The organism is Jiella flava (assembly GCF_017349315.1).
In the GTDB taxonomy this organism is placed as follows: Bacteria; Pseudomonadota; Alphaproteobacteria; order Rhizobiales; family Rhizobiaceae; genus Jiella; species Jiella flava.
On sequence record NZ_JAFMPP010000013.1, the window covers coordinates 1 to 56,562 of the forward strand.

Annotated in this window: 50 protein-coding genes and 8 pseudogenes (1 of these 58 only partly in view); 27 read left to right on the forward strand and 31 right to left on the reverse strand. The window is 62.8% G+C overall.

The genetic code is table 11. From position 1 onward, the window contains the following. From J1C48_RS14120 to J1C48_RS14140, 5 genes and pseudogenes are all read right to left on the reverse strand, one after another. Positions 1-301, reverse strand: a pseudogene (locus J1C48_RS14120) (transposase); the annotation flags it as partial. Positions 302-594: 293 nt separating this feature from the next. Then, positions 595-912: pseudogene (locus tag J1C48_RS14125) on the reverse strand (transposase); the annotation flags it as partial. 57 nt (positions 913-969) lie between these two features. Further along, positions 970-1,281 (reverse strand): annotated as a pseudogene (locus tag J1C48_RS19285) (IS630 family transposase); the annotation flags it as partial. 578 nt (positions 1,282-1,859) lie between these two features. Beyond that, the gene (locus J1C48_RS14135; RefSeq protein ID WP_207258637.1) at positions 1,860-2,468 is read right to left on the reverse strand and encodes an RHS repeat-associated core domain-containing protein; all 609 of its coding nucleotides are present in this window, start codon (positions 2,466-2,468) and stop codon (positions 1,860-1,862) included. 25 nt (positions 2,469-2,493) lie between these two features. Further along, a complete protein-coding gene (locus tag J1C48_RS14140) occupies positions 2,494-3,081 on the reverse strand; it encodes a hypothetical protein (protein WP_207258638.1) in 588 nt (195 codons plus the stop codon). 529 nt (positions 3,082-3,610) lie between these two features. On the opposite strand from J1C48_RS14140, the pseudogene J1C48_RS14145 reads away from it, so the two are divergent. Next, positions 3,611-4,816: pseudogene (locus tag J1C48_RS14145) on the forward strand (IS3 family transposase). Positions 4,817-4,819: 3 nt separating this feature from the next. Here the strand turns inward: J1C48_RS14145 and J1C48_RS14150 are convergent. After that, positions 4,820-5,191: pseudogene (locus tag J1C48_RS14150) on the reverse strand (transposase); the annotation flags it as partial. 276 nt (positions 5,192-5,467) lie between these two features. On the opposite strand from J1C48_RS14150, the gene qhpR reads away from it, so the two are divergent. From qhpR to J1C48_RS14170, 4 genes and pseudogenes are all read left to right on the forward strand, one after another. Further along, positions 5,468-6,505, forward strand: a complete 1,038-nt coding sequence (gene qhpR / locus J1C48_RS14155) for an AraC-like transcriptional regulator QhpR (RefSeq protein WP_207258639.1) — start codon at positions 5,468-5,470, stop codon at positions 6,503-6,505. 154 nt (positions 6,506-6,659) lie between these two features. After that, positions 6,660-7,670, forward strand: a pseudogene (locus J1C48_RS14160) (IS481 family transposase); the annotation flags it as partial. 173 nt (positions 7,671-7,843) lie between these two features. Then, positions 7,844-9,274, forward strand: coding sequence for an APC family permease (locus J1C48_RS14165; protein WP_207258640.1), 1,431 nt, complete (start codon positions 7,844-7,846; stop codon positions 9,272-9,274). 65 nt (positions 9,275-9,339) lie between these two features. Continuing rightward, the gene (locus J1C48_RS14170; protein ID WP_207258641.1) at positions 9,340-11,304 is read left to right on the forward strand and encodes a primary-amine oxidase; all 1,965 of its coding nucleotides are present in this window, start codon (positions 9,340-9,342) and stop codon (positions 11,302-11,304) included. Between the two features lie 44 nt (positions 11,305-11,348). On the opposite strand, the pseudogene J1C48_RS14175 reads toward J1C48_RS14170, so the two are convergent. Then, positions 11,349-11,890 (reverse strand): annotated as a pseudogene (locus J1C48_RS14175) (DDE-type integrase/transposase/recombinase); the annotation flags it as partial. Between the two features lie 157 nt (positions 11,891-12,047). Further along, a complete protein-coding gene (locus tag J1C48_RS14180) occupies positions 12,048-13,208 on the reverse strand; it encodes a pyridoxal phosphate-dependent aminotransferase (protein ID WP_207258642.1) in 1,161 nt (386 codons plus the stop codon). A gap of 157 nt (positions 13,209-13,365) precedes the next feature. Here J1C48_RS14180 and J1C48_RS14185 point away from each other — a divergent pair, with 157 nt between their 5' ends. The 5 genes from J1C48_RS14185 (at position 13,366) to aat (ending at position 18,717) form a co-directional block, all read left to right on the forward strand. Continuing rightward, positions 13,366-14,760 carry a M48 family metalloprotease gene (locus J1C48_RS14185; protein WP_231081802.1) on the forward strand — a complete coding sequence of 465 codons (1,395 nt, stop codon included), beginning with the start codon at positions 13,366-13,368 and terminating at the stop codon, positions 14,758-14,760. A 97-nt stretch (positions 14,761-14,857) separates the two neighbouring features. Continuing rightward, positions 14,858-15,628 (forward strand): DsbA family protein, encoded by a 771-nt coding sequence (locus J1C48_RS14190; RefSeq protein ID WP_231081803.1) that lies wholly within the window; start codon positions 14,858-14,860, stop codon positions 15,626-15,628. Between the two features lie 354 nt (positions 15,629-15,982). Further along, a complete protein-coding gene (gene accB / locus J1C48_RS14195) occupies positions 15,983-16,471 on the forward strand; it encodes an acetyl-CoA carboxylase biotin carboxyl carrier protein (protein ID WP_207258645.1) in 489 nt (162 codons plus the stop codon). 12 nt (positions 16,472-16,483) lie between these two features. Continuing rightward, complete coding sequence (gene accC, locus J1C48_RS14200; RefSeq protein WP_207258763.1) at positions 16,484-17,833, forward strand: acetyl-CoA carboxylase biotin carboxylase subunit; 1,350 nt, start codon at positions 16,484-16,486, stop codon at positions 17,831-17,833. A gap of 215 nt (positions 17,834-18,048) precedes the next feature. Beyond that, positions 18,049-18,717, forward strand: coding sequence for a leucyl/phenylalanyl-tRNA--protein transferase (aat, locus tag J1C48_RS14205; protein ID WP_207258647.1), 669 nt, complete (start codon positions 18,049-18,051; stop codon positions 18,715-18,717). On the opposite strand, the gene J1C48_RS14210 is transcribed toward aat, so the two are convergent. The 7 genes from J1C48_RS14210 to J1C48_RS14240 form a co-directional block, all read right to left on the reverse strand. After that, positions 18,657-19,112: a DUF2155 domain-containing protein gene (locus J1C48_RS14210; protein ID WP_207258649.1), complete on the reverse strand. Its 456-nt coding sequence runs from the start codon at positions 19,110-19,112 to the stop codon at positions 18,657-18,659. The genes aat and J1C48_RS14210 overlap by 61 nt on opposite strands. A gap of 16 nt (positions 19,113-19,128) precedes the next feature. Further along, complete coding sequence (locus J1C48_RS14215) at positions 19,129-19,512, reverse strand: NADH:ubiquinone oxidoreductase subunit NDUFA12 (protein ID WP_207258651.1); 384 nt, start codon at positions 19,510-19,512, stop codon at positions 19,129-19,131. A gap of 112 nt (positions 19,513-19,624) precedes the next feature. Then, complete coding sequence (locus tag J1C48_RS14220; RefSeq protein ID WP_207258653.1) at positions 19,625-20,098, reverse strand: phosphate-starvation-inducible PsiE family protein; 474 nt, start codon at positions 20,096-20,098, stop codon at positions 19,625-19,627. Between the two features lie 23 nt (positions 20,099-20,121). Continuing rightward, complete coding sequence (locus tag J1C48_RS14225; RefSeq protein WP_207258655.1) at positions 20,122-20,394, reverse strand: hypothetical protein; 273 nt, start codon at positions 20,392-20,394, stop codon at positions 20,122-20,124. Between the two features lie 81 nt (positions 20,395-20,475). Then, positions 20,476-20,976 carry a GNAT family N-acetyltransferase gene (locus J1C48_RS14230; protein ID WP_207258657.1) on the reverse strand — a complete coding sequence of 167 codons (501 nt, stop codon included), beginning with the start codon at positions 20,974-20,976 and terminating at the stop codon, positions 20,476-20,478. After that, a complete protein-coding gene (gene gatB / locus J1C48_RS14235; RefSeq protein WP_207258658.1) occupies positions 20,973-22,472 on the reverse strand; it encodes an Asp-tRNA(Asn)/Glu-tRNA(Gln) amidotransferase subunit GatB in 1,500 nt (499 codons plus the stop codon). The genes J1C48_RS14230 and gatB overlap by 4 nt, the downstream gene beginning before the upstream one ends. Positions 22,473-22,601: 129 nt before the next feature. Next, positions 22,602-24,023, reverse strand: a complete 1,422-nt coding sequence (locus tag J1C48_RS14240; RefSeq protein WP_231081804.1) for an aminotransferase-like domain-containing protein — start codon at positions 24,021-24,023, stop codon at positions 22,602-22,604. Between the two features lie 106 nt (positions 24,024-24,129). On the opposite strand from J1C48_RS14240, the gene J1C48_RS19005 reads away from it, so the two are divergent. Then, entirely contained in the window at positions 24,130-24,408 is a 279-nt protein-coding gene (locus J1C48_RS19005) for a YjiS-like domain-containing protein (protein WP_231081805.1), read from the forward strand. Positions 24,409-24,673: 265 nt separating this feature from the next. On the opposite strand, the gene J1C48_RS14250 is transcribed toward J1C48_RS19005, so the two are convergent. The 5 genes from J1C48_RS14250 to J1C48_RS14270 form a co-directional block, all read right to left on the reverse strand. After that, positions 24,674-24,913, reverse strand: coding sequence for a hypothetical protein (locus tag J1C48_RS14250; protein ID WP_231081806.1), 240 nt, complete (start codon positions 24,911-24,913; stop codon positions 24,674-24,676). Position 24,914: 1 nt separating this feature from the next. After that, entirely contained in the window at positions 24,915-26,396 is a 1,482-nt protein-coding gene (gatA, locus tag J1C48_RS14255) for an Asp-tRNA(Asn)/Glu-tRNA(Gln) amidotransferase subunit GatA (protein WP_207258659.1), read from the reverse strand. Then, positions 26,397-26,864, reverse strand: coding sequence for a GNAT family N-acetyltransferase (locus tag J1C48_RS14260; protein WP_207258660.1), 468 nt, complete (start codon positions 26,862-26,864; stop codon positions 26,397-26,399). Between the two features lie 3 nt (positions 26,865-26,867). Continuing rightward, positions 26,868-27,155: an Asp-tRNA(Asn)/Glu-tRNA(Gln) amidotransferase subunit GatC gene (gene gatC, locus J1C48_RS14265; protein ID WP_207258661.1), complete on the reverse strand. Its 288-nt coding sequence runs from the start codon at positions 27,153-27,155 to the stop codon at positions 26,868-26,870. Positions 27,156-27,282: 127 nt separating this feature from the next. After that, a complete protein-coding gene (locus tag J1C48_RS14270) occupies positions 27,283-27,987 on the reverse strand; it encodes a metal-dependent hydrolase (protein WP_207258662.1) in 705 nt (234 codons plus the stop codon). 119 nt (positions 27,988-28,106) lie between these two features. Here J1C48_RS14270 and ruvX point away from each other — a divergent pair, with 119 nt between their 5' ends. Next, a complete protein-coding gene (ruvX, locus tag J1C48_RS14275) occupies positions 28,107-28,577 on the forward strand; it encodes a Holliday junction resolvase RuvX (RefSeq protein WP_207258663.1) in 471 nt (156 codons plus the stop codon). A 15-nt stretch (positions 28,578-28,592) separates the two neighbouring features. Here ruvX and J1C48_RS19290 read toward each other — a convergent pair. From J1C48_RS19290 to J1C48_RS14285, 3 genes and pseudogenes are all read right to left on the reverse strand, one after another. Continuing rightward, positions 28,593-28,844: pseudogene (locus tag J1C48_RS19290) on the reverse strand (DUF6105 family protein); the annotation flags it as partial. Further along, a complete protein-coding gene (locus tag J1C48_RS14280) occupies positions 28,844-29,398 on the reverse strand; it encodes a hypothetical protein (protein ID WP_207258664.1) in 555 nt (184 codons plus the stop codon). The gene J1C48_RS14280 and the pseudogene J1C48_RS19290, both read right to left, overlap by 1 nt. Positions 29,399-29,534: 136 nt before the next feature. Continuing rightward, a complete protein-coding gene (locus J1C48_RS14285) occupies positions 29,535-31,190 on the reverse strand; it encodes an acyl-CoA dehydrogenase family protein (RefSeq protein WP_207258665.1) in 1,656 nt (551 codons plus the stop codon). A gap of 78 nt (positions 31,191-31,268) precedes the next feature. Here J1C48_RS14285 and J1C48_RS14290 point away from each other — a divergent pair, with 78 nt between their 5' ends. The 4 genes from J1C48_RS14290 (at position 31,269) to dprA (ending at position 35,410) form a co-directional block, all read left to right on the forward strand. Beyond that, entirely contained in the window at positions 31,269-32,222 is a 954-nt protein-coding gene (locus J1C48_RS14290; protein ID WP_207258666.1) for an aspartate carbamoyltransferase catalytic subunit, read from the forward strand. Next, positions 32,219-33,526 carry a dihydroorotase gene (locus J1C48_RS14295; RefSeq protein WP_207258667.1) on the forward strand — a complete coding sequence of 436 codons (1,308 nt, stop codon included), beginning with the start codon at positions 32,219-32,221 and terminating at the stop codon, positions 33,524-33,526. The genes J1C48_RS14290 and J1C48_RS14295 overlap by 4 nt, the downstream gene beginning before the upstream one ends. A 119-nt stretch (positions 33,527-33,645) precedes the next feature. Next, positions 33,646-34,260 carry a glycerol-3-phosphate 1-O-acyltransferase PlsY gene (gene plsY, locus J1C48_RS14300; RefSeq protein WP_207258668.1) on the forward strand — a complete coding sequence of 205 codons (615 nt, stop codon included), beginning with the start codon at positions 33,646-33,648 and terminating at the stop codon, positions 34,258-34,260. A gap of 10 nt (positions 34,261-34,270) precedes the next feature. Beyond that, a complete protein-coding gene (dprA, locus tag J1C48_RS14305; protein WP_207258669.1) occupies positions 34,271-35,410 on the forward strand; it encodes a DNA-processing protein DprA in 1,140 nt (379 codons plus the stop codon). Here the strand turns inward: dprA and J1C48_RS14310 are convergent. Next, the gene (locus tag J1C48_RS14310; protein ID WP_207258670.1) at positions 35,396-35,662 is read right to left on the reverse strand and encodes a hypothetical protein; all 267 of its coding nucleotides are present in this window, start codon (positions 35,660-35,662) and stop codon (positions 35,396-35,398) included. The two genes, dprA and J1C48_RS14310, sit on opposite strands and share 15 nt — an antisense overlap. Positions 35,663-35,904: 242 nt before the next feature. Between J1C48_RS14310 and topA the strand changes: the two genes are divergently transcribed. The 6 genes from topA to rpmG all read left to right on the forward strand — a co-directional run bounded on the left by topA (position 35,905) and on the right by rpmG (position 43,852). After that, a complete protein-coding gene (topA, locus tag J1C48_RS14315) occupies positions 35,905-38,640 on the forward strand; it encodes a type I DNA topoisomerase (protein WP_207258671.1) in 2,736 nt (911 codons plus the stop codon). A 5-nt stretch (positions 38,641-38,645) separates the two neighbouring features. Then, positions 38,646-40,919 (forward strand): ribonuclease R, encoded by a 2,274-nt coding sequence (rnr, locus tag J1C48_RS14320; RefSeq protein ID WP_207258672.1) that lies wholly within the window; start codon positions 38,646-38,648, stop codon positions 40,917-40,919. After that, positions 40,916-41,359 carry a DUF983 domain-containing protein gene (locus J1C48_RS14325; protein WP_207258673.1) on the forward strand — a complete coding sequence of 148 codons (444 nt, stop codon included), beginning with the start codon at positions 40,916-40,918 and terminating at the stop codon, positions 41,357-41,359. The genes rnr and J1C48_RS14325 overlap by 4 nt, the downstream gene beginning before the upstream one ends. Beyond that, a complete protein-coding gene (locus J1C48_RS14330; RefSeq protein WP_207258674.1) occupies positions 41,356-42,117 on the forward strand; it encodes an NUDIX hydrolase in 762 nt (253 codons plus the stop codon). Before J1C48_RS14325 ends, J1C48_RS14330 begins: the two co-directional genes overlap by 4 nt. Before the next feature lie 132 nt (positions 42,118-42,249). Continuing rightward, positions 42,250-43,449: an MFS transporter gene (locus tag J1C48_RS14335; RefSeq protein ID WP_207258675.1), complete on the forward strand. Its 1,200-nt coding sequence runs from the start codon at positions 42,250-42,252 to the stop codon at positions 43,447-43,449. A gap of 235 nt (positions 43,450-43,684) precedes the next feature. Beyond that, positions 43,685-43,852 carry a 50S ribosomal protein L33 gene (gene rpmG / locus J1C48_RS14340; protein ID WP_134760137.1) on the forward strand — a complete coding sequence of 56 codons (168 nt, stop codon included), beginning with the start codon at positions 43,685-43,687 and terminating at the stop codon, positions 43,850-43,852. A 198-nt stretch (positions 43,853-44,050) separates the two neighbouring features. Here the strand turns inward: rpmG and J1C48_RS14345 are convergent, their stop codons facing one another. Next, positions 44,051-44,926, reverse strand: a complete 876-nt coding sequence (locus J1C48_RS14345; RefSeq protein ID WP_207258676.1) for an SDR family oxidoreductase — start codon at positions 44,924-44,926, stop codon at positions 44,051-44,053. 141 nt (positions 44,927-45,067) lie between these two features. On the opposite strand from J1C48_RS14345, the gene speB reads away from it, so the two are divergent. Continuing rightward, on the forward strand, positions 45,068-46,030 hold the full coding sequence (gene speB, locus J1C48_RS14350) for an agmatinase (protein ID WP_207258766.1): 963 nt from the start codon (positions 45,068-45,070) through the stop codon (positions 46,028-46,030). A 454-nt stretch (positions 46,031-46,484) separates the two neighbouring features. On the opposite strand, the gene J1C48_RS14355 is transcribed toward speB, so the two are convergent. Continuing rightward, on the reverse strand, positions 46,485-47,063 hold the full coding sequence (locus tag J1C48_RS14355; RefSeq protein ID WP_207258677.1) for a hypothetical protein: 579 nt from the start codon (positions 47,061-47,063) through the stop codon (positions 46,485-46,487). Between the two features lie 462 nt (positions 47,064-47,525). Between J1C48_RS14355 and J1C48_RS14360 the strand changes: the two genes are divergently transcribed. Together J1C48_RS14360 and argC are read left to right on the forward strand one after the other, a co-directional pair. Next, on the forward strand, positions 47,526-48,665 hold the full coding sequence (locus J1C48_RS14360) for a DegT/DnrJ/EryC1/StrS family aminotransferase (protein WP_207258678.1): 1,140 nt from the start codon (positions 47,526-47,528) through the stop codon (positions 48,663-48,665). Positions 48,666-48,826: 161 nt separating this feature from the next. Further along, complete coding sequence (gene argC, locus J1C48_RS14365; RefSeq protein ID WP_207258680.1) at positions 48,827-49,882, forward strand: N-acetyl-gamma-glutamyl-phosphate reductase; 1,056 nt, start codon at positions 48,827-48,829, stop codon at positions 49,880-49,882. Positions 49,883-49,945: 63 nt separating this feature from the next. Here the strand turns inward: argC and J1C48_RS14370 are convergent, their stop codons facing one another. After that, positions 49,946-50,707, reverse strand: coding sequence for a dienelactone hydrolase family protein (locus J1C48_RS14370; protein WP_207258682.1), 762 nt, complete (start codon positions 50,705-50,707; stop codon positions 49,946-49,948). A gap of 157 nt (positions 50,708-50,864) precedes the next feature. Next, a complete protein-coding gene (locus tag J1C48_RS14375) occupies positions 50,865-51,956 on the reverse strand; it encodes a COX15/CtaA family protein (protein WP_207258684.1) in 1,092 nt (363 codons plus the stop codon). Positions 51,957-52,072: 116 nt separating this feature from the next. On the opposite strand from J1C48_RS14375, the gene J1C48_RS14380 reads away from it, so the two are divergent. Next, entirely contained in the window at positions 52,073-52,282 is a 210-nt protein-coding gene (locus J1C48_RS14380) for a DUF2842 domain-containing protein (RefSeq protein ID WP_207258686.1), read from the forward strand. A 10-nt stretch (positions 52,283-52,292) separates the two neighbouring features. Here J1C48_RS14380 and J1C48_RS14385 read toward each other — a convergent pair whose 3' ends face one another. Further along, positions 52,293-52,967, reverse strand: coding sequence for a P-loop NTPase family protein (locus J1C48_RS14385; RefSeq protein ID WP_207258687.1), 675 nt, complete (start codon positions 52,965-52,967; stop codon positions 52,293-52,295). A gap of 327 nt (positions 52,968-53,294) precedes the next feature. Here J1C48_RS14385 and J1C48_RS14390 point away from each other — a divergent pair, with 327 nt between their 5' ends. Beyond that, entirely contained in the window at positions 53,295-53,858 is a 564-nt protein-coding gene (locus J1C48_RS14390; protein WP_207258688.1) for a polysaccharide biosynthesis/export family protein, read from the forward strand. A gap of 54 nt (positions 53,859-53,912) precedes the next feature. On the opposite strand, the gene J1C48_RS14395 is transcribed toward J1C48_RS14390, so the two are convergent. Continuing rightward, positions 53,913-55,277 (reverse strand): nucleotide sugar dehydrogenase, encoded by a 1,365-nt coding sequence (locus J1C48_RS14395; RefSeq protein WP_207258689.1) that lies wholly within the window; start codon positions 55,275-55,277, stop codon positions 53,913-53,915. Positions 55,278-55,476: 199 nt separating this feature from the next. After that, positions 55,477-56,562, reverse strand: the 3' portion of a protein-coding gene (gene pcaF / locus J1C48_RS14400) for a 3-oxoadipyl-CoA thiolase (RefSeq protein ID WP_207258690.1). It continues 117 nt past the right edge of the window; the window shows 1,086 of its 1,203 coding nt (coding positions 118-1,203); its start codon lies beyond the right edge, outside the window — the gene reads right to left on this strand; its stop codon occupies positions 55,477-55,479.

Here is a 56,562-nt window from a genome sequence, read left to right on the forward strand (position 1 = left end):
AAAGCGAACCTCATATCGCTTCCCTCGCGAAGAAGGCTGCGGCCTTTTTTAGGATGTCGCGCTCCGCCTTCAGCTTGGCCACTTCCTTGCGCAGCCGGTCAATCTCCTGCTGCTCCGGCTTCATCTGCCCATGGCCGGGAAAGGCATGCTGTGGATCGCTAGATAGTTCACGCACCCATTTGCGCAGCATGTTCTCGTGGAGATCCAAGTCACGGGCCGCCTGCGCCACCGCAACGCCCCGATCCTTCACCAGTCTCACAGCCTCAAGCTTGAACTCGCGGCTGAACTTCCTTCTCTGCATTCCAACTCTCAAGTTCCGTTAAACACATTATCTCGGTGTCCACGAAACCGGCAGAAGGCCAACGAGCGTCCGTTTCGGCCAGCGCGGCGATCTGCGCTTTGAGGGACCGATATAGTCCTGCGCCGTGGTTTCGAGAACGGCACGACGCTCGGCGAGACTGGCCTGAGGGTGCTCATAGCCAAAGCGCTCCGCAATGGCGCGCAACGCTTTTTTGCCTTCGCCGACGCCAAGGGGACTATCAGGAATTCTGTGTGTGTGTGTGCGGGCGTTTGAACATTGTCAGGCCATGGCCTGTCAAAGCCCGGGAAGCGGCGCTGATATTTGGCGATAAGCTGCGGATCGAAGCTCGACTGCCGGTCCCGTGGAACAGAAAGCTCGAACTTGCCGCTGTCGGTCGTGACGGTCTTCTTGCCGTAGCCGTTGCGGCCGTTGCCAGCACCGTTCTCGCCGGCAAGATGATGATCCATCTCGGCGTTCAGCGCCCGTTCGGCCAAAGCCTTCTTCAGGCCGTCAAGCAAACCGCCCGGATCAAAGGCGGTCTTCGGATCGGCGCCCGACAAAAGCTGGTCGAGCAATGCGTCTGGGATGCTGGGTTCCCTGCGGCGGGCCATGGGTGATCTCCTTCGGTCCCATTATGCCCCGCCCACACACGGAATTCCTGACAGTCCCCATACCGAGCGGTAGTCGACCGTCAGGCCGCGCTCCTCGGCGAATTCCCTGACCAGGACGCGCAGCGTGAAGGGCGCTTTTGTGCAGCGCCGGCGCAGCCACTCGGCATGCGCGCCGGCGATCTTCTTCGGCTTGTGCCCGCCCATCTGGCCGCGCTCCACGCTGCCGGTCTCACGATGACGCTGCAGCCATTTGACCGCCGTGCTCACCGCACCCCCGAAGCGCTCCGCCGCCTGATGGCGCGACAGACCGCCCTCGAGCACCCCCGCTACCACCCGCTCACGCAGGTCCATCGAATAAGGTCGACGCATCCATCCTGGCCTCCGATCCCAGCCAGCATGTTGAATCAGATGGGCGCCGCCGATGGAATCCCCTTCCGATTCAGACCAAATTCATCCCGATCTAGCGAGTCGGCTGCGGGATATTGCGCTGCAAACTACCCGACAACTATGCAGCGGCTACCACATTCCGCTGGGCGATGTCGAAACAACGATGGAAATTTTGCTCGCGGCAAGCTGCGGAAGGGCCTCCCTACCGCATAGCCACTGATGCCGATCCTTCGCCAGTGGTTCGGTGAATGGCTCTAGGAGACCGGCTACAAGTTTCCACTGATGGCGCGAATTGAGCCAATCAAAGCCACGCGCCGCGGACGTCCGTACTCCTGTTGGCTTCTCGGTTGCAATCATTGTCAGATGATCGAAGTTCAGGAGGTTGACCCCCTCTAATGAACGAACATCCTGACGGCTTGACTCACCTTGGCTCAAGCGTGCCGCAGCCAGATGGAGGACAGAAAATTCCCCAGGCAATATGCCGAACATTCTGATCAAAGGGCAATCTATTGAGCCATCTGATAGGTATTCTACGTCCATTTGGCACCCTCTTACGTCTGCTAGGCTTCTTGGTTCCCTACGCCTAAGCAGGGCGGAGAAAGTGGCGACGGAGAAAGAGGCCGATTCTTCCACGGAGAATTCCAATCGTTCCATGGATTGTAGTCCCAGTGTGGCTCCGGATGCCACTTATCCTGTGGATGAAACCGCCATTCGCCATGCTGTGGATCGAACCAGCGAGGGTTCTGCTTGCTTGTTCCCTCTGGATAGCGCCACGTCCAGTCAGGAGTCCAGCCAGGCGGTTTAGGCTGACCAGGCGGAGGCGGAGGCGTCCGGAGCCAATCGAAGTACCACCATGGCCTTGCAAATAGAAAGAACTCCTGGAGCCCTGAAGGATCATAAGCGCCGACCGGATTGCCGTCCGCATATGCATAGAGGCTTGGTCCGGCGATCCATCCGAGGGGGTCGGGCTGGGTGTAGCGACCGAGGGTGGCGTCGTAATAACGATGCCAATTGTAAGACAGGCCGCTTTCGAGCTGGAACCACTGGCCGGGAAAGCGGGCATCGAGAGAGGCAGGCCCCGCGACGGAGATGAGGCCGCCAAAGGGGCGGTACTTCGCCCGCCAGACGACGTCCATGTCGTCATGGTCCTCGACGGCGCACCCTGGCATGGAATGTCACAGCGGCGCGTCATCGTCATGATGCGCCCCGCGACCAAATCATATAACTTTCACCGTCGTAAATTCCAGTTATGATAAATTTTGATGAATAGATAATATCTTGAATTTCACTGTAACATTTTTCTCCATCGTCACCCGTACAAAACATCAGAAAACACTGAGGATAGCCAGTTCCATCGATAAAATCTGCGACAGTATCAATATCCATGAATTTTGTCTCATTAAAGAAAAATATATTTCCATTAATTATAATGTAACTCCAATCAAAACAATCCTTATCTTCTTCATCATACATAAAATCGTAAGAATATAATTTCATGTTTTCATGATTACTTTTAATGAAATCTGCTAATTCGCGGAATAAAGTTACGACAGGTCGCATGTAACCTTTATCAAGCTCGATTATTTGCCCTGGCGGAGTGACCCCACCCTGTGAAAAAGAATGCAGTCTCTCCTCGCTTAAACCCTTCGGGGCGATGACCTGAAATCGTCCTCTGCGTAGAAAGCTTGGCAAATTATCGATGTCCGCGCGAATGTAACCAATTTTATCGATCGTATACTTGATTCCAGATTCAGCCGAGATATCGCGTAGGTTGATTTCCATATCATGGCTCCGTTATCGCTTCGGCTCGACCCGACCGTCTTCCCAGAACTGCCATCTTTTGTCACCTGGGTCTCGGCCTCTATCTGTAAAATCATAGTGCGGCCCGGCTGGTGGACCATGGTTTAAATCGGGGTGCACGCTCTGTTCGGGATTCGATGGATTTCGGTAGCCCCCTTTTTCACCGCCTGGCTCATCTGGGCCCTGCCATTCCCACTGTTTACCATCTGCTCCTACTGGCGGATTGGCGGGATTTCCCCAGTCGACTTGCGGCAAGTCCTTCCCATGCTGCGGCTTCTCCGCCATCGGGACCAACAACGGCCCCATGAAGTGGGACACCCCCGGAAACTCACTGATTTTCGGTTGAATCTCGAATTCGGGTCGATTTTGGCCGAGGTCGTTGGCGTCGACGCCGATCTGGCTTTTGCAAGCGGTGCTTTACCGGCGTTCTTGGCTCATTGAACAGGACCCCCTTTCGATCGGACAGTCGGCATAGCCCTGGAGGCTTGGGGATATCCCTGAGCACGTGCTCATGTCTGACTTCGAAATCATCACCGGTGGCGGCCGTCGGCGACGCTGGTCTGCGAGCGAGAAGCTGCGCATCGTCGAGGAGATCCTGGACGGGCGCGAGACCGTTTCGGTCATCGCTCGCCGTCATGGCGTGGCTCCCAATCTTCTGTATCGTTGGCGCCGTCTGATGCTGGAGGGGGGAGCGGTCGCGGTGAGTGGCGACGACGCGGTGACGAGCGACCGGACCGTCCGGCAGATGGAAGAGCGCATCCGCGAGCTGGAACGCCTGCTCGGCCGCAAGACGCTCGAAAACGAGATCCTGAAGGACGCGCTGGCAAAGGCGCGCCCAAAAAAACCGACCTGGCCGCCCTTGTCGCGGCCGAAGGACGGTTCGCGATGACGGCGGTCGCCAAGACGATCGGCGTTTCCCGCTCCAATCTGTCCCGGCGCCGGAGCGAGGCCGCAAAGCCGCGTCGCGCCTATTCAAAGGCTGGCGACGCGGCGGTCCTGCCGTTGATCCGGACGCTTGTCGAAGAGCGCCCCACATACGGCTACCGGCGCATCACCGCACTCTTGAACCGGCTCTTGCGAAAGCGTGACGAGCCGCCGTGCAATCACAAACGGGTCTTTCGGATCATGAAACGCAACGGCTTGCTTCTGGCGCGCTCCGGCTGCGATCGGCCCGTCCGCGCTCATGATGGCAAGGTCGTCACGATGCGATCGAACATCCGGTGGTGCTCCGATGGCTTCGAATTTCGCTGCTGGAACGGCCAGATCGTCCGATGCGCCTTTCTGATCGACGCCCATGACCGCGAGATCATCGCCTGGAAAGCCGTGGCTGGCTCCGGCATCAGCGGCTCCGACATCCGCGACGTGATGCTCAAAGCCGTCGAGACGCGCTTCACCGCCTTGCGCGCCCCCGAGCCGATCGAACTCCTGTCGGACAATGGTTCGGCTTATACCGCAAAAAACCCAGGTCTTCGCCCGCCAACTCGGCCTGAAGTCCTGCTTCACTCCGGTCGCGAGCCCGCAGAGCAACGGCATCAGCGAAGCCTTCGTCAAAACGTTCAAACGCGATTATGTGGAGGTGAACCCCGTACCGGACGCCGTAACGGCTCTGCAAAACATCGCCGGATGGTTCGAGGACTACAACGACAACCATCCTCACTCCGGGCTGAAATGGCGCTCGCCCCGCGAGTTCCGATCAGCCCAAGCCGCAACGGCATGACTGTCCGCTCAAACGGAGGCAAGTCCATCCCCGAGCGTACATCGAGATGACTTTCTCATCAAAGCCCGGAAAGCGGCGCTGGTACTTGGCAATGAGCTGTGGGTCGAAGCTCGATTGTCGATCCCGGGGAACGGACAGCTCGAACTTGCCGCTGTCCGTCGTCACCGTCTTCTTGCCGTAGCCGTTGCGGCCGTTTGCGGCGCCATTCTCGCCGGAAAGATGATGATCCATCTCGGCGTTCAGCGCCCGTTCGGCCAAAGCCTTCTTCAGGCCGTCAAGCAAACCGCCCGGATCAAAGGCGGTCTTCGGATCGGCGCCCGACAAAAGCTGGTCGAGCAATGCGTCTGGGATGCTGGGTTCCTTGCGGCGGGCCATGGGTGATCTCCTTCGGTCCCATTATGCCCGCACACACACGGAATTCCTGACAGTCCTTCGTACTCATAGGCGGATGCCTATGCCTTATCGGCTATGCCGCCTTTCCGGTCAAAACGGGGTGCGCTCCACCCGACCAGGCAAGCCGGAGAACGCGATGGACAAGCGCCTGCTACACACACATGGGGACACGATCTCGTACGGCACACCGACACCCGGCATGTTTTTTGCTTGATCCCTTTGAATTGATCGGCGTCAATCTATGGCAAGGCAAATCCCATGCAGATAGTAAGCACGATTGCCTCGGGCCCCACACAAGCGCTGCTCGCTACCATTGCAAGGCGCGGAGCCAATCCTACGTCCGTAATGGCCCGAGTTGGCCTGCAATCCAGCCAACTGCGAGGGGACAACCGCGTCGTCCCGCTTGCAACGTTCACCACAATTCTGGAAGTTGCCGCTGCCGAGCAAGATAAAACAACATTCGGACTGGAACTCGGCAGAGGATTTCCGGTAGAAGAGCTAGGTCCAATTGCCACATTATTTATGTCATCAAACAATTTTGGAGATGCGCTTGAAAAATTCACACGATATTTTCCTTGCCTGCAAAGCAGGACAAGAAGTGCTCTTTCAATAAGCAATGGTACGGCGCGGCTCGCCTATTCCATAGGCGACACAACGGTTCGCTTTCGAACACAAGACGCCATATTCACGCTGGCGTTGGAATATTCGATGATCCGCAAATTATTGAGGCGGGATTGGCAATGCTGTCATGTCGATTTTGAGCATTCTCCCGACGAGGATCTCGATACCTACAGGGTCCATTTCTCCTGCCCAATCCGCTTCCGGCAGCGTGAGAACGCCATCAGTTTCCCTGCAAGCTACTTGAATGAACCCATTCCTCACTCGGACAGTTTTCAACATGCTCGGATCGAACAGTCGCTAGGCGACATGATGCGGGGCAATCAGGCACGCCTCGATTTGATTGCGGGACTGGAAGCATGGATAACGGCTTGCCTGGCTCGCTCTGTAGCAGTCGACATCGAGTGCGCGGCAAGCGATTTTGGAATGAGCCTGCGTACCTTTCAACGCAAGCTTGAAGAGCAGGGCATAAATTATCTCGACATCCGCAACAAGGTCCGCTGCCAGATCGCCAAGTGCATGCTCGCGGGAACCAGGCTTTCCGTCACAGGAATAGCTTACAGTCTGGGTTATAGTGAAACTAGCGCATTCTCGCGCGGGTTCCGGCACCAGGTTGGAATGTCGCCTGCCGCCTATCGTGCGGTATTTGGAGCCGTTCACTCAATACCACCTCAATGATTAACAAGTGGCATCGCGACATATGGTGACCTGCAACTGGATCTTCATCCACGCAGACTGAGATGGTCTGTCCTCTTAAGCTTCTTTCCATGCTATTCTTGGGAAGGAGGATCGCCCCATGGAACAGTCATAATCACGCAAGTCTGCGGGGCCGCGTGATGCGGCGACGAAGGTCGCGTATCATCGGCTGAGTGTCTTGGATCTGGCCAAGGAGCTGGGCAACGTTGCCGAGGCGTGCCGGCAGCGCGGCCTCGACCGCACCAGCTTCCACGAATGGAAGCGGCGCTTTCAGACACAGGGCTTCGAGGGCCTGAAAGACCTGCCGCCGATCCACAAGAGCCATCCGCAGACGACCCCGCCGGCGACGGTGGAGCGGATCCGGGCCTTGGCGCTCGAGCATCCGGCCTATGGCTGCAACCGGCTCGAGGCGCTGTTGCGCCTGGAAGGGATCGCCGTCTCGGCCATCACCATTCAGAAGATCCTGAATGCCGCCGCTCTCGGCACGCGCACCGACCGCTGGCTGGCGCTGGAAAAGGCCAATGCGGACAGAGAGATCGCGATCACGCCCGAGCAGGCGGCGTTCATCTAGAAGCTGACCCCCTGCTTCCGCGAGCGCCATGTCGAGAGTTCGGCGCCCGGCGGACTCCTGTCGGCCGACACCGTCTTCGTCGGCAATCTCAAGGGCATCGGCAAGGTCTATCTGCATGCCGTCGTCGACACCTACGGCTCCTATGCCTTCGGCTTTCTGCACGTCTCCAAGCAGCCCGAGGCGGCCGTCGCCGTGCTCCACAACGAGGTGCTGCCCTTCTATCGCCATCTCGACCTGCCGGTCGGCGCCGTCCTCACCGACAACGGCCGAGAATTCTGCGGCACCGACAAGCATCCCGACGAGCTCTATCTCGACCTCAACGGCATCGAGCACCGGCGCACCAGGGTCCGCACCCCGAAGACCAACGGCTTCGTCGAGCGCTTCAACGGCACCATCCTCGACGAGTCCTTCCGCGTCACGATGCGCGAGACGTTCTATGAAACCGTCGAGGCCCTGCAGGCCGATCTCGATGCATGGCTCGTCCACGACAACACCGAACGCCCGCATCTCGGCTACCGCAACATGGGCCGCAGGCCGGTCGAAACCGTCATGTCATTCGTCAGCCAAGAAGCTTAAGAGGACGCCTACGATTTGGCGCCAAATGTCAATACGGGACGTTGTTCGCTTTTTAACCTCGCTGTTTGGCGCTTCTGCGACAGGAAGTGGCGGCTCTCAAACGACGGCTGCTTCTCACCCGATACCAGATGTCCGTCGCGTTTATGCAAATCAAACCAAAAAGGGGAGCCGTCATGGATTTGCAGACTGACAATAAACTTCGCCGCGACGCGATAGGTGTCTCACACATCGTTTTTTTCGTCGTAGCGGCGGCAGCGCCGTTGACCGCGGTGGTAGGCGCTTCTCCAGCGGCATTCGCGTTCGGCAACGGGCCGGGCGTGCCAGCTTCATATCTTCTTGTCGGCCTTCTCTATCTTGTCTTCAGTGTCGGATTTACGGCCATGAACAGGTTCGTAAGCGGTGCTGGTGGGTTCTATTCCTACATCGCCAACGGGCTTGGCCGCCCTGCCGGAGTTGCCGGAGCCTTCATCGCGCTGATCACCTACAACGCGATCGATATCGCCGTATACGGTCTCTTCGGCTTCTTCTTGAACGACATCGTCAAGTCAATGGGCGGGCCCGACGTGCCGTGGCTACTTTATTCTCTGTTGCTAGCGATCGCAGTCTATCTGTGTGGCATGCGCAAGATAGAGTTCAGTGGAAAGGTACTGGGCTGCTGCATGGTAGCAGAAATCGCCATTCTCATGCTGCTCGGCTTGGCGATCCTCATGACAGGCGGCGGACCTGAAGGCATTTCGGTTTCCGCGTTCGGTCCACAGGCTGTATTTACGCCCGGTCTTGGCGTTGCCCTAGTTTTTGTTGTCGCGTCCTTCATCGGCTTCGAAGCGACCGCAATCTTTGGCGAGGAGGCCCGTGACCCCAAGCGCACCATTCCGAAGGCGACCTATCTTGCGGTCCTGATCATCGCGCTCTTCTACGCCTTCGTCACTTGGACGATCTCGCTCCATTATGGCCCGTCGAAAATCACCGAAGTTGCGGCCACACAGACGGCCACGATGTATCTGTCGGCTGTGCAATCGAAACTTGGCGGCTTTGCAGGTTTCGTGATGAACGTGCTGCTCGTGACAAGCCTGTTCGCCTGCGCCCTGTCCTTCCACAATACAATCAATCGTTATTTTTATGCGATTGGACGGGAAGGCATCGCCTGGGCAGGTTTTGCCCGTACCCATGACGACCACCAGTCACCCTATGTCGCCGGCATTGTCCAGACGGCTCTCGCCTTCGGGATAACGGCGATTTTCGCCCTGACGGGCCAAGATCCCTATGCTGTGGTTTTCGCGTGGATGGGCACGTTTGCAAGCATCGGCATCCTGATTCTCCAAATCCTGGTCTCTCTCGCGGTGATAGTTTTCTTCGCTCGTGACAACCGGGGCATCAGCCTTTGGCACAGGCTCGTGGCCCCGGTTATCGGAGCGCTCGGACTGGCCTCGTGCCTTGCCCTAATGATCGCCAACCTGTCTCTGGTCAGCGGTTCAGAATCCCTGATCGTCGATTCCTTCCCGCTGGTGATCGTGTTGGTTGGCGGCCTCGGCTTCGTCTTCGCCAACTGGCTCCGCACTGCCCGTCCCACCGTTTACGAAAATCTCGGCCGCGCTTTCGGCTGACACGAACGGGTGGGGAAACCAGTCTCTACTCGACCATTATTACGAAAACATCGGAAAGAATGAACATGTCCGATATGGCTCATGAACATTGCTGCTCTTCACAAAAACGCCCTTCTGACCACGATCCGATCGTCAGCCATCCGCTTCAACCGCTGACTCCGGCAGAAATTCGTAAAGTGGTCGAAATCGTCCGCGTCAATCCCCCCTACGGCGACGACACCCGTTTCGAAACGATCGAGCTTATGGAGCCGGAAAAGGCTGTCGTCAGGGCTTTCAAATCCGGCGATGTCATAGCCCGCAATGCCAGGGTCAACGTCTTCAGCGCAAAGGCTGTCGGCGTCACCGGCATGACCGTTTCCTTGGGCCGGGGCGAGGTGCTGTCGGCACAGGAGTTTCCCGAAAAACGGCCGATGATCCAGCTTGAACAGTTCATTCCGATCGAAGAAATCGTCCGCGCAAATCCCGAGTTCATCGCCGCCTGCGAGAAGCGTGGCATTTTCGATATGTCGATGGTCTGCATCGATCCATGGTCGGCGGGGAATTTCGGAATCGAGGGAGAGGAAGGACGCCATCTCGCCCATGTTTTCGCCTGGCTGCGTCTTTACGAGAACGAAAACTTCTATGCACATCCGATCGAAGGGCTGAACGCAGTTCTCGACCTGAAGACACAGGAAATCATCCGCGTGGACGATTACGGCGTGACGCCCATTCCCATGCAGGAGTCCAACTACGAGCACCAGCTCGTCAACACGACCCACGCACCGCTCAAGCCGATCAACGTGACACAGCCAGAGGGGGTGAACTTCGCCGTCAATGGCCGACGCCTGACCTGGGACAAGTGGTCCATGGTCATCGGCTTCAACGCGCGCGAATCCCTTACTTTCCACGATATCCAGTATGACGGAAGGCCGATCCTCTTCCGCGCGTCGCTGGTGGAGATGGTCGTGCCATACGGTAGCCCCGACAATGGGCACTATCGCAAGCACGTGTTCGACATCGGCGAATACGGCATCGGCAAGCTTGCGAACTCCCTCAAGCTCGGCTGCGACTGCCTCGGCGTCATCGAATATCTCGACGTGCACATGAACACCATAGACGGCGAGGTAATGACCATCGAGAAAGCCATCTGCATCCACGAAGAAGATGTCGGGCTGCTCTGGAAACATATGGATTTCCGTACCGAGCGGACGGAAGTGCGGCGGGCCAGAAAACTGGTTGTCTCCTGCGTCTGCACGGTCGGAAACTATGAATATGCCCTCTACTGGTATTTCTACCTCGACGGCATGATTGAGTTCGAAATGAAGGCGACCGGCATCATCAACACCGTAGCCTGCATTCCGGGCCAACCCGGTAAATACGGCCGCGAGGTTCTGCCAGGTGTGGTCGGGCAGATTCACCAGCATATCTTCTGCGCGCGGCTCGACATGGCGGTAGACGGCGATCTCAACAGTGTCGTCGAGTGCAACAGTTATTCGGAAGAGGAAGGCCCGCAAAATCCCTACGGCAACGCCTTCTACGAAGAAGAAACGGTGTTGGTACGCGAAAGCGAGGCGGCGCGTCGTGCAAACTCTGAGACCCACCGGTACTGGAAAGTCATCAATCCGGCAAAACTGAACTATACCGGCACGCCTGTCGGCTACAAGCTGGAACCGACACATGCCGTTACCCCCTATGTGCGCGCCAACTCCCCCTCGGGAAAGCGCGCAGATTTTGTGCAGAACCATCTTTGGGTATCCGCATACCACCCAGAGGAGCGCTTCCCGGCCGGCAACTACGTGAACCACTCGGACGGACAGGGCGGCATCGCAGACTATATCAAACAGGATCGCCCGATTGAGAATGCCGACGTCGTGCTCTGGTATGTCTTTGGCTTGCACCATCCTGTCAGGGTCGAGGATTTTCCGGTTCAGCCATGCGTCGTTACGGGCTTCAAGTTAATGCCCAGCGGGTTCTTTAACGGCAATCCGACGATCGATTTACCACCGGATATCAACAAGGCAAGTTGCTGCGCCAACACCTCCGGAAGGTAAGACTGATCGGAGGACATTGGACTTGCCTCCGTTTGAGCGGACAGTCATGCGGTTGCGGCTTGGGCTGATCGGAACTCGCGGGGCGAGCGCCATTTCAGCCCGGAGTGAGGATGGTTGTCGTTGTAGTCCTCGAACCATCCGGCGATGTTTTGCAGAGCCGTTACGGCGTCCGGTACGGGGTTCACCTCCACATAATCGCGTTTGAACGTTTTGACGAAGGCTTCGCTGATGCCGTTGCTCTGCGGGCTCGCGACCGGAGTGAAGCAGGACTTCAGGCCGAGTTGGCGGGCGAAGACCTGGGTTTTTTTGCGGTATAAGCCGAACCATTGTCCGACAGGAGTTCGATCGGCTCGGGGGCGCGCAAGGCGGTGAAGCGCGTCTCGATGGCTTCGAGCATCATGTCGCGGATGTCGGAGCCGCTGATGCCGGAGCCAGCCACGGCTTTCCAGGCGATGATCTCGCGGTCATGGGCGTCGATCAGAAAGTCGCATCGGACGATCTGGCCGTTCCAGCAGCGAAATTCGAAGCCATCGGAGCACCACCGGATGTTCGATCGCATCGTGACGACCTGGGCGCCGTCGCGGATGCCGAGGGCGTCGGTGAGGCGGGCGCGGCTGTCGGTATAGAGGGCGGCGCTGGAGCGGTCGATCAGGCTTCCTTGATATGTCGCGCGGCAGCCATTTTGATTCAGATCAAAACCCTCGCAGCATCCCTTGGCGCGGCGCATAACCAGTCGCTCCCCCCTACCCTTGCAGCTCCGCCCTCATCCGCTCCAGCGCCTCCGCCAGCGCTGCGTGGCTGCAGGCATAAGAGAGCCGTATGAAGTGTTCGCCGCGGGCAAGGTCGAAGTCGACGCCGGGGGTGATCGCCACGTGGCAGCGGGCAAGCAGCCGGCGGGAGAGAATCGAGGCGCTCGTCTCGTCGTCCGGCAGGCCGGCATAGGCGTAAAAGGCGCCGTCGATCGGCGCGATGTCGCGGAAGCCGAGGTCAGGCAGCGCCTGCATCAAGAGATCGCGATTGCGGATATAGCCCGCGCGCACCGCATCAAGCTCATCGCTTGCCTCGAACACTGCCTCAGCCGCGACTTGCGAAAGTTCCGGCGCCGAAATGTAGAGGCTCTGGGCGATCCGCTCGGTGACCCGCACCATGTCGGTCGGCAGCACCATCCAGCCGATCCGCCAGCCGGTCATGCAATAGTATTTCGAGAAGGAATTGACGATGACGGGCCGGTCGGAAAAGGCGAGCGCCGTTGCGTCGCCGCCGGAATAAGCGAGCCGGTGATAGATCTCATCGGAGATGAAGCGGATGTGATGCGCGTCGGCAAATTCAATCAGCCGCTTCAGCTCGGCGGGCGGCGTCACCGTGCCGGTGGGATTGGCGGGGCTCGCCACCAGAACGCCGTCGATCGGCCGCTCGCGATGCGCCGCTTCCAGATGATCGGCGGTCAAGAGGTAATTCGTGTCGGCGCTCACGGGAATTTCGACCGGCTCCAGCCCCAGCACCCGCAAGACATTGCGATAGGCGGGATAGCCGGGGGACGCCAGCGCGATCCGCGCGCCGGGATCGAAGGCGGCGAGGAAGGCGAGGTTGAAGCCGCCCGACGAACCCGTTGTGATCAGGATGCGGCTCGGATCGACAGCCACGCCATAAGCCTCGGCGTAATGGCGGGCGATCCGCTCGCGTAGGCTCGGCAGGCCCGGCGCGTCGGTATAGGCGATGCGCCCGCGCTGGAGATGCGCATTCGCCGCCGCGATCGCGGCCGCCGGCGTCGGCGCGTCGGGCTGACCGACGGCAAGCGAGATGACCGGCGCCCCGCGCGCCTTCAAGGTATTTGCCTCGGCCAAAACCTCCATGGCGCGAAACGGGAGGACATCGGAACGCTGCGAGGCGAGATTAACGGTCATGGTGGCTTTCATGGCGGTTGAGGTCGGAATCATTGGATTGTGTCATCCGACGCACGGGCGGCGCACACAATCGGTCGCGCTGACGAAAGAGTGATGGCATGCGCTTGAACCGCGACGCCGTTCCGGTTCACTAGCGGATCAGCGCAAAGGACGGAACATGCGATCTTTTCTCGTTTCCGCGACCAAACGACTGACCGGTCTCGCCATGGCAGGCTGTGTCGCCCTGACCAGCGCCCTGCCCGCATCGCCGGCTCTCGCCGACGCGCGCGACAAGCGCAGCCTGCCGGTGGTCCGCGATGCCGAGATCGAAACGCTGGTCAGCGGCTACGCCCGTCCCTTGCTGAAAGCGGCCGGTCTGTCGCAGCGTGGCATCCAGACCGTGCTGATCAATTCACCCGACTTTAACGCCTTCGTTCTCGGTCGGCGGATCTTCGTCAACACCGGCGCGATCACCGCGACCGAGACGCCGAACGAGTTGATCGGCATCCTGGCCCATGAAATCGGCCATCTGGCCGGCGGCCATCAGGATCGTCTCAGCCAGAAGCTCGACGACGCCAAAGTCCTGACGCTGGTCACAGCGCTGCTTGGCGTCGGTGTCGCCGCAACGGGCGCCGCGACCGGCGCCAAGGGCCTTCCCGGCGTCGGTGTCGGCATCGCCTCGGCCGGCGGCAGTGCCGTGCAGCGCTCGCTGCTGAGCTATATGCGCGGCGAGGAGACCGTCGCCGATCGCGCGGCGATCACCTATCTGTCGCGGACCGGGCAGTCGGGCCGCGGTCTTGTCGAGACGTTGCGCATTCTTCAGCGGCAGAGCGCGTATTCGGGCGTTAACGGGCGCTCCTATCTTTCCTCGCATCCAGCTCCCATGGACCGGATAGCCTCCATCGAGGACGCCGCGCGGCGCAGCACGCCCTATGATCGCGACGATCCGCCCGCCCTCGTCGAGCGCCACAATCTCGCCCGGGCGAAGATCGCCGCCTATACCGATGGCATGGACGCCGTGCGGCGGATGTTTGCCAAGGCGCCGGGCAGCCTGCCGGCGCTCTACGGCGATGCCATTGCCACCTTCCTCGACGGCTCGGTCAACAGCGGCCTGCAAAAGATGGACCGTCTGGTCGCGGCCCGGCCGAAGAATCCCTGGTTCCATGAAATGCGCGGCGAAATGCTGCTCGAACTCGGCCGCGGCCGGGAAGCGGCGAGCGCGTTTCGCACCGCCGTGCACCTCGATCGCTCGAACTCCGCGCTTCTGCGCGCCGAGGTCGGCCAGGCACTGATCGTCGGCGGCAATCCGGCCGATCTGAAACCGGCAGTGCAGATGCTTCAGGCGAGCCTGCAGCGCGATCCCTTGAATGCCGAAGGCTACCGCTATCTCGCCATGGCCTATGGCCGGCTCGGCGATATCGGCCGGGCAGAACTCGCCACCGCCGAAAGCCGCTGGACCGCCGGGTCGTTCACCGAGGCGAAGGTGTTCGCCGCCCGCGCCCAGCAACGTTTGCAGCCCGGTTCACCGCCTTGGCGCCGGGCTCAGGATATCTTGACCACGAAGACCCGTTGAGCCGGCATTGCGGCCTCGACAACGACAGAAACGTCCGCCATGCCGTTCGGCACGCTCAAGCTGTTACGGCGGCACGATGACACAAGGAACTGACCGCATGGACCTCAAACGATCGATCGCCGCCGGCCTCGCCGCCCTTTTGACTGCCAGCGTCGCGATTGCCCCGGCGCTCGCGGCGCCAAAATTCGATGCCGGCCAGAAGACGGAAATCGAATCGATTGTCCGGAACTATCTGATCACCCATCCGGAGGTCTTGGTCGAGGCGATCAACGCGCTCGAAGCCAAAAGGAACGCCGAGGCCGATGCGTCGCAGAAACAGGCGATCGCCGACAATGCCAAGGCGATCTTCTCGACGCCGCAAGGCACCGTTCTCGGCAATCCAAAGGGCGACGTCACCGTGGTCGAGTTCTTCGACTATAATTGCGGCTATTGCCGCCACGCCATGTCGGACATGGAAACGCTTCTGAAGACCGATCCGAAGATCCGCTTCGTGCTGAAGGAGATCCCGGTGCTTGGGCCGCAATCGGTCGAGGCCTCACGCGTCAGCCTCGCCTTCCGCAAGCTGAGGCCTGAGCTTTATGCCGAATTTCATCGCAAACTTCTCGGCTCACGCGGCGTTGCCGATGAAAAGCGGGCGATCGCCGTTGCCGCCGAACTCGGTGTCTCGGCCGATGCGTTGAAGCCGGTGATGGCGTCGCCGGAGATCGCCAAGGATATCGCCGGAGACAACGAAGTCGCGGCCGCGCTCGGGGTCAGCGGCACGCCGAGTTATGTCATCGCCGGCAAGGTGCTTGTCGGCGCCGTCGGACTCGACAATCTCGAGGCGGCGATAAAGAACGTCAGAACTTGCGGCAGCGCGTCGTGCTGAAAAAGCACGACGAAAAACCCCTTCAATAGCGTTTTATGGCTAGGCGATCGTGTCAATGCGCCCTATAGGCCATTGCGAATGCCGGCGTTCGGGATGCCGCAGCCCGGCCAAAACGCTTTAGATCTTCGATGCCATTTGCTGCCGAAACATCTGTCGCATTCTGTCCTGGCGCCGCCGGGCCGTTGCCATGCCGTTTTGCGCAGACCGCTCGGCGCGAGATCGGCCGGCGTTGTGAAGGGTCTGCAAACGTTATCAGCACGACCGAACGACGCCATAACGTCGCGGCGGGGCGGACGCCCGATCAGCGGGCGCAACGAATTTCAACTCAAAGACCGAATCGGCTCAAGGAAGACAATGGCCAAGGATGACATGACGGTCGACCCGCGTTTCGTGCGTGAAATCGCGGCGATCCTGAAGGACACCGACCTGACCGAGATCGAAATCGAGAACGGCTCGATGAAGGTGCGTGTCAGCCGCGAGCGTGAACAGCCGCCGCAGCCCGCGCCGGTCGCCTATTATCAGCCGCACGCCTTCGAAGCCGCTCCGCAACCGGCAGCCGCTCCGGCGCCCGCTCCGGCCGGATCGGCCCCGGTGGCAAGCGGCCCGGAAAAGGGCTCGGTGCCCTCGCCGATGGTTGGCACTGTCTACCTTTCGCCGGCGCCTGGTGCCAAAGCCTTCATCGAGGTCGGCCAAAGCGTGAAGGAAGGCGAGACGCTGCTGATCATCGAGGCGATGAAGACGATGAATCAGATCCCTGCCCCGCGCGCCGGCACGATCACCAAGATCCTCGTCGAGAATGCCCAACCGGTCGAGTACGGCGAAGCCCTCGTCGTCATCGCGTAAAGGGGGCGCATGATGGTCAAGAAGGTCCTCATCGCCAATCGCGGTGAAATCGCTTTGCGGGTGCTGCGCGCCTGCAAGGAACTCGGTATCGCGACCGTTGCGGTGCATTCCACCGCCGACAACGCCGCCATGCATGTGCGGCTTGCCGATGAGAGCGTCTGCATCGGGCCGCCGCCGTCCCGCGACAGCTATCTGAACATTCCTTCGATTCTCGCCGCCTGCGAGATCTCCGGCGCCGACGCGGTGCATCCAGGCTACGGCTTTTTGTCCGAGAACGCCCGTTTCGCCGAGATCCTCGACGCTCACGAGATTACATTTATCGGCCCGACCGCCGAGCACATCCGCCTGATGGGCGACAAGATCGAGGCGAAGCGGACCGCTCAGCGTCTCGGAATCCCGGTCGTGCCGGGCTCGGCAGGCGCGGTCACCGATGACGCCGAGGCTCTCGCGGTTGCCGACGACATCGGCTTTCCGGTGCTGGTCAAGGCGTCGGCTGGCGGTGGCGGCCGTGGCATGAAGGTTGCCAAGACCCGCGACGATCTCTCGCTTGCGCTGCAGACGGCCCGCCAGGAAGCCGGCGCCGCCTTCGGCGACGATGCGGTCTATATCGAGAAATATCTCGAAAAGCCCCGCCATATCGAGGTGCAGGTGTTCGGCGACGGCGCCGGCAATGCCATTCATCTCGGCGAGCGCGACTGTTCGCTGCAGCGGCGCCACCAGAAGGTCTGGGAAGAGGCCAACTCGCCGGCGCTGACGCCCGAGCAACGCGCCAAGATCGGTGACGTCTGCGCCAACGCGATGGCGCAGATGCGCTATCGCGGCGCGGGCACCATCGAGTTCCTCTATGAGAATGGCGAGTTCTACTTCATCGAAATGAACACCCGTCTGCAGGTGGAACATCCGGTAACGGAAGCGATCACCGGTCTCGATCTCGTCCACGAGCAGATCCGTGTGGCGAGCGCCGAAGGCCTGTCGGTGACGCAGGACCAGGTCAAATTCACCGGTCACGCCATCGAGTGCCGGATCAACGCCGAGGACGCACGCACCTTCGCGCCGTCGCCGGGCAAGATCAGCTATTATCACGCCCCTGGCGGTCTCGGTGTGCGTGTCGATTCCGGCGTCTATCAGGGCTATTCGATTCCGCCCTTCTACGACAGCCTGATCGGCAAGCTGATCGTCCATGGCCGTGACCGCGTCGACTGTATGCGCCGGCTGCGACGGGCGCTCGATGAGATCGTCGTCGACGGCGTCAAGACGACCCTGCCGCTGTTTCGCGATCTGGTCGACAATCCTGACATCGCCGCAGGTGCGTACGATATCCACTGGCTGGAAAAATATCTCGCGGCCAGCGCCACGAGCTAAGAAAACGCGCGCCCTGTCGCCCAGAGACGAACGCGCTCTTCGGGGCGACGGGGTTTGCAATTGTCTCAGAGCTCGAGGCTCGGCGGTACTTCGCCATCGACGTTTGAGCGGTTCGATTGCACCCCGTAAAATCCATTCCGGCGGTTTTTCGCAAGATTTGCGCAACGACGGCGCTATGATCATCGCGTCTTTATTGCCGAAAAGCTGAGGCCCCCATGGCGAGACGCGGCGGACAAAAGCTCACTGTCACGCCGGAGCTTTTGTTGAAAGCCTATGCTTCGGGCATCTTTCCGATGGCTGAAGCCGTCGACGATCCGCAAATTTTCTGGGTCGATCCGACCGATCGCGGGGTTCTCCCACTCGACGGCTTTCACCTGCCACGCAGCCTGAAGAAGGTGATCCGCAGGGATCGCTTCACAATCCGGGTCGACACCGCCTTTGCCGCTGTCGTCGACGGCTGCGCGGAAGCCGCTCCCGGCCGCGAGAACACCTGGATCAACGGACAGATCCGCGACCTCTATATCGCCCTGCACCGTGAGGGGTTCGCCCATTCGGTGGAGGCCTATGACAGCGAGCGGCTGGTGGGCGGTCTTTACGGCGTCGCGATCAATGGCGCGTTTTTCGGCGAGAGCATGTTTTCCCGCCAGACGGACGCGTCGAAAGTCGCCCTTGCCTTTCTGTGCGAGCGCCTTATCCGCGGCGGCTATACGCTGCTCGACACACAATTCATCACCGACCATCTCGCGCGCTTCGGCGCGATCGAAATCGAGCGGAAGACCTATCACGTCCTGTTGCAGGAGGCGCTGGCGGTTGCGGCGACCTTCTATCCGGCCGGGGCCGGAACGTCCGACTCGGTCTTGCAGCTCTTCAGCCAGACGTCATAGACTGGGTGCTCGACGGCGTTGAGACCGGGCGAATCGGCAAACATCCAGCCGGAAAAGATCCGTTGGATCTTGCGGTTGAGGGTGATCTCATCGATCTGCACAAAGGCGTCGGTCTTTTCCGCTTCGCCCTCGGCGCTGGTCAAGCACACCCGCGGCGTCACCCGCAGCGCCCCGAACTGCACCGTTTCGTCGATATAGACGTCGAAGCTCGTGATGCGCCCGGTGATCTTGTCGAGGCCGGAAAAGACCGCCACCGGATTCTTGATACGCTTGACGGGCGTTGCGAATTTCGCGTCCGTATCGCCGCCGATGTCGCCATCCTGCGCATGCACAACGGGCGCGTACGCACCAAGGGCGACCGCCAGAGCGGCTGTGAAAAGCAGGCGGGATGTCATCCTGACGCCGATCGGATCAGGGCGTCCAGGCGTCGTATTCGCCGGTGACGCGGGGGCGCTCGGCATCCGGCCGCAGCAGCGAGCCCGTCGGGCGATACGCCTTGGCGGTGCCCGTCAGATTCGGCTGGAACGACTTTTGCCACGCGCGCGGGGTGTAATTTTCTTCGCTTGGCGGCGTATCGACGCGATGATGCATCCAGCCGTGCCAGCCGGTTGGGATCGCCGTCGCCTCGACCGGGCCGTTGAAGGTCATCCAGCGGCGCGACCCATCGGCGTTCGTATAGTAGACGTTGCCGAACTCGTCCTCACCCACCTTCTTGCCGAAGCGCCAGGTGTAGAACCGCGTGCCGATCGTCTGACCGTGCCACCAGGTGAAAATCTGAAGAAGCAGTTCCTTCATGGGAATTCCGATCCATGCAAAGTCTGCGCCGTTATGCGTCCCGCAAACTCAAATGTCCACCCGCAAAGCCGGCCTTTCCGCCGTCTGTCAAGACGGGTATCAGGCCGCCAAGTCAATCGGGCTCGTGTAGCGACGCATTCTGACCGGTCCGTCCGCGGCCTTCCCCCGCCGACTCGCGCCGATCGACCCAGTGGACCATCACCAGAAGCAGGCCGAGGGCGATCATGGTCGCGGCAAGCCCTGCCAGGAACATCCCGGACGTGCTGTCGACCTCAAGCAGGATCAGCTTTCGCACGACGGCCAGCACCCCGATCACCACCACCGTCTTGACCTGCGCCAGCCGATGGTCGCCGATCGCCATCTGATGGATCGAATGGGCAAGCTCCAGCGCGATCACCACCGCCAGCACCCGGTCGAACAGCACCTGAAACGAATTGTATTCGAGTGGATGGCCGAGATCGGCGAGCGCCAGCCCGGTGGCGCGCAAAAAGCTCCAGAGTGCCAGCAGCACGACGCCGACCATGCCGACCAGAAGAAGGTTGGCGATCACCCGCTCAAAGCGGAAATAGAGTTTGACGAGATGCATGGCAGCGCTCTGGTTTGAGCGAGTCAGGCTTCGATGACCTGCCCGCCCCACCAAAAACTGGCCGGATTCATCTCATCGTCCACCTTGCGCTGCACAAATGGCCCGCACAACCTTTCATTCAGCGACAGGAGTGCATTCAAGGGCATTTGATTGCCTCGCAATGTTTGAAAACCAGCCGGCACGGATCGGATTTCCCGGGCGCGCGCCCACCTCGTGGATTGAATTTGACATTTGCATCCCAGTTGGGGTCGTCCGTTGAATCCAATGTCAAATCCGAAAAAATTCAGGAGAATCATAACCTTGGCTCGTGGTCATTGCGATTCCGACATGTGCTGAGCGGTCTCCGCAACACGGAACCAAATGTCGAAATCGGACCCCTAGCCGCCCAGTGGGCGCTCATAGACCGCTGCCGGCATCCCGCTCCCGGGCCCGCAATCGGCGGTTTCCGCAACCTTCACGAAGCCCTTTGCCTGGTAAAAGGCGATGGCCTTGGCATTGGCCGCCTCGACTTCGAGGCGCAGCCGTGTGGCATCGGGAAAGGCGTCAAGGATCTCCTCGAGCAGCGCCGTGCCGATCCCCTGCCCCTGACAATTCGGATGGACATAGAGCTGGTGGAGCAGCACCAACTTCTTTTCCCGGTCGGACGATGCGGCGAAGGCCATCCCGCCAAGGCGGCTTCCATCATCGGCGACGATGAATTCAGACTCTGGCCGCGTCAGGCGCGTTTGAAGCGCCGGGACCGAATGCCAGGACGCGGTGATCTCGGCGACCTTCTGCGGGCCGTAGATCCCGTCATAGGTGTCGTGCCAGGCCGCGCAGAGCAGCGCGCTGATCGCGTTCAGATCCCGCTTGCCGGCGCTGCGAACGAAAAACCTCATTCGATGCCGAGCTTTGCCTTGACCAGCGCGTTCACCGCCTGGGGATTGGCCTTACCACCGGTCGCCTTCATCACTTGGCCGACGAACCAGCCGGCAAGACTCGGCTTGGCCTTGGCCTGCTCGACCTTGTCGGGATTGGCGGCGATCACCTCGTCGACTGCCTTTTCGATGGCGCCGGTATCGGTGACCTGCTTCATCCCGCGCGCTTCGACGAGCTGCTTCGGATCGCCACCTTCGGTCCAGACGATCTCGAACAGATCCTTGGCGATCTTGCCGGAGATCGTGCCCTCGCGGATGAGGTCGAGAATCGCGCCGAGCTGCTCGGCCGAGACCGGCGTGTCCTCGATGCCTTTGCCGGACTTGTTCAACGCGCCGAGAAGATCGTTGATCACCCAGTTGGCCGCCTGCTTGGCGTCGCGGCCCGCCGCGACCCGTTCGAAGAAGTCGGCGATCGCCTTTTCCGAGACGAGGATCGAGGCGTCATAGGCCGACAGGCCCGCATCACGGATCAGCCGCGCCCTCTTGTCGTCCGGAAGCTCGGGCAGATCGGCGAGCAGCGCGTCGATATAGGCCTGGTCGAATTCCAGCGGCAAAAGATCGGGATCGGGGAAATAGCGATAGTCGTGGGCGTCTTCCTTGGTGCGCATCGCCCGCGTTTCGCCCTTGGCCGGATCAAACAGCCGCGTCTCCTGATCGATGACGCCGCCGTCCTCGATGATCGCGATCTGCCGCCGCGCCTCCGATTCGATCGCCTGGCCGACAAAGCGGATCGAGTTGACGTTCTTGATTTCGCAGCGGGTGCCGAAGGCGCCGCCCGGACGGCGCACCGAGACATTGACGTCGGCCCGCATCGAGCCTTCGTCCATATTGCCGTCGCAGGTGCCGAGATAGCGCAGGATGGTGCGCAGCTTGGTCAGATATGCCTTGGCCTCGTCGGCCGAGCGCATATCGGGTTTGGAGACGATCTCCATCAGCGCGACGCCCGACCGGTTGAGGTCGACGAACGACATGGTCGGATGCTGGTCGTGCATCGACTTGCCGGCGTCCTGCTCGAGATGCAGCCGCTCGACGCCGACCTCGATTTCGGCAAATTCTCCCTGCTTGTCGGGCCCGACGGAGACAATCACCGTGCCCTCGCCGACGATCGGATCCTTGTATTGGGAGATCTGATAGCCCTGCGGCAGATCCGGATAGAAATAGTTCTTGCGGTCGAAGACCGAGCGCTGGTTGATCTGCGCCTTGAGGCCGAGGCCGGTGCGGATCGCCTGGCGCACGCATTCCTCGTTGATCACCGGCAGCATGCCGGGCATTGCCGCGTCGACCAGGCTGACATGGGAGTTCGGCTCGGCGCCGAAACCGGTGGAAGCGCCGGAAAACAGCTTCGCCTCGGAATTCACCTGGGCGTGTACCTCCATGCCGATGACGATCTCCCAATCGCCGGTGGCGCCGGAAATGAAGGTCTTCGGATCGGGGGTGCGGGTGTCGACGATGGTCATGGTCTTCGTCCGGAAGCTGCAAGTGGTCTCTCAACCTGTCGCTAAAACAAAGGGAGAGACGGTTCAAGCCGCCGATCATCTCAGCCGTTCACCCATCGGCAGCTGAGGTTGGGCCGACGTCCCCTGCATTCACGCGACGCTCTCATAGGAAATACTGCCGCTGTCGATCAGGCCCTTCAGCGTCGTCAGCGCCGCGGCGAGCGTTTCGCGGTCGCGGACCACCGACAGACCGATCCGCACGCAATGGCGCTGGCGCTCGCCTCGCACCGGTCGGTATTCGTCCTCGCCGTGGATGCGGATATTGTGGTTGCGCGCCGCAAGCAGGAAGGCCGGTGACGTCCAGGGCGCCGGCAATTGCACCCAGCGGAACGGCATGGCCGCCGCGACATCCGTGGTCGGCGCAGCAACGATGCGATTGAACAACATGCCGCGCGCCGCGATCTCGGCGACCACGCGGCGCTTCACCGTCTCGGCCGCGCCGCTCAAGACGAGCCGGGCCGCCGCCTCCATGTTAAGAAACGGCCGACCGCCGCTCAGCATATTGTGCGCCACAGTGGTGCGGATCGCCTGGCCGCGCGGGCAGACCACCCATCCGGCCCGTAAGCCGGCCGCCACGGTCTTCGACAGACCTTCGAGAAAGAACGTGCGCTCCGGCGCCAGCGCCGCGATCGGCGGGATGGCGTCCGGCATCAGCCGGCCATAAACATTGTCTTCAATAATCGTGAGATTGTGTCGCCGAGCGACAGATACAATCTCCTCGCGCCGCTTGAGCGACATGCGGGCTGCGGTCGGGTTGTTCGCCGCCGGCGTCAGGAAGATCGCCCGCGGATGCTGACGCGCGGCGCAGCGGTCGAGATCATCGGGCAGCATGCCCTCTTCGTCCATCGCCACCGCCAAGGGCAAGCGACCGATTGTCGTTGCCCCGCGCGCCACGGTCGAATAGCACAGCTCCTCGAAGGCGATCCGATCGCCTGGATGGGTGGTCACGGTGACCACCGCCTGGATCGCGGCGTCGACGCCGAGGGTCGGCACGACATTCGCCGGATCCGGCCGCCAGCCGCCAGTCTCAAGCCACGCCGTCCCCGCCTCCAGCCAAGTCTGCGGCACTTCGCGGACATAATCAATGATCTGACGGGGACAATCGCGGATGACCTCGGCGATGGTCCGCGCGATCTCCTCGGCCTGATCGACATCCGGCGAGGCCGTCGAATCGAGCGCGATGACCGGCTCGACGGGCGCAGCGGTGCCGAGCCCGCGCGCCAACGGAAAGTCGCCTCCCATCACCGGCGTCGACGCCGAAGCCGTTTCGATGGCCCGAACATAGGTGCCGCGGCCGACTTCGCCGGTGGTGAGCCCCCGCTCGCGGGCGATCTGATAGGCCCGGCCGATGGTGCCGACGGTAACCTTGAGATCGAAGGCGATGTCGCGTTGCGGCGGGAGCTTGTCGCCAGGTTTCAACAGGCCATCGACGATCGCCCGCTCGATGGCATTGGCCAGCCGCAGATAGAACGGCATGGCGGCATCATCGGAGATCTCGAACGCGATTGTCACCCATACACCTCTCTTTGTCACCCTGCTACTTTTGCGATTGTAGCACAATCTTCTTCCGCTACAACAACATCACATTAAAGAGGGGAACAAAGAGGAAATTGATACCATGACAATGCATCACCCCAGACTCTCGCCAATCGAGGATCGGCCGCCCGCCCGCTTCGTGCGTCTGCGCAACCGCCCGGCGGCCTTGCCGGGGCCGACGACGCTGCTTCGGACGATCGGTGCAGCCATGGTCGCCACGTCGCAGGCATTTTCGGGCCGCCGCAAGATGCGGCGCGACCTTCTCGACTTGTCCGACGATCGACTGCGCGACATCGGCATCACCCGCGACGAAGCCTTGCGCGCCGCCGAGCGGATCGCCTGGCGCAGCGACTGGACGTGAGCGCAGAGCGGCGTGAGGCAGCACCCGGGCGACAAGTCGGGGTCGTCTCGAGTGATCGCCGCCGCCGGGGATTTGGTCAACCCGGACAGCCCGCCGGCGGAAACAAAATAGGGGCGCAAATTTTCCCTTTGCGCCCCTATCGGTTTGCCCGCACATCGGCCGCTACAGTATCGGACCGAAAAGCCGAATCGATTTTCGGTCCGCACGATGCGTCAATTCAGAAAATGAGAGCGTCCTGTCTGCGTCCGATCAGACGCAAGGCGCTCTATGCTGAGAGCCTGAGTTCCGCGACGATGGCGTCCCGCTCGTCGTCGAGATCGCTCGTCGCGACCCGCCGCCCGGCCCGCCGATACCAGTAAGCGGCATTGCCGAGATCGCCCTCGACTCGGTGGAGATGGGCATGGATCCAGGCGGCATCAGCCGAAGGATCGTCCTGGACGATCGCATGGGCCCCGTTCCAATCGCCGGCCGTCAACCGTTCGACGGCCTCCGCCAGCCCCGCCATCTCACCACCACTTGTCCGGTGTGAAGCGGCCGGCCGCCTTCTCGATGACGGAGCCGAGCGCAAACAGCGTCTCTTCGTCGAAGGGACGGCCGATCAGCTGCAGACCGAGCGGCAGGCCATCGCTGTCGATGCCCGCCGGCACAGCGATCCCCGGCAGACCGGCCATGTTGACGGTGACGGTGAAAACGTCGTTGAGATACATCTTCACCGGATCCGACGCCATGTCCTGATCGGCGATACCGAAGGCGGCCGACGGCGTTGCCGGCGTCAAGAGCGCGTCGATGCCGTCGGCATAGACGGTCTCGAAGTCCCGCTTGATCAGCGTGCGCACCTTCTGCGCCTGCAGATAATAGGCGTCGTAATAGCCGGCCGAGAGCACATAGGTGCCGATCATGATGCGCCGCTTGACCTCGCGGCCGAAGCCTTCGGCACGGGTCTTCTCATACATGTCGACGATATCCTTGCCCGGCACCCGCAGGCCGTAGCGCACGCCATCATAGCGCGCGAGGTTCGACGAGGCCTCGGCCGGCGCGACGATGTAATAGGCCGGCAGAGCGTATTTGGTGTGGGGCAGCGAGACGTCGACGATCTCGGCGCCGGCCTCCTTCAGCCAATCGATACCGGTCTGCCAGAGGGTCTCGATTTCCGCCGGCATGCCGTCCATGCGGTATTCCTTCGGCACGCCGATTTTCAGGCCTTTCACCGAACGGCCGACGGCGGCGGCATAATCGGGCACCGCGCGGTCGACCGACGTCGTGTCCTTCGGATCGACCGAAGCCATCGACGTCAACAGGATCGCTGCATCCCGCACGTCGCGGGCGATCGGGCCGGCCTGGTCGAGCGACGAGGCAAAGGCCACCGTTCCCCAGCGCGAGCAACGGCCATAGGTCGGCTTGATGCCGACCGTGCCGGTCAGCGCCGCCGGCTGGCGGATCGAGCCGCCGGTATCCGTCGCCGTCGCGCCGGCACACAGATGCGCCGCGACCGAGGCCGCCGAGCCGCCGGACGATCCGCCCGGCACGAGATCGGCGTTCGATCCGCGCTTGCGCCAGGGGTTCTTCACCGGCCCGTAATAGGAGGTCTCGTTGGACGAGCCCATGGCGAACTCGTCCATGTTCAGCTTGCCGAGCATCACCGCGCCATCGGCGAAGAGATTGGCCGTCACGGTCGATTCGTAGCTCGGCTTAAAGCCGTCGAGAATGTGGCTGCAGGCCTGGGTGTGGACGCCCTCGGTGGCGAACAGATCCTTGATGCCAAGCGGAATGCCTTCGAGCGGCCCGGCCTCGCCCTTGGCGATCTTCTCGTCCGACGCCTTGGCCATCGCGCGTGCCTTGTCGTCCGTGACCGTCACATAGGCATTGATGAGCGGATTGGCGGTCTCGATCGCCGTGAGATAGGCCTCGGTCAATTCGAGGGCGCTCATCTCCTTGGCATCGAGCTTCGCGCGCGCCTCGGCGATGGTGAGGGAGGTGAGATCGCTCATTTAAACCAGGCTCTTTTCATAAAATCGGCTGTAGTCGGAATCGGGATAGTTAAGGACGGCGCCGCAGACGCGAAAGCCCGCCCCTTCATAGAGCGCCCAGGCCGGCTCGAAGCCCGCTGTTGATCCGGTTTCGAGCACGAGGCGGGCCAGACCGAGCGCCCGCGCCCGCGTCTCGATCGCGGCAAGGATCGCCCGCGCCAAACCCCGACCGCGCACCTGCGGCTCGCTGAACATACGCTTGACTTCGCCGATCGTGCCATCATGCACCTTCAGCGAGCCCATGGCGACCGCCGTGCCGCCGTCGTCGCGGGCGACGAACACTGTCGCGTCGGCGCCGGCCATCTGCTCCACCGTAAGCTGAAACTGGAACTCCGGCGGCGACAGCGGCGCCAGTTGAACGTTCAGCTTGTCGACCATCACGCGGATGTCGTCCTGCAGCGGCGTTTCGGGGGCGATCGATAAGGCCATGGCCTATTCGACCACCTTCGGCACCATGAAGAAGTGGTCTTCGCTCGCCGGAGCGTTGGCGACGATATCATCGGCCTTTTCGCCGTCATTGACGACGTCGGCGCGCTTGCGCATGGCCATCGGAGTGACCGAGGTCATTGGCTCGACGCCGGAGACATCGACTTCGGAAAGCTGCTCGACGAAACCCAAAATGGCGTTCAGCTCGGCTTCCATCGCCGTAACGTCGTCGTCATTGACGGCGATCCGAGCGAGCTTGGCGACGCGGCGCACGGTGGCGGAATCGACGGACATGGCTTCTCCGGCGGAAGGTTTTGATCGTTTCGCGCTGCTATAACGGCGGCACCCCTAGGAGGCAACGGCCTCCCGGGGATGCGAGCCATGCTGAGCGCAAGCGGTGCGGGGATCAACCCGCTTTCCGTCAGACCTCGAACGGCTCGCCAATCGGGGGGATGACGATCTTGCCGGCCTCGTCTTCCATGGCGTCCTTGAACTTGTCGGGGGTCTCGTCGAGAATCGGCAACGTGCCCCAGTGAATCGGAATGATCTTGTCGAAGTTGAAATAGCGTCGGCAGGCGATCGCCGCGACCGCCGCGCCCATGGTCAGCCGATCGCCGACCGGCACCATGGCCACCTTCGGCTGATGCAGTTCCTCAATCAGCGCCATGTCGCCGAAAATGTCGGTGTCGCCCATGTGATAGACGGTGGGGCCGGTCTTGAAGTGAAAGACGAGGCCGTTCGGCATGCCGAGATAGGTGACGGTGCCGTTCTCCTCGACATGGCCGGAGGAATGGAAGGCCTGGGTGAAGGTGACGGAGAAGTCGTCGAAGGTAATGGTGCCACCGGTGTTGCCCGGCTCGATGTTTGCGGCGCCCTGTTTCGACAGCCACTGCACCAGCTCGAAGGCACCGACCACCTTGCAGCCGGATTTGTTGGCGATGTCGACCGCGTCGCCGACATGATCGAAATGGCCGTGGCTGAGCACGATATGGGTCACGCCCTGCGTGGCCGCCTCGACGTCCTTGCCCTTGAAATGCGGGTTGCCGGACAGGAACGGGTCGATGAGAATGACCGACGAACCGATATCGATGCGGAAAGCCGAGTGGCCGAAATAGGTGATCTTCATGGAAAGAGCCTCGTGATGGCTGGAATTTTTCAACCTTCCCCCGGCGTTCAGCCGCGGGACGCAACAATGCCTATTGAGGCTCAAACTGCGCATTCGTCCGCAGCGGTCAAGGCATAATCGTGGCCGTTCTTGCGCTCGAATCGTTCCGCGAGACAGTCCCGCGGACCCGCCCACTGGCCGGGCTTGACCTTGGCACCAAGACCATCGGCGTGGCCCTGTCCGATCGCGGCTGGAGCTTTGCAACGCCCCGCCCGGTCATTCGGCGCAAGAAGTTCACGCCGGACGCGCTGGCGTTGAAAAAAGCGCTCGACGACGAAGCGGTCGGCGGCATCGTCATCGGCCTGCCACTCAACATGGACGGCAGCGAGGGTCCCCGCGCCCAGGCGACGCGCGCCTTCATCCGCAATTATGGACCGCTGGACGATCGGCCGGTGCTGTTTTGGGACGAGCGGCTATCGACGGTCGCAGCGGAGCGGGCGATGATCGCCAACGACGTCTCCCGGGCCAAACGCGCCGACCGGATCGATTCGGCCGCCGCCGCCTTCATCCTGCAAGGGGCGCTGGACCGGCTGGTGCGCGACATGGGCTGACCACCACGTCGCGATCGCCCGCCGCCGGTAAACACCGAGCGTTGCCAGCACAACAGCCGTGTCGAGGGCGAAACCGCCGGCAAGAACGACGGGCAGACGCTCCGGCGCGATCCCGAGGAACTGGCCATAGACCAGGAAAACGGTTTCGTTGAAGTCGCGCGCGAGAAGATCGCCGCCGAAGACCGGGCCAACATCAAGGCGTGAAAGCCAGTACCAGCCGACCGTCGCAACGAGGATCCCTGCCCAGCCGATCAGCAAAAGACGCATCAACGGCTGTCGTCGCTGTGGTCGCCGAAGCGGCGCTCGCGCTCGGCGATGGCCGAGCGATTGGCGTCCTCGATATGACGCATGATCCGGTCGAAGGCGATATCGTCCTCGTCACCGGTATCGGCGATCAGGTGATCGAACAACAAAGCTGCCAGGCCAAGGGCGATGAACAGGGTTGCCAGCGGACCGGCGCCGAACAGCGCGAACGCCGGCGAGCCCGACAGCCCGAGCGCCGCGTAAAAGCCAAAGAGCGCGGCGAAGACGGCTCCGGCGAAGGGCTCGGCATTGCGATCCGGCGCTGTGACCAGATGGCCCACCGCGAGTGCTGCATAGACACAGCCGATCGCCATCGCCGCGAGCATGGCTGCCAGACCCAGCAGCGTGCCGTGCGAGACGCCGAGCGAGATCCATTCCGCCCGGTCGAGCAGGCCGTCAATGGTCGAGCCGAACACCCACGCCGACAACCCCGCCTCATGCAGGCAGCGCGTCGCGCTGACGCCGCAAAAGCCCGCCCAGGCGGACAATGCCAACAGCGATGCGATCCGATTTGTCACGATCCTGCCTCGCCACCATCAAGGTTACCAAATTCTTAATGACAACTGTCCCGCTTTGGCGGGCGCGGCGCAAGTCGTTCCACGCGCTATGCTTAACGGTCACGGCGGCGGCGGCCTTTCGTCGCCTTTCGCTGGGTCAGCGCAGGGGCGGAAACAGATCGTCGACGAGCACCCGGCAGTCATGCCTGAGATCGATCATGCCGTAGGTGTGGCTGAAGACGCCCCCGAGCCGGGTATCGGCAAAGGCGCGCGCGACCGGGCCGAGGCCCTGCCGCACCAGGCTTCCGGCCGCTGCCGCGAGCGCCAGTTGCTCCGTCAGCAGCCGGCACGCGCCCTCGTCCGACGTGACCATGGCACCGGCCGCCCGCAACACGCTGGGGGTGCCGCCGGCCATCTCCCCGAGATCGTGCTCGATCGTCGCGATCACTGTCTCGAAGGCTTCCGGATCACGCTTCAGCACCCGCAACAAGTCGAGGGCGACGACATTGCCGGAGCCCTCCCAGATGGCGTTGACCGGCGCCTCGCGATAGGCCCGCGCCAGCCGTCCGTCCTCGACATAGCCATTGCCGCCGAGGCACTCCATCGCCTCGTAGGTGAAGGCCGGAGCGAGTTTGCACACCCAGTATTTGGTGACCGGCGTCATCACCCGGGCCCAGGCTCGCGCCTCGACGTCGGACGGATCGGCGTCGCGGCGATCAAGGGTTTCGGCAAGGCGAGAAGCAAGCACCGTCGCGCCGGCGTAATCGAGGGCAAGCTCGCCGAGCACCCGAATCATCTGCGGCTGGTCGATCAACAGCTTGCCGAAGACCCTGCGTTCCCGGCAATGATGCACTGCCTCGGCCAGCGCGCCGCGCATCAGGCCCGCAGATGCCAGCGCGCAGTCGACCCGGGTCAGCGTCACCATGTCGAGAAGGGTCGCGATGCCCCGCCCCTCGACCCCGACGAGCATCGCCTCGGCCTCGACGAACTCGACCTCGCTGGAAGCGTTTGAGCGATTGCCGAGCTTGTCCTTGAGGCGCTGGATGAACAGTCCGTTGAGCGAGCCGTCGGCCCGTCGCCGGGGCATCAAAAAACAGCTTGGACCGGCCTCGGTCTCAGCCAGGACCAGAAAGCCGTCGCACATCGGCGCTGACAGGAACCATTTGTGCCCGGTGATGGCATGGCGCCCGTCACCGCGCGGCGTCGCCCGGGTGGTGTTGGCGCGCACATCGGTGCCGCCCTGCTTTTCGGTCATGCCCATGCCGAGGGTCAGCCCGGCCTTGTCCAGCGGCGGCTTGATGCTCGGATCATAGTGCTGCGAGGTGATCAACGGCAGCCACTGGTCTTTCAACTCGGGCGCGGCTGACAGCGCCGCGACGGAGGCGCTGGTCATGGTCAGCGGGCACAGATGACCGCATTCGACGCCCGCCGTCATATAGAAGCGCGCGGCTCTGGCGCGGTGGCGAATGCCGGTTTCCGAATCGGGGCCGGCCCAGATCGAAGCGCTAAGGCCCTCAGCAATCGATCGGCGCATCAGCGCGTGATAGGCCGGATGGAAATCCACCATCTCCAATCGGTGGCCTTTTTCGTCGAAGCGGCGCAGGCTCGGCTCTTCCCGATTGGCGATCCGGGCCAGATCATGGGCCTCGTGCGAGCCGCAGAAGCGGCCGTGGCGGTCGAGCGCAACGATCACGTCCTCTGGGAACTGGGAGGTGAGAAGTTTCAGGAGCGGATCGGACCGATAGGCGTTGAAGCCCGGAAAGTCCGACGACTGATTGAAAACCGCATGGGTGCCGGAATTGTGCGTGGTCATGGCGCCCTCATTTCTGGCGGACAAGGCGCGCACAATTCTTGCCGCGCCCGCTCCGAATCCTTATAGGCGTTGTTTTTGATGACCGCACCCGCTCCCCTCTCCCATGCCGCCCGCCGCCATCTGCTTGGCATTCAGGGCCTGTCGCCCCAAGACATTACCGCGCTTCTCGATCTGGCCGAGGCGGAAGTCGCCGTCAGCCGCCAAACCGAGAAGAAAAAGTCGGTCCTCAAAGGCCGTACCCAGATCAATCTGTTCTTCGAGTCCTCGACGCGAACCCAGGCCTCGTTCGAACTCGCCGGCAAACGCCTGGGCGCCGATGTGATGAACATGTCGGTCGCGAGTTCTTCGGTGAAGAAGGGCGAAACCCTCATCGACACCGCGATGACGCTGAATGCCATGCAGCCGGACATTCTGGTCGTGCGCCATCATTCGGCCGGCGCCGTCGCGCTTTTGGCGCAAAAGGTCGCTTGTTCGGTAGTCAATGCCGGCGATGGCGCTCACGAACACCCGACCCAGGCGCTGCTCGACGCGCTGACGATCCGCCGTCACAAGGGACGCATCGCCCGGTTGGTCGTCGCCATCTGCGGCGACGTCCTGCACAGCCGCGTCGCGCGCTCCAACATCATCCTGCTCAACGCGCTCGGGGCCGAAGTTCGGGTCGTCGCGCCCTCGACGCTGCTGCCAAGCGGCATCGAGCAGATGGGCGTGACGGTGTTCCGCCGCATGGACGAAGGGCTGAAGGGCGCCGATGTCGTGATGATGCTGCGGTTGCAGCGCGAGCGGATGGAAGGCGCGTTCATCCCGTCGGTCCGCGAATATTTCCGCTATTTCGGCCTGGACGCCGCCAAACTCGCCCACGCCAAACCCGATGCGCTGGTGATGCATCCGGGACCGATGAATCGCGGCGTGGAGATCGCGTCCGAAATCGCCGACGGACCGATGAGCGTGATCGAGGAACAGGTGGAAATGGGCGTCGCGGTGCGCATGGCGGTGATCGAAACACTGCTCGACATGGCGGGGGACGACCGATGATTGCCGCCGCAAACCGCCCCTTGGTTATCGAGAAGGCGCGGATCGTCGATCCCTCGCGCGGCCTCGACGCCGTCGGTACCATCGTCATCGAAGACGGCCGGATCATCGCCTCCGGCCCCGACGCCCTCAATCAGGGCCGCCCCGAGGGCGCGGACGTGATCGACGGCACGGGGCTTGCCGCCCTGCCCGGCCTCGTCGACGCCCGCGTCTTCATCGGGGAGCCGGGCGGCGAGCACCGGGAGACCATCGCCTCGGCGTCCGATGCGGCCGCCGCCGGCGGCGTGACCTCGATCCTGACGATGCCGGACACCAATCCGGTGGTCGACGACGTCGCGATTGCCGAATTCGTCATGCGCGCCGCCCGCGACACCGCCTGCGTCAACGTCTTTCCCGCTGCGGCTCTGACCAAGGGCCTGCTCGGCAAGGAGATGACCGAGATCGGCCTGCTCGCGGCTGCCGGCGTCAAGGCCTTCACCGAGGGGCGAAAGACGTTGTCCGACCCGGCGCTGATCCGCCGCATCATGACCTATGCCCGCGACTTCGACGCCGTTGTCATGCACGAGACCCACGATGCCGCGCTCGCCGGACGCGGTGTCATGAACGAGGGCCTGTTCGCTTCCTGGCTCGGCCTGCCGGGCATCCCGGCCGAGGCCGAAATCATTCCTCTGGAGCGCGACCTGCGGCTCGCCGCGCTGACCCGCTGCCGCTATCATGCTGCGAAGATTTCACTTGGCGAGTCGGCCAGCGTCGTCGCCGCCGCCAAACGCAAGGGTCTTGCCGTCACTGCTGGCGTGTCGGTCAACCATCTGTCGTTGAATGAAAACGATATCGGCGAGTATCGCACCTATCTGCGCCTGTCGCCGCCGCTGCGCCGGGAAGAGGACCGGCAGGCAATGGTCGCGGCACTGGCCGACGGCACCATCGACATCATCGTCTCGTCCCACGATCCTCAGGATACCGACGACAAGCGCCGTCCCTTCGCCGAGGCGGAATCCGGAGCGATCGGTCTCGAAACGCTCCTTCCGGCCGCCCTTAGACTTTATCATGTCGGCGACCTGCCGCTACTGCGGATCGTCGAGACGATGACCGCGGCGCCCGCCAAGCTCCTCGGCCTCGATCGCGGCACGCTCCAGCCAGGCGCCCCAGCCGACATCGCGCTGGTCGATCTCGACCGGCCCTTCGTCTTCACCAAGGACGAGATCCGCTCCCGTTCGAAGAATTCCGCCTTCGAAAACGCTCGCTTTGCCGGTCAGGTCTTGCGGACGCTCGTCGCTGGCCGCACAGTCTTCCTGGCGGACGACTGATCCAATCTTGCCAAGGCTGACGCCACGTCCCCGATTGCCCGCCATGCTGGGCTCGATCAGATGAGAGCGGCGAGCGTTGGCGCCATGTCACGACATGTCCGCTACGGGAGGGGAACCCTTTGTTTGACGCCGCGTCGCTGAACATCCTCGCGCTGCTCGCCTGCATCGCCGGTGGCTATCTGTCGGGCACGATCCCGTTCGGATTGCTGCTCGGCTATGTCTTCGGCCTCGGCGACATCCGCAAGATCGGCTCCGGCAATATCGGCGCGACCAACGCGCTGCGCACCGGCAACAAGGCGATGGCCGCCCTGACGCTGCTCGGCGATGTTCTCAAGGGCACGGTCCCGGTGGCGCTGGCGCTTGCCATTCTTGGCCCGGTCTATGCCGCCGTCGCCGGCGTCGCGGCGTTTCTCGGCCATCTGTTTCCGGTCTGGCTGGGCTTTAAGGGCGGCAAGGGGGTCGCGACCTATCTCGGCGTGCTCCTCGGCATCGCCCCGATCGGCGTCGTCGTCTTCGCCATCATCTGGCTGTCGGTCGCCTATCTGACGCGGTTTTCCTCCCTCGCCGCGTTGCTGGCGACGCTGATCGTGCCGATCGCCTATTACGTCCTCGACTATCACACTGCCGCGCTTTTGACGGCGATCCTGACCGTGGTTGTCTATATCCGCCATCACGCCAATATCCGCCGGCTGCTTTCAGGCAGCGAACCGAAGATCGGCGCGAAGACGACATGAGCCGGGCGCGATGAGCCTGCCGGCCGGCCCCCGGCGCGGCGTCGTTCTCACCGACGCCTTGCGGCTGTCGTGGCTGCGTCTCATCCGCAGCGAAAATGTAGGACCGGCGACCTTTCGCGAACTCATCAATCGGTTTGGCTCCGCCGATGCGGCGCTTGCGGCCATCCCCGAACTCGCGGCGCGCGGTGGCCGGTGGATCGGCATCTGCACCGAATCCGCCGCAGAGGAAGAACTCGCCCGCGCCACAAAACTGGGCGCCCGCTTCGTCTGCCTCGGCGAGCCCGACTATCCGCTGCATCTGCGGCCGATCGACTATCCGCCGCCGGTTCTCGCCATCATGGGGTCGGCGGCTTGCCTGCAGCGACCGACGCTCGCCATCGTCGGCGCGCGCAACGCCTCGCTCTCCGGCATCAAGCTGACCCGGATGTTCGCCGTCGGCGTCGGCGAGGCCGGCTACGTCATCATCTCCGGCCTCGCCCGCGGCATCGACGCTGCGGCCCATGAAGCCGCCTTGCCGACCGGAACCGTCGGCGTCTTCGCTGGCGGGCTCGATCGTCCCTATCCGAAAGAAAATCGGCCCCTGATGCGCAAGATCGTTGATGGCGACGGCGCGCTGGTGTCGGAAATGCCGTTCGGCTGGACACCGCGGGCGGTCGACTTTCCGCGCCGCAATCGCCTGGTCGCCGGACTCAGCCTCGGTCTCTTGGTGGTCGAGGCGGCGCAGCGCTCAGGCTCGTTGATCAGCGCGCGTCTGGCCGGCGAACTCGGGCGTGTGGTGCTCGCCGTTCCGGGCTCGCCCCTCGACCCGCGGGCGGCCGGCACCAATCGGCTGATCCGCGACGGCGCGGTGCTGGCTTGCCAGCCGGCGGATGTGATCGAAGCCCTTGCTCCCCTTACGGGCGCGGCCCGCAATCGCGACGATGGCGACATGCTGTTCGACGAAGCGGATGAGGAACGGCTGCAGGACGAGCCGTCGGACGACGAGCGCGCCCGCATCATCGAGGCGCTCGGTCCGGTGCCCGCCGCGCTGGAGGATCTCGTCGCCCATACCGGGGCGAGTCCCGCCGCGATCCAACTCGTGCTTCTGGAACTCGACCTCGCCGGCCGACTCGAACGCCACCTCGGCGGTCTCGTTTCAGTGCTCCTGTGACACCCCAGGAGACTCGTTGGCGACGGTGAAATGCCGCGACAGACGCACCAGTTGTGACACCCCAGGAGACTCGTTGGCGACGGTCAAATGTCGCGACAGACGCACCAGTCGGCTGTCGACCTCTACTTTCGCCATGTCGAGAAAATAATAGAGGATGTCGTTCTGAGGAACGCCAGATACTATCTTTAGTTGTTCCAACATTTCGCCAACATATTCCAAATTCTCGCGCAATTGCCAATTTGTTGCGGACATTCGGCGCTATCCCTTGCGTTTTAGGGATTGAACTCGCTGCCGATCGCAGCGGGCCGATCGCATTAGAACGGGAGGATTATAATATAATACGTCGCAGAGTTGCAACAAAATGATTGCGTGTTCAGCTTCGGACTTGACCGTTTCCGCCGAACCCTCCATCTGACGCTTGCCTTGGGCCCCATTCTGTCGGAGATGACGGTTACCCGCCCCTTCTGCCAAGCCATTTTGCGAACAGGACAATTATGGACGTGGTCATCGTCGAATCGCCGGCTAAAGCGAAGACGATCAACAAATATCTCGGTGGCGACTACAAAGTCATTGCGTCATACGGCCATGTCCGCGACCTGCCGCCGAAGGACGGATCCGTGCGCCCCGACGCTGATTTCGAAATGAGCTGGGAGGTCGGCAAGCCCTCTCAGAAGCGGCTCAACGAAATCGCCCAGGCCGTGAAGTCCGCGGACGGCCTCGTCCTTGCGACCGACCCCGATCGCGAGGGAGAGGCGATTTCCTGGCACGTGCTCGAAGTGCTCCGGCAGAAGAAGGCGATCGGCAAAAAGCCCGTCAGCCGCGTGGTGTTCAACGCGATCACCAAAAAGGCCGTGCTCGACGCCATGGCCAATCCGCGCCAGATCGACGAGCCGCTGGTCGACGCCTATCTCGCCCGCCGCGCGCTCGATTATCTCGTCGGCTTCACGCTCTCGCCGGTGTTGTGGCGCAAACTGCCCGGCGCCCGCTCGGCCGGCCGGGTGCAGTCGGTGGCGCTGCGCCTCGTCTGCGACCGCGAGTCGGAGATCGAGCGCTTTAAACCTGAGGAATACTGGTCGATCATCGCGCACCTCGCGACGATTCGTGGCGAGACTTTCGACGCCCGCCTGACCGCGTTTGATGGCGAAAAGATCCAGCGGCTGACGATCGGCAACGGCGATGTCGCCGGCACCATCAAGCGCATGCTCGACAGCGCGAGCTTTGCCATCGACAGCGTCGAAGCCAAACCCACCCGGCGCAATCCCGGCCCGCCGTTCACCACCTCGACCCTGCAGCAGGCAGCCTCGGCCAAGCTCGGCTTCTCGGCCTCGCGCACCATGCAGGTCGCGCAGCGCCTCTATGAAGGCATCGAGCTCGGCGGTGAAACGGTCGGCCTCATCACTTATATGCGAACCGACGGCGTGCAGATGGCGCCGGAAGCGATCGACGGCGCCCGCAAGGCGATCGGCTCAAGCTTCGGCGCCCGCTACGTGCCGGATAAGCCGCGTTTTTATTCCACCAAGGCGAAGAACGCCCAGGAGGCCCACGAGGCGATCCGCCCGACTGACTTTACCCGCGCCCCTCAGGATGTGAAGCGGTTCCTCGATCCCGATCAGTTCCGCCTTTATGATCTCGTCTGGAAGCGCGGTATCGCCAGCCAGATGGCCCCGGCGGAGATCGAGCGCACCACGGTCGAGATCGACGCCAAGGGCGACGGCAAGACCGCCAAGCTCCGGGCGAGCGGCCAGGTGATTAAATTCGACGGCTTCCTGGCCGCCTATATCGATCACCGGGACGATTCAAAATCGGAGTCCGACGACGACGGCGATGACGCCCGGCTGCCGGAAATGGCCGCCAAGGAGAGCGTCGAGCGGCGCGGCATCGATGCCGATCAGCATTTCACCGAGCCGCCGCCGCGCTATTCCGAGGCCTCGCTCATCAAGAAGATGGAAGAGCTCGGCATTGGCCGCCCGTCGACCTATGCCGCGACACTGCAGACGCTGCAAGATCGCGAATATATCGTCGTCGACAAAAAGAAGCTTCTGCCCGAAGCGAAGGGCCGGCTGGTCACCGCTTTCCTGCACAACTTCTTCGAACGCTATGTCGAATACGACTTCACCGCCGATCTCGAAGAAAAGCTCGATCAGATCTCGGCGGGCGAGCTCTCGTGGAAAGAGGTGCTGCGCGCCTTCTGGGACGACTTCTCGACCCATGTCGAGGGAACCAAGGAATTGCGCGTCTCCGACGTGCTCGACGCGCTCAACGAGGAGCTGGCGCCACTCGTCTTCCCGCCGCGCGAGGACGGCAGCGAGCCCCGCGCCTGCCCGCGCTGCGGCGACGGCAAGTTGTCGCTGAAGCTCGGCAAGTTCGGCGCCTTCGTCGGCTGCTCGAATTATCCGGAGTGCGGCTACACCCGGCAGCTCGGCACCAGCTTCTCGGCCGACGCCGCCGATGGGGAGACCGCCGACGGGCCGAAGGATCTCGGCACCGATCCGGAGACCGGCGAACCGGTCACCCTCCGGTCGGGCCGCTTCGGGCCTTACGTGCAGCGCGGCGAGGGCAAGGAGGCCAAGCGCTCGTCCCTGCCGAAGGGCTGGCAGGTCATCGACATCGATCTCGACAAGGCGTTGCAGCTGCTGTCGCTGCCGCGCGACGTCGGCATCCATCCCGAAAGCGGCAAGCCGATCCTCGCCGGCCTCGGGCGCTACGGCCCGTTCCTGCAGCATGATGGCATGTACGCCAATCTCGAAACCATCGAGGATGTGTTCGAGGTCGGCCTCAACCGCGCCGTAACGGTGATTGCCGAGAAAAAAGAAAAGGGTGCGCGGGGCCGAGCCAAGCCGGCCGCCATCGCGACACTTGGCGAGCACCCGACGCTTGGCGGCGAAATCACCGTGCGCGACGGCCGCTTCGGGCCCTATGTCAACACCGGCAAGATCAACGCCACCCTGCCGAAGAGCAAGGATCCGGCATCGGTCACCCTCGAAGAAGCGATCCAGCTTTTGACCGAACGGGCCGAAAAGACCGGGGCCAAGGGCGCTGGCACCAAGAAAAAGGCCGCCGCAAAGACAACGACGACCAAGAAGGCCGCTGCCAAGAAGAATGGCGCCGGTGGCGAAGCCAAGCCCGCCAAAGCCAAGGCGGCCGACAAGACCAAAAGTGCCGCGAGCAAGAAAGCCACCGCCAAGGGGACGGCTGCTGCCAGCGACAGCGTCCCCTGGGATGCGGATTGACGGGTATGGCGCGACGCACGGCCGGACAGAACGAGACGCCCGCCCTCACCCGTGAAGCCGTGCTGCGCTTCATCGCCGACCATCCCGGCCGTGCCTCGAAACGCGAAATCGCCAAGGCTTTCGGCGTGAAGGGCGACGACCGTATCGCGCTGAAAATGCTGCTCGCCGAGCTGCAGTCCGAGGACGTCATCTCCGGCGACCGTCGCCGCTTCAAGACGCCTGGCGCGCTGCCACCGGTCGGCGTCTTCGAAATCCGCCGGCGCGACGCGGAAGGTGCGCTGCTCGGCGAGCCGGTCACCTGGGACCGGTCGGAGGATGGTGAGCCGCCGCGCATTCCGATCCGCATCGATCGCAACAAGGGCGCCGCGCCCGGCGTCGGCGAACGCGTTCTCGCCCGCCTGGTCGATGATGGCGAGGGTGGCGAGCGCCATCTGAAAATCATCCGCGTCCTCGAAAAGCGCCGCACCCTCTCGCTCGGCGTCTTTCGCGCGACGCCAGGTGGTGGCGGCCGGGTCGAGCCGGTCGAACGCAAGCAGCTCGAATATCTGATCTTGTCCGGCGACACGAAAGAGGCCCGCGACGGCGATCTCGTCGAGATCGAAGCCGGCCCGCGGCGGCGGATCGGCTTGCCGGTGGCGAGTATCGTCGAAGTGGTCGGCTCAGTGAATTCCGAGCGCGCGATCTCCTCGATCGCGTTGCATGTCCACGGCATCCCGCATGTCTTCCCAAAAGCCGTGCTCGACGCAGCGGAGGCCGCCGGCCCCGCCGGGATGAAGGACCGGGAGGATTGGCGCCATCTGCCCCTCGTCACCATCGACCCGGTCGACGCCAAGGATCACGACGACGCGGTTCACGCCGCGCCGGACGAAGATCCGCAAAATCCCGGCGGCTTCGTCGTTACCGTCGCGATCGCCGACGTCTCCTGGTATGTGCGACCCGCCTCGAAGCTCGATAACGAGGCACGGCTCAGGGGCAATTCGGTCTATTTCCCCGACCGCGTCGTCCCGATGCTGCCGGAGCGCATCTCCAACGATCTGTGCTCGCTGCGCGAAGGTCAGGATCGCCCGGCGCTCGCCGTGCGGCTCGTCTTCGACGCCTCAGGCGACAAGCGCCGGCACACCTTTCACCGGGTGATGATCCGCAGCCGTGCCAAGCTCGCCTATGAGCAGGCGCAGGCGGCGATCGCTGGTGACGGCGGGGCAGAGGTCTCGACTGAGATCTTTGAAACCGTATTGAAGCCGCTCTGGGAGGCGTTCCGCCTGGTGCGCGCCGCGCGCGAGCGCCGCCAGCCGCTCGAACTCGATCTGCCTGAGCGTAAGCTGAAGCTCGACGCCGCCGGCCGGGTCGAGAAGGTCGTGGTGCCGATGCGGCTCGACGCCCACAAGCTGATCGAAGAATTCATGATCCTCGCCAATGTGGCGGCGGCCGAAAGCCTCGAGACCAAGCGCCAACAGCTGATCTACCGGGCTCATGACGCGCCATCGCTGTCAAAGCTCGAAGGCTTGCGCGAATTTCTGAAGACGCTGGAAATTCCGCTCGCCAAGGCCGGCGCGCTGCGGCCGGCGCATTTCAACCAGATCCTTGCCCGTGTGAGGGGCGGCGACAACGAAGACCTCGTCAACGAAGTCGTCCTGCGTTCCCAGTCCCAGGCGGTCTATACGCCCGACAATATCGGCCATTTCGGCCTCAACCTGCCGCGCTATGCCCATTTCACCTCGCCGATCCGCCGTTATGCCGATCTCATCGTTCACCGGGCGCTGGTGACCGCGCTGTCGCTCGGCGAAGGCGGCCTCAGCCGCGAGGACGAAGACTTGCTCGCCCAGACCGCCGAGGAAATCTCGCGGGCCGAGCGCCGGGCGATGGCGGCCGAACGCGACACCGTCGATCGGCTGATCGCCCACCATCTGGCCGAGCGTGTCGGCGAGAGCTTCGACGGACGGATCGCCGGCGTCACCAAGGCTGGCCTGTTTGTCCAGCTGCCGACCTATGGGGCCGACGGTTTCGTGCCGATCGCGACGCTGGGCAATGAATATTTCCACTATGACGAAGCCAGTCACAGCCTTGTCGGCGACCGCTCCGGCCATGGCTATCGGCTGGGGGATCCGGTAGACATTCGTCTCATTGAGGCGTTGCCTCTGGCCGGCTCCCTACAGTTCGAGATGCTGTCGGAGCCGCGCAAGCTGCCGCGGTCGACCGCCTCTTTTCACAAGACGGCGCGGCGGGGCCGCAGCCAGGGCCGCGATCGCAACGTCGCTTCGAAGGTGAAGAAACGTCGATGAGCGAGGATCAGCACAGCGTGCCGTCTGCCCCGGCAAATTGGCGTCAAGTGAACTTGGAACGGCCGCTCGCTCCGTCGCTTTGGCGCGGCTTCAAGGGCCGCTGCCCACGCTGTGGCGAGGGTCGGCTGTTCAAGGGTTTCTTGAAGTCGGTCGAGCGCTGCGAAAATTGCGGCCTCGACGTCCACCACCACCGCGCCGACGACCTGCCACCCTATCTCACAATCTTCATCGTCGGCCACCTCGTCGTCGCCGGCTTCCTGGCATTGGACGAGTCGGTCGAGCTGTCCATGTGGCAGCAACTGGCGATCTGGGTGCCGGTGACGCTGGTGCTGAGCCTCGGATTGCTGCAACCCTTGAAGGGCGCGACCATCGGCCTGCAATGGGCGCTGAGGATGGGCGGGTTTTCCGATCACGGCGCCCCCGAGGAGACGATCGGGTGAGCGATGACGAGCCGCTTGCGGCGCTGGAGGCGGAACGTCGAGCCGTGACCGCCCGCGGTGTCGGCGCCGGCGGCTCTGCCACCGTCAACGACGCTGCGACCGTCGTCATCGTCGATCGCAGCGGCAGCGAGCCGCGGATCCTGATGGGGCTGCGCGGCCGCGCCCACGTCTTCATGGCCAATCGCTTCGTCTTCCCCGGTGGACGGGTGGACGAGGCCGATCGGCACTTGGCCGCAACTGTATCGCTCCCAGGCCCTGTGAGCGAGCGACTCCTGGCCGACGTCGCGCCCGGCTTCGGCCCGCAGGAAGCGGCCGCCCTGACGCTAGCGGCAGTGCGTGAGACATTCGAGGAAACCGGCTTGGTGATCGGCGACGCGGCGGCTGATCGATGCCCCCTTCCCGACGCCTTCGCGGCCTTCGCGGAGGCCGGCCTCGGCCCCGCCGTCGCGCCTTTGGTGCCGGTCGCCAGAGCCATCACCCCCGAGGGCGCCCCGCGCCGCTTCGACACCCGCTTTTTCGCGCTCGACGCCGAACGCTTTGCCCCTGTCCCCGAAGTCTTCGCGCCCCCGACCGATGAGTTCGAGACCATCATCTGGGTGTCGACCTCGGCGCTTGATGATTTTTCGCTGGCACCGATCACCCGCACGGTGCTCGACGACGTGCTGGCGCGGATCGCCGACGGCTCCTGGCTCGACCCACGCCGCAAGATGCCCTTCTATCGCGTCATCGAAGGACGATTCGCGAGAAGCCTGATCTGATGCGGGATTTATCGTCCACCGATCGGCGTTGGTGCTGCCGCCAACCTGTCGTGATTGTCTGCCAAACACCCGTTTCACGATCGGGGGCCACGCCCGGCGCACCGATTCGAATGCCAGTTCGAGGATAGGATTTTGGATCGATCGACCGCGGACGACATCGTCGCCGAAGCCGAGGCCGAACTTCAATCCGTCGATTGGCTGTCGGCTGCCGCCGCCATCGCCTCGATCAGCGCCGTCGGTATCGCGCTGGGCCTCGGTCTGCCGCTGCTCAGCGTTATCCTGGAACGACGCGGCATTTCCGCCTCGATGATCGGCGCCAACACGGCCGTCGCCGGCGTCGCGTCATTGGTCGCGGCGCCCCTCGTCACGCCCATCGCGCAGCGGCTTGGGGTGCGGCTGTCGATGCTTCTGGCGATTCTAGTCGCCGGGCTCTCGGCGATCGGATTCTATCTTTTCCAACCATTCTGGACATGGTTTCCGCTGCGGCTGAGCTTCCACTTCTCGATCACCGCGCTGTTCGTGTTGTCGGAATTTTGGATCAACGCCGCCGCTCCCCCCGGCAAACGCGGCCTTGTTCTCGGCATCTACGCCACCGTCCTGTCGCTCGGATTCGCCTTCGGTCCGTGGATCTTCTCGCAGGTCGGCTCGGACGGCTTTGTGCCCTTCGGCATCGGCGCCGGCGTCATCTTCGCGTCAGCCATTCCGCTGTTTCTAGCCTGGGACCGCCAGCCGGCCATCGCCAGGGATCGCCGCAAAGGCTCGTTCTGGCGTTATGTCTATATCGTCCCCGCCGCCACCGGCGCCGTCTTGATCTTCGGCGCGGTGGAATCCGGCGGCTTCGCGCTCTTCCCGGTCTTCGGGGAGCGGGTGGGGTTCACCGAAGCCGGCGCCGCGCAGCTTCTCACGGCCGTCGGCATCGGCAACGTTTTGATGCAGATCCCGATCGGATTGCTGTCCGATCATGTCCGTGACCGCCGGATCCTGCTCTCGATCTGCGCCGGCGTCGGCCTCATCGGCACCTTGTGCCTGCCGATCTTTGCCTCGGATTGGTGGCTGATGGCTTGCGTCCTGTTCCTCTGGGGCGGCGTCGTGGCGGGGCTCTATACCGTAGGCCTGGCCCATCTCGGCTCGCGCCTGCCCGCTTCCGATCTCGCCGACGCCAACGCCGCCTTCATCTTCTGCTATTCGGCAGGCATGCTGATCGGGCCGCAATTGATCGGCACGGCAATGGACCTCTTCGGATCGGACGGCTTTGCCTGGTCGCTCGCTTCGTTCTTCGCAGTCTATCTGTCGCTCGTCCTGACGCGCCTTGTCGTCGATCGCGGCACCTAAAGCCCGGTATCGGCTCTTCCAGACGGTGCGCCGATCATCTCTTGACAGATTGGCAGGCGTGGCTATTGTCCGACGCAGATTTTGCCGGCGTAGAGCGACGGGTGTATTCCTATGCTCTCACCGCACGCTTTTGAGGCGTCGACCGGCATCGTTTCCATCGGCGCAGGCCAGCGGTCGATTGCGGGAGGATTGTCCGACCGGGATCGTTCCTGCGTAGCATCATTCGAGGAAGACCATGGCCAAGGCGACCACCATCAAGATCAAGCTTCTCTCCACCGCCGATACCGGCTTCTTCTATGTCACGCGCAAGAATTCGCGCACCATGACCGACAAGATGACCAAGACGAAGTACGATCCGATCGCGCGCAAGCACGTCGAGTTCCGCGAGACGAAGATCAAGTAAGCTCCGCACGGCGCCAACGCGCCGGCACAGCGCTTTCGCATTCATGAAGCGGCTGCGGCAGAGGCAATCCTCGCCGCGGCCGTTTTGCGTTCCCCGGCGCCGATCGGCTTGCGGACGAAGGCGCGGCGTCCGACACCGGGTGATGCCGAGTGAAAATCCGCAGAGGGTCAGAATGGACCTTGAAAGCGCATCGCCCGCTCAACGGCGGGGCTGCGGCTGGACCTTGGTCAGCGCCTGTTCGAAGGCCGTATCCGGCACGAAAAAATCGGCCATCGGCTGGCCGTTATCCGGCCCGTATGGGGAGAAATCGGTCACGCCCTCGTCCATCAGCACCAGCTCGTCGATCAGGAAGCGGCCGGTATAGTCGCGCGACGGCTTGGTCAGGATCGCATGGGCGGCATCGGCGACGATGTCCGCCGACCGGCTGATCGCCGCCAGTGGCGCCCCACCCAGCACGTTGCGCACCGCCGCCGTGTCGATGACGGTGAGCGGCCACAGCGAATTCACCGCGATGCCGTCGCTCTTGAGTTCTTCGGCGAGACCGAGCGTCACCATCGACATGCCGAATTTCGCCATCGAATAGGCGATGTGACCGGCAAACCATTTCGCCTGCATGTCGAGCGGCGGCGAGAGCGTCAGGATATGCGGATTCGCGGCCTTCGTCAGATGCGGAATGCAGCATTTCGAGACGAGAAAGGTGCCCCGCGCGTTGACGCCGTTCATCAGGTCGTAGCGCTTCATCTCCGTCGACAGCGTATCGGTGAGCTGGATCGCCGAGGCATTGTTGACGCAGATGTCGATCCCGCCGAAGCGCGCGACCGCCTTGGCGACCGCTGCCTCGACCTGCGCCTCCTCGCGAATGTCGCAGAACACGGCGAGGCCTTGGCCGCCGGCTTTCTCGATCGCCTCAACGGCGGTATGGATCGTCCCCAGCAGCTTCGGGTGCGGCTGATCGGTCTTCGCCGCGACGACGACATTGGCACCGTCGGCCGCCGCGCGCAGCGCGATCGCCAGGCCGATGCCGCGCGAGCCGCCGGACATGAAGATGGTCTTGCCTTTGAGCGTCGCCACCATGATCGGATATCCTCCTATTGACGTATACGTCAAAGTGGCGCGTTGCGCGGATCGGCGCAAGAGGACCGGTCGCCATCGCCTGCCGATCACTCCGCTCTAACTGGCGTGGCACGACAGAAAAACGATCCGGGAATGCTCGCAATGGCCGGCCAATCCATCGATCACGCCTTTACCGCCACCGACGATCGCAGCGCCGCGGCGGATCCGACCTATGCCGGCGCCCTCTCCTTCATGCGGCGGAAATATACGAAGGATGTCGCCGGCAGCGACGTGACCGTTTGGGGCGTGCCCTTCGATAGCGCTGTGTCGAACCGCCCCGGTACGCGCTTCGGGCCACAGGCGCTGCGCCGCGCCTCGGCGATCTTCGACAACGATCCGCAATATCCGTTCGCGCGCGATCTGTTCGAAGCCTTATCCGTCATCGACTATGGCGACTGCCTCATTGACTACCGGTGGCCGGAGCGCGCGCACGCCATCATTCGCGACGAGGCCGCACAAATTCTTGCAAAAACCGGCTTCCTCCTCACCCTCGGCGGCGACCACTCGATCACCTATCCCCTGCTGCAGGCCCATGCGGCCCGTCACGGTAAATTGTCGCTGGTCCAGTTCGACGCCCATCAAGATACATGGCCGCTCGCCACGGACGATGCCGGCGCGCTGCGGGTCGATCACGGCTCCTTCGTCAAGGCCGCGGTGCAGGATCAGCTGATCGACCCGGCGACGTCGATTCAAATCGGCATTCGAACCCATGCGCCGGAAACCTGCGGCATCGACATTGTCGGCGGCGCGGAGCTTGAGGAGATGACCAGCGCCGCGATCTCCGCCAAGATCTATGAGCGCACTGGCGGCACCAAGGTCTATCTCAGCTTCGACATCGATTGCCTCGACGCGGCCGTCGCACCCGGCACCGGCACCCCCGTCGCCGGTGGGCCGTCGAGCGCCAAGATTCTGGCCGTGCTGCGGCATCTCAAAAATCTTCAGATCGTCGGCGCGGACGTCGTCGAGGTCTCGCCACCTTTTGATCACGCCGATATCACCGCCATCGCCGGTTCGACCGTCGCGATGTATCTGATCGGTCTTCGCGCCGAGAAGGCGGCCGGCTAAAGACATTCCAGCAAAAGCGGAAACCGATTTTGCGTCCCAAATGGCTCTAACATACGAACCCAGAGCGTTTTCACGCTTCCATCAATGACGAAGCGCTCCAACCCCAGCTCGCCTTGATGGCGCGAGAATGTGACGATCGGGTAAGGCGAATCGTCGAAACGACGGAATGGACCCGTCCGGACCTTCACCCGAATGCCGAACGGCAGCGGACGTCAGCGCGACATCACCGGTTCTGAGCCAAAGGCGTTTGAGCGTTAATCCGCATCCGAGGAATGCAAAGTGCTGACGCCTTCCGACCCAAGAGCTGGCTGGGAAGGACTTGCCTTTTGCTCAGGCCCCGTACTTCGGCGCTCCGCTCAAGGCGCGACCGTTTGCTGCTTTACCGAGACAAAGCTGTGCAGCAGGAGATCGTCGCACCCAAGGCGCCATTGCCGACATCGCACATGTTGTGCTGCTACTCCGGTGGCGGCGTGCAGTTATTGTCTCCCATCGCGCCATTGCAATTATCGACAGAATCGCCTCCGCTATACGCATTGACGGCGGAATTCCCATAGTTGGATCCTCCGCCATTATAATTCGAGTTGTCACCGTTGTAATTAGATTTGCCACCGTTGTACTGCGCGTCGCTGCCACCATACTTCGGGTCGCGACCATTGTACTGCGCGTCGTCGCCGTTGTAATTCGAGTCGCCGCCATTGTACTGCGAGTCGCCATCGTAGTTTCGACCGACCAGATCATTTATGACGTTGGACCAAGCTCGTATACGTGCCAGCGTGCCACGGCTCGCCGAAACACTTCGCTTATCCGCCAGAATTTGCTCGAGATTCAAGCCGATTTTCAAGATTTCTGGCGGAGCTTTCTCTGAAGCCACCCACTGACCACCGTCTTCGATCATACTTGCAAAGGTCGCAGAACCAGTGCCACCAGCATTTGATTGCGATGATTGTTGATTCGAATCAACACAGGCCGACAACGCAGCCGTCGCCAGCAGAAAGATAGGCATCTTTACCAGTAAGCGCATTTGGACGGGCATGTGTTTTCTCCACAATTATTATCTTTTTGTATGGTTATTTTATTTTCTGGAGTTAACAGGAATTTGACCGTCTCCAATTTGCCTGTCGATCCAAAAACACAAAGGGGACGTGCGTCGCTTGTGTGTCATACTGAGCATTTCGCCGCTTGGGACCGGGCCGGGCCGTCACCGTCGACACATCAATCCTTGCCACTGAATGGCCGTCCGCGCGGCCCCGTCCCTTGCAGAGGCTCGGGCTCCGTTGAACGGCACCGGAAAATGGGGGTGCGGCCATGGAGAGAGTGCGGACGAGGCGCCATGGGGCAGACCCGGGTCATGAGCCCGCTCACCGCGACGATCGCGAGATTCGATCACCACCGTAAGCTTTGGTCACCAAACTTGAGTGGCGCTTGGGCATATTTTCGCTCACCTCCTCCGTTAGCCGACCGTTGGCGATTCGCTCTCCCCCAAAAGGCGCGCAAGATGCAGACCATCCCCTTCATCGACCTTCAGACCCAACGCGACCGGATCCGCGACAAGGTGGACCGGCGCATTGCCGCCGTGCTCGACCATGGCGCCTTCATCATGGGTCCGGAAATGCGCGAGCTCGAGGCCGCGTTGTCGCGCTTTGGCGGCATGGAGCACACGCTGAGCTGCGCCTCGGGGACCGATGCCCTGGCGCTGCCGCTGATGGCCTGGGACATCAAGCCGGGCGATGCGGTCTTCTGCCCGAGCTTCACCTTTGCCGCGACCGCCGAGGTCATCGCCTGGCTCCATGCCGTACCGTATTTCGTCGATGTCGACCCGGGCACCTTCAACATGGACGTTGCGAGCCTCGAGGCAGCGATCGCCGAGGTCAAGGCCGCGGGCAAGCTCACCCCACGCGCGATCATCGCGGTCGATCTGTTTGGCCAGCCGGCGGACTATCCGGCGATCCGCGAAATCGCCGCCGCCCATGGCCTGAAGCTGATCTCTGATGCGGCGCAAGGCTATGGCGGCACCATCGGCGGGCAGCTCTCCAGCGCCTTTGCCGATGTCGTGTCGACCAGCTTCTTCCCGGCCAAGCCGCTTGGCTGTTACGGCGACGGCGGCGCGGTGCAGACCAACGACGCCGAACTTGCGGCGGTGATGACCTCGCTGCGGGTCCATGGGCAGAATCTCGACGACAAATACGACAATATCCGCATCGGCATGAACGGCCGGATGGACACGATCCAGGCCGCGATCCTTCTGGAAAAGCTCGCAATTTTTCCCGATGAGATCAAAGCGCGCAGCCGCATCGCGGCGCGGTATTCCGATCAGCTCAACGGCATCGTCACGCCGCAGGCGCTGCTGCGCGATGCTGTCTCGACCTGGGCGCAATATACCGTCCGCCTGCCCGCTGGGACCGATCGGGAAAGCGTCCAAGGCAAGCTGCGCGAGTCCGGCGTGCCGACGGCGATCTATTATCCGAAGCCGCTCCACCGGCAGACCGCCTATCAGCATTTTCCTGTCGCTCGCGGTGAGCTGGCGGTCTCGGACGCGCTATCACGGGACGTGATCAGCCTGCCGATGCATGCCTATCTCGACGAGGCAACGCAGGATCGGATCGTCGCCGCGCTCACCACCGCGGTGAAGGGCTGAACCGCAACGGACGGCGTCCCCTCTGGACGCCGCGGTGAAATGCTGTAAACCCGCCACGACCCTCGGCTTTCGCCGCGTGAGCGGCGCCGATGTCCGGACCGCGGACATCGGCACGGCACCCAGACGGGCCGCCGATCAGCGCGAGACAGATGGAGATGGCCATGGCCGAACAATTGAAGATCGGCGTTCTCGGTGCGAGCGGATATACAGGCGCGGACCTCGTGCGCCTGGCGCTGCGCCATCCCAACATGGAAATCGTGGCTTTGACCGCGAACAGCCATGCCGGCAAGCCGATGCGCGCTGTCTTCAAGCATTTCGCCCATGTCGATCTGCCTGATCTCGTCACCATCGACGAAGCCGATTGGGGCGCCCTCGATGCGGTGTTCTGCGGCCTGCCGCACGGCACGACACACACGATCACCCGCGAGATCTTCGCCAGCCATCCGCATGTGAAGATCATCGACATGTCCGCCGATTTCCGGCTGCGCGACGCTGCGATCTATCGCTCCTGGTACGGGGTCGAGCACAGCGCCACCGATATCCAGCCGGAAGCCGTCTACGGTCTGACCGAGGTTTATCGCGAGAAAATCCGCAATGCGCGGCTGATTGCCTGCCCCGGCTGCTATCCGACCGCCGTTCTTCTGGCGCTGGTGCCGCTCGCCAAGGCCGGGCTGATCGATGTGTCCGACATCGTCATCGATGCCAAGTCGGGCGTTTCCGGCGCCGGGCGGGGTCTGAAGGAGAACACGCTGTTCTGCGAATCCGGCGAAGGGCTTTCGCCCTACGCCGTCGGCAAGCACCGCCACATGCCCGAGATCGAGCAGGAGATCGGCGTCGCGGCGGGCGTTGCCGATTTGCGCATCAATTTCACCCCGCATCTCATTCCGATGAGCCGGGGCGAATTGTGCACCAGCTATCTTCGCCTTGCCGCCGGCAAGACCGCCGCCGATCTGCGCCATCAGCTGATCGAGACTTATGCGAACGAGCCCTTCGTCACCATCGCCGATGAGGATGTTTTGCCCCAGACGCAGATGGTGCGCGGCTCGAACTACGTCGTCGTCAACGTCATCCCGGATCGCATTCCCGGCCGGGCGATCGTGATTTCGACCCTCGACAATCTGGTGAAGGGCTCCGCCGGCCAGGCGGTGCAGAACTTCAACGTCGCCTTCGGCCTCGACGAAACCACCGGCATCGAGCAGCTTCCGCTGTTCCCGTAAGAGCGATGAGAGCTGAGTTTATCGCTCAGCTCTTAGATATCGCGTCATGCCTGTGCGCTATTCCTAACTCTTGCTTGGCATGTAGCGGTTCAAGAAATCCTTGAAGGCGGACCAGGATTCCTCGTCGGCAACCTTGCGATAGCGGTCGGAGCCGAAGACGGTGAAGGCGTGGGGCGCGCCGGAATAGACTTCCAGCGTGTAGGTGATGCCCTTGCTCTCGAGCGTCTTGGCCAGCGCAAAGGCGTCGTCGACAGGAACCGACTCGTCCGCACCGCCCTGGGCGATGAGGATCGGCGGGGTCTTGTCCGGGTAGCTTTCACCCTTCGGCGTTTCGAGACCGCCATGGAAAGTGGCGTAGCCGGCGATGTCCTTGGCGTTGCCGGAGCGGGCCATTTCGAGCACCGCCGCCCCGCCGAAGCAGTAGCCGATCACGATCGCCTTTTCGTCGCCGGATTTTTTCCGTGCTTCGTCAAGACCGGCCATCAGCCGCGTGCGCATCGCTTCGCGGTCCTCGTAGAGCTTGGCTGTCTCGGCCTTCTTGGCATCCGTCGTCTCGGGACGATTGCCGGCGCCGTAAAGGTCGAGCGCGAAGGCATCGTAACCGAGATCGGCGAGCATGTCCGCCCGCTTCTTTTCATAGTCGGTGAGGCCGTCCCAGTCGTGGACGACGAGGACGAGACCCTTGGAGTCACCCTCGGCCTTCGCGTAATAGCCTTCGTAATCGGCGCCCGCTGCCTTGTAGGAGACCGCCTCGCCGGCGATCGCAGGGGCACTGATCAGCGCGGCAAGCGCTGTGCCGAGTGCCCGTTTTGCCATCTTTGTCATGCCGTTCCCTCTCCCATCGAAGATTTCGGTGATGGAAGAAGGCTAGCTTAAGGCGCGCGACAGGGAAGCGACCGATGGCCCCGCGTCGCTCAATCCCACATCAAGAATTTGTCAGAAGCAGGTGTTGGCTGCGGCGCGAGCGGCCAATCGGACCCGCTCAAGTTGGCTCGACCACGGTCTTTTCCAGATAGCTGCCGGCGAGCCCCCGTGCATGAACGACCGCCGTCGCCAGCACCGCCAGTCCGCCGGCCTGATGCAAGAGCGCCCAGTCGATCGGCACGACCAGCAACAGCGTGGTGATGCCGATCGCCGCTTGTCCGCAGACCAGCAGGAACAGCAACAGAGCGCCGTGGGAAAAGCGGGTGCCGGGCGCTTTGCGCCAGGTGACGATCGCCTGAACGAAGGTGGCAGTGAAGAGTAGATAGGCGCCGCAGCGATGGGCAAACTGCACCGTCAGATAGTTCTCGAAAAAGTTGCGCCAGAGCGGCTCCATCGCCAACAGGCCGTGCGGGATCAAAGCTCCTTCCATCAGCGGCCAGGTGTTGTAGATGTAACCGGCCCGCAGCCCCGCGACGAGGCCGCCGAGATAGATCTGGAACAGCGCCAGAGCGACGACCGCGACGCCGAGCCGTCGCAGGCCTTTGGGCGCCGCACTCGACGCCGGTCGCGACACCAGTCCACGCGCGATCCATAAGGTCGCGGTGAAGATGAGACACGCGATCGTCAGATGGGTGGCAAGGCGATACTGACTGACCTCCGTGCGATGGACGAGGCCCGACGCCACCATCCACCAGCCGACGGCACCCTGGAAGCCCCCCAGACACAACAGCCCGACCAGACGCGGCTTCAAGAACGGCTCCAGACGCCCGCTCAGCCAGAACACGGCGAGCGGCAGCGCGAAGACGAAGCCGACCCCACGCGCGAGCAGCCGGTGGCTCCACTCCCACCAGTAGATCGCCTTGAAGCCGCTGAGCGTCATGCCCTGGTTCATTTCGCGGTATTGCGGGATGCGCTTGTAGAGGTCGAATTCCTCTTGCCACTCGGCCGCCGACAAGGGCGGGATGACACCGTGGATCGGCTTCCACTCGGTGATCGACAGACCGGATTCGGTCAGGCGCGTCGCTCCGCCGACGAGCACCAAGGCGACGAGAATGGCGGCGACGGCATAGAGCCAGATCCGCACCGCCCGGCGATCGCGATCCGTCGCAGTTGCGGGGCTGACATCGAGGCGATAGGCAAGAGTACTCATGGCCACGGCTTTGCACTTAAAGCCGTTTGCGATCAAGCACGCGGATCGTCCCATCGCGGAACGGTGACCGTCGCGGGTTGGCTGTGAGGACAAGCATTCGCAAACGGGAGGTGGCGGTGCCGGTCAGGTTAAAGAAATTCATCGGAACGATCGTGTTGATCGTCCTCGTCGTGGTCTATGCCGTCCTCGCCACGGCTTATGCCTCGCTGCACCTCGCGGACGCCAATGGCTGGGTGCATCTTCTCTATTTCGTCACGACGGGGCTGCTCTGGGTTCTCCCGGCAATGCTCCTGATCCGCTGGATGGAAGCCAAGCCGAAACGGTGATCCTGTCGGCTCAGCCCTCGCCGCGCCGCTGCATCATCGGCACGAAGACGATGTCGTCGATGCCGATCATCCGCAGATCGTCGGCAACGTCGATCATCCGGTCGTCGACATGCGGCAGCCCGGCGATCACCACCGCCGTGTTCTCGTCGAGGATCGCCGGCAGTTCCGGGATGTCGAGCGGATCGGCCTCGATCACCGTGTAGTCATAGGCCTGGGAAAAGGCATCGAGGACGTGGCCGAGATGCCCAAAGGCGGCATCGTCCGCCCGTTCGAGCTCGAAACCGCCCGACGGAACGAAATGGGTATTGGTGTAGTGATCGCGGTGGATGATGTCTGCCAGGCCAGCCCCGCCGGACAGAAGATCCGCATAGCCGCCGCAATCCGGCGGCAGCCCCATCTTCGCGCTGACCGAGCCTTCCGGGGTCAGGTCGACAAGCACCGTCGCCCGGCCGGCACTCGACAGGCGGCGGGCAACTTCAAGGCCGCCGAAATTGCCGAATTCGCGATGGGTGGACATGACGACCAGACGCACAATCCCGGTCGACTGGATTGCCGTCGCCAGTTCGTTGGCCGTGGCGACCTGCTCGCCGGACACATCCGGCTCCGTCTGGCCGGCGGCCTGTGGCCGCGGCGCTCGCTTGTCGTGATCGTCGGGCACACCCGGGCCGGACTCATTCGTCGCCATGATCGTGTCCGCGATTTTCGCCTGCGTCGACTTTCCCGTGATCATCACGTTTCTCCGGCCTCGCCGTTCGGATTCTGCCAGAAAGCGGACGGGCCAGACACGACATTGAGGCCACATTCCCCCGCACGTATCGATCGCCCACTTCCAAGCGCGAACTCCAAACTGGCGCTTAATGCTGACCGGCAGTCTGCACAAGAGACGTAACGGTCTGGTTAAGTGACGGCCGCGGCGCGTTCGACGCGCTGAGTTTACCGAGGATTAACCCTAACAATTTTATAACTCACCCATCCGATATCGACTCGGCGACCGCGTAATGGGCTTGAGTTCATGAAGAAGATCTATCGCACTTTCCTCGCCATTACTGCTTTGACCTTACTCCCGGCCTGCGCCTCCTATCATCCGGTGCCGGACGCGTTTCACGCCGGCCTCAACCAGCCCTATCGCCTTGACAGCGGCGACCGGCTGCGGGTGATCGTTTTTGGCGAAGACGGGTTGACCAACACCTATCCGGTCGACAAGGCCGGTTTCGTCTCGCTGCCGCTGATCGGCGAGGTTCCGGCTCGCGGCCGCACCGCCGAACAGGTGCAGACAGAAATTTCCCAACGCTATGCGGATGGCTATCTCAACAAGCCGAATGTCACGGTGCAGATCGAACAATATCGACCGTTCTTCATCATGGGCGAAGTCACGAATGGTGGCCAGTACAGCTATGTGCCGGGCATGACCGTGCAGAACGCCGTGGCCATTGCAGGCGGCTTCACGCCGCGCGCCGAGCAGGAAAATGTCGATGTCACCCGCCAGACCCGCGGCAATGTGCTGACCGGCCGCGTCGTGGCGTCCGATCCGCTGATGCCCGGCGACACGGTCTATGTACGCGAGCGGTGGTTTTAAGCCCGCACGGCGCCGACGGACCCGACACCCCATCCGATCAGATCCCGGTCGCCTTCAGGCCCGCACCACCCGGGCCTGCAGCTCCGCTGGCAGGCGCCGCGTTGCGCCCCGGCTGTCGACCACGAGCGGCACGTGGCGCACCAACATCTCGATATCGATATCGTCATGGTCGGTGGCTATCAGCGCCGCGTCGAACCCTGCCAGCGTGTCGGCATCCCAAGTGATCGAGTCGCGACCGACGAGTTCGCCATGTTTGCGGGTCATCGGCATCGTCGGCACAAACGGATCGAAATAGTCGACCACCGCACCGCGCTCCTGCAGCATCTCGATCAGCACGAGAGACGGACTCTCGCGCACATCGTCGACATTGCGCTTGTAGGCGAGCCCGACGACCAACACCCGGGCGCCGCGGATCGGTTTGCCCCGCCGGTCCGACAGCGCCTCGGCGAGCCGCGCGACCACCCACTGCGGCATGGCGGAATTGATTTCGCCGGCCAGCTCGATGAAACGCGTGTGGATGCCGAACTCTCTTGCCTTCCAGGTGAGATAGAACGGATCGACCGGGATGCAGTGGCCGCCGATCCCGGGCCCCGGATAAAACGGCATGAAGCCGAACGGCTTGGTCTTCGCCGCGTCGATCACTTCGAAAACGTCGATGCCCATGCGCTCGAAGATCACCTTCAACTCGTTGACAAGCGCAATATTGACCGCGCGAAAGACGTTTTCGGTCAGTTTCACCGCCTCGGCCGTGCGCATCGACGGCACCCGCACGACGCGTTTGGCAACACCGCTATAGAGCGCTTCGGCCATGTCGCCCGCCCCCGCCACATCGGCTCCGACGACCTTCGGGATCGCCGCGACGTCGAAATCGGGATTGCCGGGATCTTCGCGCTCGGGCGAATAGGCGATGGCGAAATCCTGCCCGGCGGTCAGGCCTGAGCCCCGCTCCAGAATGGTCGCGAGGAGATCCTCGCTGGTCATCGGATAGGTGGTCGATTCGAGCGTGACCAGTTGGCCGCGCTTGAGATGCGGCGCGATCGCTTCAGCGGTCGCTTGAACGAAGCTCATGTCGGGATCGCGGTAGCGCGTCAGCGGCGTCGGGACGCAGATGACGATCGCATCGACCTCGGACAAAAGCGAGTAATCCGTGGTCAGCCGCGAGCGCCCGGAGGCAACGAGCGACGCCACCGCATCGGCGCCGATATGGTGGATATAGGATCGTCCGGCCTCGAGTTTCTCGATCTTCACCGGGTCGATGTCGAAACCGAAGGTGTGAAAGCCGCTGCGGTGAAAAGCCAAAAGCAGCGGCAGCCCGACATAGCCGAGCCCGATGATCCCGACCACCGTTTCGCGCTTCGCGGTCTGCTCGACGAACCGGGCGGCGATCGCGTCGAATCCGAGGGTGTCCTCGATCTGCATGGGCGCGCCTTTTTCGAAAGTGCGTTCATCTTGTCATGACAGCCTCTCTCGCCCGGACCGCCTCGTTGAGCAAGAGGCCGCGCCATGCAAAACATCCTCGACAGCATCGGCCGAACATTGGAACCGATCCCTGGCAAAGCCCGATGCTGAGTTCCATCCGATCGGGCGCCCTTGTGCGTCCTGTCGGACGACCGATGCGCTAGGTCCGCTCCAACGCGATGGCAATCCCCTGCCCGACGCCGATGCACATGGTTGCGAGCGCCCGCTCGCCGCCATCGAGGGCCAATTGCAACGCCGCGGTTCCCGTTATGCGCGCACCCGACATGCCGAGCGGATGGCCAAGGGCGATCGCGCCGCCGTTCGGATTGACGCGCGGATCGTCGTCGGCGATGCCAAGATCGCGCAACGTCGCAAGCCCCTGGCTCGCAAAGGCCTCGTTCAACTCGATCACGGCAAAGTCGTCGACGCTGAGGCCGAGCCGCTGCATCAGTTTTTTCGAGGCCGGAGCCGGGCCAAAGCCCATGATCCGCGGCGGCACTCCGGCGGTCGCGCCCCCCATCACCCGGGCGATCGGCGTCAGGCCATGCGCCGTCACCGCCGCTTGCGACGCAACGATCAACGCCGCCGCACCGTCATTGACACCGCTGGCATTGCCCGCCGTCACCGTGCCGCCCTCGCGAAATGGCGTCTTCAGTTTGGCCAGCGCCTCCAGCGTGGTCTCGGGACGGGGATGCTCGTCGGTGTCGACGACGACGGGATCGCCTTTGCGCTGCGGGATCCCAACCGGGACGATCTCCTTGGCGAGGCGACCGGATGCCATCGCCGCCGCCACCCGCTGTTGCGAGCGCAGAGCGAACGCGTCCTGATCCTTGCGGCTGATGGAAAAATCCTCGGCGACATTCTCGCCGGTCTCCGGCATCGAATCGACGCCATATTGCTTCTTCATCAGCGGATTGACGAAACGCCAGCCGATGGTCGTATCGAACATTTCGGCAGAGCGGCTGAATGCGGCGGCCGCTTTGCCCATCACGAAGGGTGCCCGCGACATCGATTCGACGCCGCCGGCGATCGCCAGATCGATTTCGCCCGCCCGGATCGCCCGTGCCGCGGTGACGACCGCGTCCAGGCCGGAGCCGCAGAGACGATTGATCGTCGTCCCCGGCACGGTCTCCGGCAAGCCAGCAAGCAGAGCGGACATGCGCGCGACGTTGCGGTTGTCTTCGCCGGCCTGATTGGCGCAGCCGTAAAACACCTCGTCGACGGCCGACCAGTCGAGATCATGCCG

Coding starts and splice junctions, on each gene's coding strand:
- J1C48_RS14135 (WP_207258637.1), bottom strand. CDS start 2,468: ATGCCAGGGTGCGCCGTCGAGGACCATGACGACATGGACGTCGTCTGG.
- J1C48_RS14140 (WP_207258638.1), bottom strand. CDS start 3,081: ATGGAAATCAACCTACGCGATATCTCGGCTGAATCTGGAATCAAGTAT.
- qhpR (WP_207258639.1), top strand. CDS start 5,468: ATGCAGATAGTAAGCACGATTGCCTCGGGCCCCACACAAGCGCTGCTC.
- J1C48_RS14165 (WP_207258640.1), top strand. CDS start 7,844: ATGGATTTGCAGACTGACAATAAACTTCGCCGCGACGCGATAGGTGTC.
- J1C48_RS14170 (WP_207258641.1), top strand. CDS start 9,340: ATGTCCGATATGGCTCATGAACATTGCTGCTCTTCACAAAAACGCCCT.
- J1C48_RS14180 (WP_207258642.1), bottom strand. CDS start 13,208: ATGACCGTTAATCTCGCCTCGCAGCGTTCCGATGTCCTCCCGTTTCGC.
- J1C48_RS14185 (WP_231081802.1), top strand. CDS start 13,366: ATGCGATCTTTTCTCGTTTCCGCGACCAAACGACTGACCGGTCTCGCC.
- J1C48_RS14190 (WP_231081803.1), top strand. CDS start 14,858: ATGGACCTCAAACGATCGATCGCCGCCGGCCTCGCCGCCCTTTTGACT.
- accB (WP_207258645.1), top strand. CDS start 15,983: ATGGCCAAGGATGACATGACGGTCGACCCGCGTTTCGTGCGTGAAATC.
- accC (WP_207258763.1), top strand. CDS start 16,484: ATGGTCAAGAAGGTCCTCATCGCCAATCGCGGTGAAATCGCTTTGCGG.
- aat (WP_207258647.1), top strand. CDS start 18,049: ATGGCGAGACGCGGCGGACAAAAGCTCACTGTCACGCCGGAGCTTTTG.
- J1C48_RS14210 (WP_207258649.1), bottom strand. CDS start 19,112: ATGACATCCCGCCTGCTTTTCACAGCCGCTCTGGCGGTCGCCCTTGGT.
- J1C48_RS14215 (WP_207258651.1), bottom strand. CDS start 19,512: ATGAAGGAACTGCTTCTTCAGATTTTCACCTGGTGGCACGGTCAGACG.
- J1C48_RS14220 (WP_207258653.1), bottom strand. CDS start 20,098: ATGCATCTCGTCAAACTCTATTTCCGCTTTGAGCGGGTGATCGCCAAC.
- J1C48_RS14225 (WP_207258655.1), bottom strand. CDS start 20,394: ATGATTCTCCTGAATTTTTTCGGATTTGACATTGGATTCAACGGACGA.
- J1C48_RS14230 (WP_207258657.1), bottom strand. CDS start 20,976: ATGAGGTTTTTCGTTCGCAGCGCCGGCAAGCGGGATCTGAACGCGATC.
- gatB (WP_207258658.1), bottom strand. CDS start 22,472: ATGACCATCGTCGACACCCGCACCCCCGATCCGAAGACCTTCATTTCC.
- J1C48_RS19005 (WP_231081805.1), top strand. CDS start 24,130: ATGACAATGCATCACCCCAGACTCTCGCCAATCGAGGATCGGCCGCCC.
- J1C48_RS14250 (WP_231081806.1), bottom strand. CDS start 24,913: ATGGCGGGGCTGGCGGAGGCCGTCGAACGGTTGACGGCCGGCGATTGG.
- gatA (WP_207258659.1), bottom strand. CDS start 26,396: ATGAGCGATCTCACCTCCCTCACCATCGCCGAGGCGCGCGCGAAGCTC.
- J1C48_RS14260 (WP_207258660.1), bottom strand. CDS start 26,864: ATGGCCTTATCGATCGCCCCCGAAACGCCGCTGCAGGACGACATCCGC.
- gatC (WP_207258661.1), bottom strand. CDS start 27,155: ATGTCCGTCGATTCCGCCACCGTGCGCCGCGTCGCCAAGCTCGCTCGG.
- J1C48_RS14270 (WP_207258662.1), bottom strand. CDS start 27,987: ATGAAGATCACCTATTTCGGCCACTCGGCTTTCCGCATCGATATCGGT.
- J1C48_RS14285 (WP_207258665.1), bottom strand. CDS start 31,190: ATGACCACGCACAATTCCGGCACCCATGCGGTTTTCAATCAGTCGTCG.
- J1C48_RS14290 (WP_207258666.1), top strand. CDS start 31,269: ATGACCGCACCCGCTCCCCTCTCCCATGCCGCCCGCCGCCATCTGCTT.
- J1C48_RS14295 (WP_207258667.1), top strand. CDS start 32,219: ATGATTGCCGCCGCAAACCGCCCCTTGGTTATCGAGAAGGCGCGGATC.
- dprA (WP_207258669.1), top strand. CDS start 34,271: ATGAGCCTGCCGGCCGGCCCCCGGCGCGGCGTCGTTCTCACCGACGCC.
- J1C48_RS14310 (WP_207258670.1), bottom strand. CDS start 35,662: ATGTCCGCAACAAATTGGCAATTGCGCGAGAATTTGGAATATGTTGGC.
- topA (WP_207258671.1), top strand. CDS start 35,905: ATGGACGTGGTCATCGTCGAATCGCCGGCTAAAGCGAAGACGATCAAC.
- rnr (WP_207258672.1), top strand. CDS start 38,646: ATGGCGCGACGCACGGCCGGACAGAACGAGACGCCCGCCCTCACCCGT.
- J1C48_RS14325 (WP_207258673.1), top strand. CDS start 40,916: ATGAGCGAGGATCAGCACAGCGTGCCGTCTGCCCCGGCAAATTGGCGT.
- rpmG (WP_134760137.1), top strand. CDS start 43,685: ATGGCCAAGGCGACCACCATCAAGATCAAGCTTCTCTCCACCGCCGAT.
- J1C48_RS14345 (WP_207258676.1), bottom strand. CDS start 44,926: ATGGTGGCGACGCTCAAAGGCAAGACCATCTTCATGTCCGGCGGCTCG.
- speB (WP_207258766.1), top strand. CDS start 45,068: ATGGCCGGCCAATCCATCGATCACGCCTTTACCGCCACCGACGATCGC.
- J1C48_RS14355 (WP_207258677.1), bottom strand. CDS start 47,063: ATGCCCGTCCAAATGCGCTTACTGGTAAAGATGCCTATCTTTCTGCTG.
- J1C48_RS14360 (WP_207258678.1), top strand. CDS start 47,526: ATGCAGACCATCCCCTTCATCGACCTTCAGACCCAACGCGACCGGATC.
- argC (WP_207258680.1), top strand. CDS start 48,827: ATGGCCGAACAATTGAAGATCGGCGTTCTCGGTGCGAGCGGATATACA.
- J1C48_RS14370 (WP_207258682.1), bottom strand. CDS start 50,707: ATGACAAAGATGGCAAAACGGGCACTCGGCACAGCGCTTGCCGCGCTG.
- J1C48_RS14375 (WP_207258684.1), bottom strand. CDS start 51,956: ATGAGTACTCTTGCCTATCGCCTCGATGTCAGCCCCGCAACTGCGACG.
- J1C48_RS14385 (WP_207258687.1), bottom strand. CDS start 52,967: ATGGCGACGAATGAGTCCGGCCCGGGTGTGCCCGACGATCACGACAAG.
- J1C48_RS14390 (WP_207258688.1), top strand. CDS start 53,295: ATGAAGAAGATCTATCGCACTTTCCTCGCCATTACTGCTTTGACCTTA.
- J1C48_RS14395 (WP_207258689.1), bottom strand. CDS start 55,277: ATGCAGATCGAGGACACCCTCGGATTCGACGCGATCGCCGCCCGGTTC.